Annotated in this window: 46 protein-coding genes (2 of these 46 cut by a window edge); 41 read left to right on the forward strand and 5 right to left on the reverse strand. The window is 61.1% G+C overall.

The window, feature by feature from the left end:
• Together LKX83_RS15700 and LKX83_RS15705 are read left to right on the forward strand one after the other, a co-directional pair.
• A protein-coding gene (locus LKX83_RS15700; protein WP_227883229.1) for a cell wall hydrolase crosses the window boundary here: on the forward strand, positions 1-181 show its 3' portion. Its footprint begins 803 nt before the window's first position; 181 of the gene's 984 nt are visible here — the last part of the coding sequence; the start codon falls outside the window, past its left edge; its stop codon occupies positions 179-181.
• Positions 182-391: 210 nt separating this feature from the next.
• Entirely contained in the window at positions 392-649 is a 258-nt protein-coding gene (locus tag LKX83_RS15705) for a hypothetical protein (RefSeq protein ID WP_227883230.1), read from the forward strand.
• An 11-nt stretch (positions 650-660) separates the two neighbouring features.
• Here LKX83_RS15705 and LKX83_RS15710 read toward each other — a convergent pair whose 3' ends face one another.
• Complete coding sequence (locus LKX83_RS15710; protein ID WP_227883231.1) at positions 661-876, reverse strand: helix-hairpin-helix domain-containing protein; 216 nt, start codon at positions 874-876, stop codon at positions 661-663.
• A 52-nt stretch (positions 877-928) separates the two neighbouring features.
• Between LKX83_RS15710 and LKX83_RS33950 the strand changes: the two genes are divergently transcribed.
• From LKX83_RS33950 to LKX83_RS15735, 6 genes are all read left to right on the forward strand, one after another.
• Positions 929-1,054, forward strand: coding sequence for a hypothetical protein (locus LKX83_RS33950; protein ID WP_255654595.1), 126 nt, complete (start codon positions 929-931; stop codon positions 1,052-1,054).
• A 51-nt stretch (positions 1,055-1,105) separates the two neighbouring features.
• The gene (locus LKX83_RS15715; RefSeq protein WP_227883232.1) at positions 1,106-3,400 is read left to right on the forward strand and encodes an AraC family transcriptional regulator; all 2,295 of its coding nucleotides are present in this window, start codon (positions 1,106-1,108) and stop codon (positions 3,398-3,400) included.
• 274 nt (positions 3,401-3,674) lie between these two features.
• Entirely contained in the window at positions 3,675-4,589 is a 915-nt protein-coding gene (locus tag LKX83_RS15720) for an ABC transporter permease (protein ID WP_227883233.1), read from the forward strand.
• Positions 4,589-5,467 carry a carbohydrate ABC transporter permease gene (locus tag LKX83_RS15725; RefSeq protein WP_227883234.1) on the forward strand — a complete coding sequence of 293 codons (879 nt, stop codon included), beginning with the start codon at positions 4,589-4,591 and terminating at the stop codon, positions 5,465-5,467. The genes LKX83_RS15720 and LKX83_RS15725 overlap by 1 nt, the downstream gene beginning before the upstream one ends.
• A gap of 82 nt (positions 5,468-5,549) precedes the next feature.
• Positions 5,550-7,106 (forward strand): extracellular solute-binding protein, encoded by a 1,557-nt coding sequence (locus LKX83_RS15730; RefSeq protein ID WP_227883235.1) that lies wholly within the window; start codon positions 5,550-5,552, stop codon positions 7,104-7,106.
• Between the two features lie 528 nt (positions 7,107-7,634).
• Positions 7,635-8,402, forward strand: coding sequence for a tropomyosin (locus LKX83_RS15735; RefSeq protein ID WP_227883236.1), 768 nt, complete (start codon positions 7,635-7,637; stop codon positions 8,400-8,402).
• 82 nt (positions 8,403-8,484) lie between these two features.
• Here LKX83_RS15735 and LKX83_RS15740 read toward each other — a convergent pair whose 3' ends face one another.
• A complete protein-coding gene (locus LKX83_RS15740; RefSeq protein WP_227883237.1) occupies positions 8,485-9,288 on the reverse strand; it encodes a YheC/YheD family protein in 804 nt (267 codons plus the stop codon).
• A 234-nt stretch (positions 9,289-9,522) separates the two neighbouring features.
• Here LKX83_RS15740 and LKX83_RS15745 point away from each other — a divergent pair, with 234 nt between their 5' ends.
• From LKX83_RS15745 to LKX83_RS15755, 3 genes are read left to right on the forward strand one after another with little or no spacing between them, the layout of a single operon-like run.
• Complete coding sequence (locus LKX83_RS15745) at positions 9,523-10,761, forward strand: phenylacetate--CoA ligase family protein (RefSeq protein ID WP_227883238.1); 1,239 nt, start codon at positions 9,523-9,525, stop codon at positions 10,759-10,761.
• Positions 10,762-10,773: 12 nt separating this feature from the next.
• Positions 10,774-11,769 (forward strand): 2,3-diaminopropionate biosynthesis protein SbnA, encoded by a 996-nt coding sequence (gene sbnA, locus LKX83_RS15750; RefSeq protein ID WP_227883239.1) that lies wholly within the window; start codon positions 10,774-10,776, stop codon positions 11,767-11,769.
• Positions 11,770-11,809: 40 nt separating this feature from the next.
• Complete coding sequence (locus tag LKX83_RS15755) at positions 11,810-12,790, forward strand: 2,3-diaminopropionate biosynthesis protein SbnB (RefSeq protein ID WP_227883240.1); 981 nt, start codon at positions 11,810-11,812, stop codon at positions 12,788-12,790.
• A gap of 15 nt (positions 12,791-12,805) precedes the next feature.
• On the opposite strand, the gene LKX83_RS15760 is transcribed toward LKX83_RS15755, so the two are convergent.
• Positions 12,806-13,411 carry a hypothetical protein gene (locus LKX83_RS15760; RefSeq protein ID WP_227883241.1) on the reverse strand — a complete coding sequence of 202 codons (606 nt, stop codon included), beginning with the start codon at positions 13,409-13,411 and terminating at the stop codon, positions 12,806-12,808.
• A 234-nt stretch (positions 13,412-13,645) separates the two neighbouring features.
• Here LKX83_RS15760 and LKX83_RS15765 point away from each other — a divergent pair, with 234 nt between their 5' ends.
• Positions 13,646-14,062, forward strand: coding sequence for an SRPBCC domain-containing protein (locus tag LKX83_RS15765; protein ID WP_227883242.1), 417 nt, complete (start codon positions 13,646-13,648; stop codon positions 14,060-14,062).
• Between the two features lie 253 nt (positions 14,063-14,315).
• Here the strand turns inward: LKX83_RS15765 and LKX83_RS15770 are convergent, their stop codons facing one another.
• The gene (locus LKX83_RS15770; protein WP_227883243.1) at positions 14,316-14,828 is read right to left on the reverse strand and encodes a MarR family winged helix-turn-helix transcriptional regulator; all 513 of its coding nucleotides are present in this window, start codon (positions 14,826-14,828) and stop codon (positions 14,316-14,318) included.
• A 110-nt stretch (positions 14,829-14,938) separates the two neighbouring features.
• Here LKX83_RS15770 and LKX83_RS15775 point away from each other — a divergent pair, with 110 nt between their 5' ends.
• Complete coding sequence (locus LKX83_RS15775) at positions 14,939-15,382, forward strand: ester cyclase (RefSeq protein ID WP_227883244.1); 444 nt, start codon at positions 14,939-14,941, stop codon at positions 15,380-15,382.
• A 514-nt stretch (positions 15,383-15,896) separates the two neighbouring features.
• On the opposite strand, the gene LKX83_RS15780 is transcribed toward LKX83_RS15775, so the two are convergent.
• Positions 15,897-16,907 carry a zinc-binding dehydrogenase gene (locus tag LKX83_RS15780; RefSeq protein ID WP_227883245.1) on the reverse strand — a complete coding sequence of 337 codons (1,011 nt, stop codon included), beginning with the start codon at positions 16,905-16,907 and terminating at the stop codon, positions 15,897-15,899.
• A gap of 151 nt (positions 16,908-17,058) precedes the next feature.
• On the opposite strand from LKX83_RS15780, the gene LKX83_RS15785 reads away from it, so the two are divergent.
• The 28 genes from LKX83_RS15785 to LKX83_RS15920 all read left to right on the forward strand — a co-directional run.
• Positions 17,059-17,688, forward strand: coding sequence for a TetR/AcrR family transcriptional regulator (locus LKX83_RS15785; RefSeq protein ID WP_227883246.1), 630 nt, complete (start codon positions 17,059-17,061; stop codon positions 17,686-17,688).
• A 276-nt stretch (positions 17,689-17,964) separates the two neighbouring features.
• The gene (msrA, locus tag LKX83_RS15790) at positions 17,965-18,600 is read left to right on the forward strand and encodes a peptide-methionine (S)-S-oxide reductase MsrA (protein WP_227883247.1); all 636 of its coding nucleotides are present in this window, start codon (positions 17,965-17,967) and stop codon (positions 18,598-18,600) included.
• Positions 18,601-18,950: 350 nt separating this feature from the next.
• Positions 18,951-19,952 (forward strand): L-glyceraldehyde 3-phosphate reductase, encoded by a 1,002-nt coding sequence (gene mgrA, locus LKX83_RS15795; RefSeq protein WP_227883248.1) that lies wholly within the window; start codon positions 18,951-18,953, stop codon positions 19,950-19,952.
• A gap of 19 nt (positions 19,953-19,971) precedes the next feature.
• Positions 19,972-20,346 carry a cupin domain-containing protein gene (locus LKX83_RS15800; RefSeq protein WP_227883249.1) on the forward strand — a complete coding sequence of 125 codons (375 nt, stop codon included), beginning with the start codon at positions 19,972-19,974 and terminating at the stop codon, positions 20,344-20,346.
• 5 nt (positions 20,347-20,351) lie between these two features.
• On the forward strand, positions 20,352-22,121 hold the full coding sequence (locus LKX83_RS15805) for a glycoside hydrolase family 36 protein (RefSeq protein WP_227883276.1): 1,770 nt from the start codon (positions 20,352-20,354) through the stop codon (positions 22,119-22,121).
• A gap of 45 nt (positions 22,122-22,166) precedes the next feature.
• Complete coding sequence (locus LKX83_RS15810) at positions 22,167-23,123, forward strand: ABC transporter permease (RefSeq protein ID WP_227883250.1); 957 nt, start codon at positions 22,167-22,169, stop codon at positions 23,121-23,123.
• Between the two features lie 35 nt (positions 23,124-23,158).
• Positions 23,159-24,022, forward strand: a complete 864-nt coding sequence (locus LKX83_RS15815; RefSeq protein WP_370639087.1) for a carbohydrate ABC transporter permease — start codon at positions 23,159-23,161, stop codon at positions 24,020-24,022.
• 137 nt (positions 24,023-24,159) lie between these two features.
• Complete coding sequence (locus LKX83_RS15820; protein WP_227883252.1) at positions 24,160-25,758, forward strand: extracellular solute-binding protein; 1,599 nt, start codon at positions 24,160-24,162, stop codon at positions 25,756-25,758.
• Positions 25,759-25,949: 191 nt separating this feature from the next.
• The gene (locus LKX83_RS15825) at positions 25,950-26,969 is read left to right on the forward strand and encodes a response regulator transcription factor (protein ID WP_227883253.1); all 1,020 of its coding nucleotides are present in this window, start codon (positions 25,950-25,952) and stop codon (positions 26,967-26,969) included.
• Entirely contained in the window at positions 26,966-28,798 is a 1,833-nt protein-coding gene (locus LKX83_RS15830) for a cache domain-containing sensor histidine kinase (protein ID WP_227883254.1), read from the forward strand. Before LKX83_RS15825 ends, LKX83_RS15830 begins: the two co-directional genes overlap by 4 nt.
• Before the next feature lie 247 nt (positions 28,799-29,045).
• On the forward strand, positions 29,046-31,256 hold the full coding sequence (locus LKX83_RS15835; protein WP_227883255.1) for an alpha-galactosidase: 2,211 nt from the start codon (positions 29,046-29,048) through the stop codon (positions 31,254-31,256).
• Between the two features lie 36 nt (positions 31,257-31,292).
• On the forward strand, positions 31,293-32,531 hold the full coding sequence (locus tag LKX83_RS15840; protein ID WP_227883256.1) for a glucuronate isomerase: 1,239 nt from the start codon (positions 31,293-31,295) through the stop codon (positions 32,529-32,531).
• On the forward strand, positions 32,528-33,490 hold the full coding sequence (locus tag LKX83_RS15845) for a Gfo/Idh/MocA family protein (RefSeq protein WP_227883257.1): 963 nt from the start codon (positions 32,528-32,530) through the stop codon (positions 33,488-33,490). Before LKX83_RS15840 ends, LKX83_RS15845 begins: the two co-directional genes overlap by 4 nt.
• 62 nt (positions 33,491-33,552) lie before the next feature.
• Positions 33,553-35,679 carry a TIM-barrel domain-containing protein gene (locus LKX83_RS15850; RefSeq protein ID WP_227883258.1) on the forward strand — a complete coding sequence of 709 codons (2,127 nt, stop codon included), beginning with the start codon at positions 33,553-33,555 and terminating at the stop codon, positions 35,677-35,679.
• Between the two features lie 41 nt (positions 35,680-35,720).
• Entirely contained in the window at positions 35,721-38,048 is a 2,328-nt protein-coding gene (locus LKX83_RS15855; protein WP_227883277.1) for a glycoside hydrolase family 95 protein, read from the forward strand.
• The gene (locus LKX83_RS15860) at positions 38,048-39,172 is read left to right on the forward strand and encodes a glycoside hydrolase family 88 protein (RefSeq protein ID WP_227883278.1); all 1,125 of its coding nucleotides are present in this window, start codon (positions 38,048-38,050) and stop codon (positions 39,170-39,172) included. The genes LKX83_RS15855 and LKX83_RS15860 overlap by 1 nt, the downstream gene beginning before the upstream one ends.
• 58 nt (positions 39,173-39,230) lie before the next feature.
• Positions 39,231-40,250 (forward strand): glycoside hydrolase family protein, encoded by a 1,020-nt coding sequence (locus LKX83_RS15865; RefSeq protein WP_227883259.1) that lies wholly within the window; start codon positions 39,231-39,233, stop codon positions 40,248-40,250.
• Positions 40,251-40,663: 413 nt separating this feature from the next.
• Positions 40,664-41,689 (forward strand): LacI family DNA-binding transcriptional regulator, encoded by a 1,026-nt coding sequence (locus LKX83_RS15870; protein WP_227883260.1) that lies wholly within the window; start codon positions 40,664-40,666, stop codon positions 41,687-41,689.
• Positions 41,690-41,814: 125 nt separating this feature from the next.
• Positions 41,815-43,227, forward strand: coding sequence for an extracellular solute-binding protein (locus tag LKX83_RS15875; RefSeq protein ID WP_227883261.1), 1,413 nt, complete (start codon positions 41,815-41,817; stop codon positions 43,225-43,227).
• A gap of 63 nt (positions 43,228-43,290) precedes the next feature.
• Entirely contained in the window at positions 43,291-46,392 is a 3,102-nt protein-coding gene (locus LKX83_RS15880; RefSeq protein ID WP_227883262.1) for an extracellular solute-binding protein, read from the forward strand.
• The gene (locus LKX83_RS15885) at positions 46,389-47,375 is read left to right on the forward strand and encodes a carbohydrate ABC transporter permease (RefSeq protein WP_227883263.1); all 987 of its coding nucleotides are present in this window, start codon (positions 46,389-46,391) and stop codon (positions 47,373-47,375) included. Before LKX83_RS15880 ends, LKX83_RS15885 begins: the two co-directional genes overlap by 4 nt.
• A gap of 46 nt (positions 47,376-47,421) precedes the next feature.
• Positions 47,422-48,297, forward strand: coding sequence for a carbohydrate ABC transporter permease (locus tag LKX83_RS34415; RefSeq protein ID WP_227883264.1), 876 nt, complete (start codon positions 47,422-47,424; stop codon positions 48,295-48,297).
• 15 nt (positions 48,298-48,312) lie between these two features.
• Positions 48,313-50,385 carry a YIP1 family protein gene (locus LKX83_RS15895; RefSeq protein WP_227883265.1) on the forward strand — a complete coding sequence of 691 codons (2,073 nt, stop codon included), beginning with the start codon at positions 48,313-48,315 and terminating at the stop codon, positions 50,383-50,385.
• Positions 50,378-52,687 carry a DUF5696 domain-containing protein gene (locus LKX83_RS15900; protein WP_227883266.1) on the forward strand — a complete coding sequence of 770 codons (2,310 nt, stop codon included), beginning with the start codon at positions 50,378-50,380 and terminating at the stop codon, positions 52,685-52,687. The genes LKX83_RS15895 and LKX83_RS15900 overlap by 8 nt, the downstream gene beginning before the upstream one ends.
• Positions 52,684-53,565: a carbohydrate ABC transporter permease gene (locus tag LKX83_RS15905; RefSeq protein ID WP_227883267.1), complete on the forward strand. Its 882-nt coding sequence runs from the start codon at positions 52,684-52,686 to the stop codon at positions 53,563-53,565. Before LKX83_RS15900 ends, LKX83_RS15905 begins: the two co-directional genes overlap by 4 nt.
• 12 nt (positions 53,566-53,577) lie before the next feature.
• Entirely contained in the window at positions 53,578-54,561 is a 984-nt protein-coding gene (locus LKX83_RS15910) for a carbohydrate ABC transporter permease (RefSeq protein ID WP_227883268.1), read from the forward strand.
• Positions 54,562-54,574: 13 nt separating this feature from the next.
• Entirely contained in the window at positions 54,575-56,041 is a 1,467-nt protein-coding gene (locus LKX83_RS15915) for a glucoamylase family protein (RefSeq protein WP_227883269.1), read from the forward strand.
• On the forward strand, positions 56,034-57,671 hold the 5' portion of the coding sequence (locus LKX83_RS15920) for a beta-galactosidase (RefSeq protein WP_227883270.1). It continues 777 nt past the right edge of the window; 1,638 of the gene's 2,415 nt are visible here — the first part of the coding sequence; the start codon lies at positions 56,034-56,036; its stop codon lies beyond the right edge, outside the window. The genes LKX83_RS15915 and LKX83_RS15920 overlap by 8 nt, the downstream gene beginning before the upstream one ends.

The following is a 57,671-nucleotide window of genomic DNA, read 5'->3' on the forward strand; positions in this document are numbered from 1 at the left end:
GAGCGGGCTTCTCGCCAAGCAGAAGCCGTCCAAGGAAAGCATCAAGGCGGCCAAAGCCGCGTTCTCGGGCGTCAACAACGTCCCGGGTGCCGTCTCCTTCTTCAATCCGAAGCTGGAGCCGGGCAAAGCCAAAAAGGCCAACATCGTCAAGACGATCGGGCATCACGCTTTTTCGAAATAAAGGCGCCGCGAGAGCGGCACCTGCGAGACCGTACGCGAAGCCGTCTCCGATATCGCTATCGGGGACGGCTCTTCTGCGTCATACAGAATGTATAAGTTTAGTCCTATCCATTTCTGTATGACCTCCGATAAAAACGTGCCGCCATCTTCCTTGAAGACGGCGGAGTCGGTTTTACTTGGGTTCGTACATGCAAACGGGAGGCACAGGCACATGTGGGTTCGAATTTCCGACGTCTTGTTTATGGCGTCGCTGGGACTGCTCGTCCTTGCGTTGTTGGTGAAGGGAGCGGGGAGCGGGATGTTCGGCCGCCGGCGTCCCGGCCCCGGCGGCGACGCCGGGGAGATGCCGGCGCATCGCGACGGGGCGGACAAGCAGCCGCAGCTCTCCCTGCCGCGGCGTTTGCTGAAATCTTACGTCATCTGGATCGCGCTCGCCGGCATCGCCGTCTCGATCCTGATGACGCTGTAATTCGGAGCGCGCTATTCGCGGGCGAAGGACCATCCTTTCTCCTGCAGCGCCTCCGTCAAAATCCGCACAGCTCTAGGCCCGACGCCGTGCAGCTTCAGCAGTTCGCCGGCCGTGACTTGGGTGAGCTGCTCCAGCCGCACATAGCCGGCTTGCGCGAGCGCTCTCGTCGCGGGTTGACCGATCTTGGGCAGGTCGCTCGCTTGGGTCGATGTTTCGCGACTATGCATGGTTCCATCAATCCTCTCATGTAGGATGGGCCGTTCTCAAGGAGAGCAGGCCATGTACGTCTATCATTCTTTGTTCGGCGCGGCGCTCGCCATTCCTGCCATCCCTCCGGCGTGGCTCCACCAGATGCTGCCGGGGGCGCTAGAGCCGATCGCGTTCCTGCGTCTTCCTTTTATTTAATGTGCAAAAGCGCTCGCTCACAGTATGATAGAGACGGAAGGGAGCGCTTTCATGTCGTTTATCAGAAGAATCAGACAATATCGGGTATATCGCAGAATGGTGCTCGGCTACCTCTCCTTGCTCGTCCTGTCGATTACGCTGCTGTCGGTCATTCTCTATGTCCTTTTCTCCTCCAAGGCCGTGCAAGAGATCGACCGATCCTCTAAGCAGATGCTTGCCCAGGTCAGCTACACCTCCAACGTTGTGTACGGGCAGGTGCAGGACATCACGGGTCAACTGCTCAGCGACAACGAGATCATCTCGTTCGTCTACGCGACGACGGACGACAAGAAGGTCAACTACACGGCCAACCTCTTCCTGGCGCGCATCCAGAGCGTGTATCCGTTCATTCAAAACTTAAGCATCTATAACTTCACGACGGACGCCTATATCGATACGCTCGGACTGCCTCCCGATCCCGGCTTCGCACGGAAGGACGAGAAAAGCTACTTCGGATTCTTCCCCCGCGAAGTCAACGGGCTGCGGCTGCTGACCTTCAAGATCGTTCCGGAACGGTCGTTCACAGAGGCGCCGAAGTCCGCGATTGTCGTGGATCTGGACGAGCGCTATCTCCGCAATACGATGCGGAACATCAGCGCCTCGACCAAGGACTCGCTGACGTTCGTCATGGACGCGTCCGGCACGGTGCTGTCTCATACGAGTCCCGAGCACTTCATGGAAGACTTCGGGCAGAGAGCGGATGTACGGCGGATTTTGGCGGAAACGTCCAATCAGGGCAGCTTTGTCGAGCGAATCGACGGCCAAAAGCACCTGGTCACTTTCGTCAAGTCGGCCAACCTGGACTGGTACTTCGTAAGCGTCCGGCCCTACTCGGAGCTCATCTCGAACATTTACGAGCTGCGCAATTGGACGATCGTCGTCGTGCTCCTGCTGATCGCGGCGGGCGCCGGCATCTCGCTCCTGCTGAGCGGCAACATCTACAATCCGATTCGAAAGCTGATGGACAAAGTGAGCGCGAGCTCGGGGAGCCGCCAGCCGGCTTTGCTCCGGGTCGACGAATATGAGATGCTGACGGATGCGTTCACGCAGACGATCGAGCAGGCCAAGACAATGGAGTCGACGCTCCGCCGGTCGGCGCGTGCGCTGAGGGACGGCTACGTCGCGCATCTGCTCAAAGGCGACGCCTCCAAGACCGCCGTCTCTCCGGACATGATCCGCGAATGGGAAAGCCGGCTTTCCGGACCGTACTTGACGGTCCTGTTGTTCAAACTCGACGAGTACCGGACGTTCAAGACGCGCCACAGCGCGTTCGACCGGGGGCTGCTGCGCTTTGCCATCAGCAACATCGCGCACGAGCTGCTAAGCCGGTCTTACCGCATCGATGCAGCCCATCTCGAAGAAGAGGACGAGATCGCCTTCATTCTTCAGACCGACGCGCCGCGGCCGAAGGACAAGCTGTATCTGATTCTCGGCGAGATTCAGGATACGGTGCGCAGCTATTACCGGATTAGCCTGTCCGTCAGCGTAGGGGATCCCTGCGAGTCGACCGGGGAGCTGTCCGAAGCCTACAAGTCGGCCCAGTCCTACATGAACGCCCGCTTGTTCCTCGGCCACGGATGTCTGGCGAGCCGGTCGACGGGGGAGGGGGGGCAGCGCGAGCCCGATTCGTCGATCCGCTATCCGGCGGCGATCGAGAAACGGCTCAAAGAGTCGGTCAAGCTGTGCAACCGGGCGGCGATCCGCGCGGAGATCGTCCTCTTCCGGGAGCAGTTGGAGAGCGGCAGCTACGCGCAAGCGATGCAGTATGCGAGCTTCCTCGTATTAGGCGTCGTCAAAGAGTTCGAATACGTCACCGAATGGTGGAGCGTGGACAGCGAGCAGTTGTACCGGGCGGTAGAGGACATCCGCGATGTCGAGACGCTAGACGACGTTGAGCGTCTGCTCGCAGGGCTGTGCGGGCGCATCGCGGACATCCTCGAGGAGAACAAAAGGAACACCTCGGTCGCGAAAAACGCCAAGATCGTAGAGGAGATCCAACGGTACGTGCAGGAGCATTACGCCGAGCACGGCCTATCGCTGGAGTCGGCCGCGGACCGGGCAGGCTTCTCCTCCGGCTACGTAGGGAAGCTGTTCAAGAGCATGACCGGCACAACGTTCAACGACTTTGTGACGCAGGTGAGGATGGAGCGGGCGAAGCTGCTGCTCGCGACCACGGACGAAGCCGTCGCGCAGATCGGGGAGCAGGTTGGTGTATACAACGTGCCCTACTTTACGACCTTGTTCAAAAAGAAGTACGGCATCACCCCGACCCAATACAGAGAACAGGCGGCGCGGGGAAAAGGGTAGCAAAAAGAGCGGACAAGCGCGGCATTGCGGCGTTTGACCGCTTTTTTGATAGCGCGAGCGCGAAATTGAAAGCCGGATGCCGGCATTATGAAAGGCCATCCGATACTCGAAATATACAACCCGGCCGGAACAAGATATGCTTCGTCATACAGATTGAATAAGGTTCTTATCTATTCATTTCTGGATGACCGTCGATAAAAACGCATCGCCTCTTCCGAACATGCGGCGAAGCCGTTTTTACTTGACTCATCGACCAAATGCAAGGGGTGAGCGCATGACAAGCTTCTTCCGGGAGATCGTCCGCAACAAGTATTCGTACCTCCTGATCCTTCCGGCGATGGCGTACGTGTTCGTCTTCTTCTATGCTACGTATCCATACCTCCTGATCGCGTTTCAGCGCTTCAACTACCAGCAGGGATTGTTCGGCAGCGAATGGATCGGCTTCGAGAACTTCAAGTTCTTCTTCAGTTCCCGGGACGCGATTCGCGTGACGCTGAACACGATCGAGTTGAACGTGCTGTTCCTGGCGGCGGGTACCGTATTCGCGGTGGCGATCGCGCTGCTGTTTAACGAGATTCGCAGCCGGCTGTTCGTGAAGATCGCGCAGACGACGATGATTTTCCCGAGCTTCCTGTCCTGGATTATCGTCAGCTACATGATGTACAGTCTGTTCACGACGGATTACGGCATCATCAATCAGGCGATCCAGGCTTTCGGCGGGGAGCCGGTGAACTGGTACTCGAAGGCCGAAGCCTGGCCCGCGATCCTCGTAGCCATGAAGGTGTGGAAGGACGCCGGGATGTCCTCGATCATCTATCTCGCCGCCATCGCCGGCATCGACGGCTCGCTGTACGAGTCCGCCGATATCGACGGCGCGACGCGCTGGCGCAAGATGACGCGGATCACGCTCCCGCTCATCGCCCCGACGATCGCGATCCTGACGCTGCTGAATCTCGGCAAGATCTTTTACGGCGATTTCGGCATGATCTACGCGATCATCGGCGACAACGGCGTGCTGTACCCGACGACCGACGTCATCGACACGTACGTCTTCCGCGCGCTGCGACAGATCGGCGATCCGTCGAACGCCGCCGCGGTCGGCTTGTTCCAGTCGACGGTCGGCCTGCTGCTCGTCTTCTTCGCGAACTGGCTGACCCGCCGCTACTTCAAGGAAGGGGCGCTCTACTGATGCGGACGCAGAGACGAATCAGCTTCTCCACTGCGACGATCTACGCGGCGCTGACGCTGTTCGCGGCGGCGTGCCTGCTGCCCGTCCTGCTGACCCTGATGGTGTCGGTGACGCAGGAGGACAGCATCGTGAACAACGGGTACAGCCTGTTCCCGGCCGCCTTCTCGCTGGACGGGTACCGGACCATTTTCGCCAACGGAGCGCTGATCTTCAGAGGATATGCCGTCTCGATCTTCGTCACGGCGGCCGGCTCGCTGCTGGCGCTCGTCGTGACGGCATTGGCCGCCTATACCATGTCCAATCCGAACGTGAAATACCGCCATTTCCTCGCGCTCTACTTTTTCATCACGATGCTGTTCCAGGGCGGTCTCGTTCCGTGGTACCTGATGTGCACGAAGCTGGGGCTTACGAGCAACATCCTCGCGCTGATCGTGCCGAACCTGATGTTTAACGCCTTTAATATGTTCCTGGTCAAAAACTTCATGGAGAGCCTGCCGAGCGCGCTGCGCGAATCGGCGTACATCGACGGGGCGAACGATCTGCGGATCGCGTTCCGGATCTATATGCCGCTCTGCCTGCCGGTGCTGGCGACCGTGACGCTGTTCTATGCCTTGGCCTACTGGAACGACTGGTTCAACGCGATCATGCTGCTGGACGACAAGAAGCTGTACCCGCTGCAGTACATCCTGTTCCAGCTGCGTTCCAACATCCAGATGCTGGAGATGCTGCCGACGGGGGCAAACGCCGCCTACACGCTGCCGGCCGAATCGGCCAAGATGGCGACGGTCGTCATTACGATCGGACCGATCGTGTTCCTATACCCTTATCTGCAGCGGTACTTCGTCAAGGGGCTCGTCATCGGCTCCGTCAAAGGATGAGCCGGCCTTCCGGCTGCGCTACGGTATTTCCCTCGCAAGAGGAGCATCCTATTCTGTTCATTTCCAAAGGAGAGGTCCAGACATGAAAAAAGCTTCAATCGCGATGCTGATCTGCATCATGCTGACCGCAGGGCTTGCGGGCTGCAGCGGCGGCAAGGAATCCGGGGGCAACAACGAGCCGTCGGGCGGAAGCTCGGCCGCGCCGTCCGCCGGCGCCAGCGACGGACAAACGCCGAAGCAGGAAGTCGTCACGATTAAATACGTGCTGCCGGGCACGGAACCGAGCGAGTGGAAAACCGTGCAGCAGGAGGTCAACAAAAAACTCCTGGCAGACGGCGTGGGCGTCCAGATCGAGAAGGAGTATATCGATTGGGGGGCATGGGAGCAAAAGATCAACCTCAAGCTGTCCACCAACGAGAACTTCGATTTGTTTCACGTGATGAACGACTGGGTCGGTCTCGCCAACTATGTCGGCCGCGGCGCCCTGAAGGACGTCACCGCCGAGGTCGAGCAATACGGCCCGAACCTGAAAAAAGTCATCCCGGCATCCGTCTGGAGCGGCGTGACCAAGGACGGCAAAATCTACGGCATCCCGGCGTACTGGTACGAGTCCGCGGTGGACGGCTCGATCACGATCAACAAATATCTGTTGGACAAAGCCGGCGTCTCCGCGGACTTCAAGAACCGCGATGAAATGCTTGACGCCATGGAGCAGGTCAACAAAAAGCTGAATATGAAGCTGACGATCCCGCTGCGCGGCGGCACCGCGGGACCGGCCGATATTTTTCAGCGCACCTATGACAAATACCCGTTCACCGTCAGGGACAATATCGCCTTCATCGCCGAGGACGGCGTGGTCAAAAACTGGGTGGAGACCGACGAGTTCAAGCAGGACGCGGCCTGGTTCCGCAATGCGTACCAGCGCAAGCTGATCAACCCCGACGTGCTGACGGTCAAGCAGGAGCAGATCGCCGACCAGATCAAATACGGCAAGTACCTGTTCACGTTCGGCACGCCGAACAAGCTATCCGACGTGCAAAAGACGTATCCCGACGCCAAGGACGAAGACTTCGCGCTCATCCGCTTGAACCCGGAGAAGCCGCGGTACCGGATGGTGAACGCCAAAAACGTCAACGTCGTCGCGGCGAACAGCAAGCATCCGGCCGAGGCCGTCAAGTTCCTCAACTGGCTGTACGACAACCAGGACAACTACGACTTGTTCATGTACGGTATCGAAGGGAAGACGTACAAGAAAATCGGCGACAAGGGCATCGAGACGGTCATTGATCCGAAGACCAACACGCCGCTCTATCTGCAGGACGACTGGATGATCGGCAACCTGAATTTCATCCGCGTCGACGAGAATTACTTGTCCGCGAACCGGGAGCTGTACAAGGCCGATCCGGACGCGAAAAACTTCTTCGCCGCCGACTTCTTCTTCGATCCGGCGCCGGTGAAGGCGGAGATGGCCAACGTGCAGGCGGCCTTCACCTCCGACGTATCGCCGATTTATCGCGGCGTGCTCGATTACGACAAGCACATCAAGGCCGCGCAGGATAAATTGAAGGCGGCCGGCATCGACAAAGTGCTGGGCGAATATCAAAAGCAGCTGGACGCGTACAGAGCGACGTTGAAGTAGCGGAGCAAGCTGCCACGCGACCCGTTCGTCAGGTAAAAGGCGTCGGAGTGACTTAAAAGGATTGGAAACATGAACAAAGACATGATAAAATGAGGTCGACGAATAGGACCGACACGGAAGCACCGTGCCAGCAAAGGATTCTCTCTTTGCTCGCGCGCGTGCTTTTTTTGTCGTTAGACGAGCCTTGGCCCAAAGGAGGAAACGAACGGATGTACCCGCAAATCAAGCATCCGAAGAAAGTGACGGAGAAATGGTTGAACCGGGCTTTCGCGCCGCTAAGGAGCGATTCCTCCATCCCCATGTGACGCGTTGGATGAATGAGCGGCTAAGCCGTGCGCAGAATCTCGTCTATGGCGAAGAAGTCGGCATCTTCCTACACGAGTACTGGGGGCCGATGGTCAATTACGAGTTTAAGGATCTGAAAGCGGGCTTTCCGCGGGCTGGACGAAGAATGACTTATCAAGACTTCTCTTGAGGCGCTGCAAGGCCTTATGCTAAGCTGAATGTACAAGCTCCGGGGGTGATCGGGTGGAAGAGCTGCTGCAAACCGTCGTAGATAAACTCGACGGCGTGGATCGCAAGCTGGATCGCATGGAACATGCGTTTGGTCAAATGGAACATAGGTTCAATCATTTTGAACATAGGTTTGATCAAATGGAACATAGGTTTGATCAAATGGAACAGAAGTTGGATCAGGTGGAACATAAGGTTAGTCTGATGGAACCTAAGCTGGATCAGGTGGAACGTAAGGTTAGTCTGATGGAACCTAAGCTGGATCAGGTGGAACATAAGGTTAGTCTGATGGAACCTAAGCTGGATCAAGTGGAACGTAAGGTTAGTCTGATGGAACCTAAGCTGGATCAGGTGGAACGTAAGGTTAGTCTGATGGAACCTAAGCTGGATCAGGTGGAACATAAGGTTAGTCTGATGGAACCTAAGCTGGATCAGGTGGAACATAAGGTTAGTCTGATGGAACCTAAGCTGGATCAGGTGGAACATAAGGTTAGTCTGATGGAACCTAAGCTGGATCAGGTGGAACATAAGGTTAGTCTGATGGAACCTAAGCTGGATCAGGTGGAACATAAGGTTAGTCTGATGGAACCTAAGCTGGATCAGGTGGAACATAAGGTTAGTCTGATGGACAAGAAGTTGGATCGAGTGGAACAGAAATTGGATGCTACTTTCGAGCAGGTGGCTAAAAATACCGAACGTGACACGGCGCTCGGTGAGCTTGCCGCAACCGTCGAAGAGCACGGGACGGACATTAAGCTCCTGAAGAAGCTAGTGGCGCAGTGAAGCGAATGAATATCTCTAGGTGTAATCGAAAATGACTGCTGCCTTTTGTAGGCGACGGTCATTTCCTGTTTCTTAAGCGCCCTCAAGGCGCTTTTTTGGCTTTGGCGCACTTCAGACAGTAGCGGCGGCCGTACGCCTTGCCGTACCGCACGATCTTGCGGATGCTCGCCGGATCGTCCAGCTTGGCGAACGGGCAAGGATCGGGTCGCGTATTGACCTCGAGAATCCAGGGAGTCAAATTGCGGTCGACGGCGATATCCAGGCCCAGCTCGTTCATGGCCGGATAGGTGCGGGCGAACGCGGCGGCGGTCCGCAGCGCGAGCCGTTCCATGCGGCGCAGAAGACTTTGCGCCCGAGCGCTCCCCGCGATCGGGCCCATCAGCCGGTCCGGGGAGAAGATCGTTCCGCCTTGGCTCCCGTTAGATACGATTTTGCCCGGGGGGGCGACGCGCGCCGCCGTTCCAGTGCATTCCCACCGCCGGGAGGGATTGCGCTGGACCATGACGCGAAAGTCGAACGGCCGACCCTCGTATCGCAAGGCGCGGACTCCCTGCTGAATCAGGTAGCGCCGGCTGCCGATCTCGACGCGGAGCGAACCATACATCGCTTGGAGGGAACCGAACCGGCATATCCGCTCGCCGCTCTGATAGCGATAGCCCCCGTCCCGTTGCTCCACCCGAATGACGCCGATCCCCTGTGATCCCGTATCCGGTTTCGCGTAGACCATCCCATGCCGATCCAGCATCGCCCGAAGCCGTTCGCGGCTGAACGGCTCCGTCGCAGGCACCCGCCTGGCCAGCTCCGGGTCGCCCAGCAGCACTTTCGTCTTGAGCAGTTTGCTGGAAACCGCCGTTTTGCCGTTTTCGTTTACGCCGTTTTTATTCATTTCGGATGTCCGCCTCCGGTATCCGTTCCTAGGTTGGTGTCTATCATCATACGAAGCTGCAGCTCCGCTTGACATCACCGGGCATCCGCCTCGCCATTCGTTGCGCGTCGGATCGCTTTGCCGGCCCGGCCGCACGAGGACGGGCAAGCGGGCATATGATGCCACATAGAGATAGGCGATCCGGCAAGAGCGGTTCGAGCGGTCGGACGAGATGGCGCGAGAGAGGGTGGAGCGGTGCTGACGGCGTGGAAGGAATGGATCGATCGGACGGGGCGGCGATTCCCCTGGTATCGGCGGCTGCTCGACGAGCAAGTTGGCCGAAGCGGAGGTGGGACGGCAGCCGGGCTGTCCCAGGAGCGACTGCCGCTGCTGACCGCTTCTTTGCTGGAGGCGCACTATTACACGGAGGCCAATCCGCTGGCGCAGCGCGCGGATCACCGCCGCTACCGGACCTCGGGCACCAGCACCGGACGGCGCAAGACGATCTACTATTCCGAGCGCGACGAGGAGGCCTACCTGCGAATTAAGCGGGAAGTGTTTCGCGCCATTCTCGGCCCGATCGACTATCGGACGGCCGTTTCCGATCTGGGGACGGGCCATGCGGAGGCGACGGCGGCGGAGGTATTCCGCGGCCTGGGGATGACCGCCCATACGCTCCCGTTCCGTCTTCCGATCGAAGGGCATATCGAAGCGCTCGCACGGATTCGGCCCGAAGTGCTGTATACGATGCCTTCGATACTGGATCGCATTCTGCAGACCGCGGAGGACCCGGCTGCGTTCGGCATCCGGCAGGTCATCCTGGTCGGGGAGACGGCCTCGCGGGCGTGGTGCAGCCGGGTGGCCGAGCGGCTCGATATCGCGCCGGAGCGGATCGCGGACACTTACGGCTCCATCGAGATCGGAACGATCGCCTATTACGCCCATGAACATGGGCGATACTTGTTCGCGGACGGCATCGTCGCCGAAGGGATCGGAGTGGAAGAGCTAGGGGAGGCGTACGAGCCGCTGGCCGGGGAAAGCGAGCGGGTGCTCGTCCTGTCCTCGACGGCGAGGGAGGCGTTCCCTGCGTTGCGTTATGTCACTTACGACGTCGTGCGCGATTTGCGCCCCATTCTGGCGGGCGGGGAGCTGCGAATGAGCTTTCGGAACGTCGCGAGGCGCATCGGACCGGAGCTGAAGCATGGCGAAAAGATCAGCATCTACGACATCGAAGATGCGGTTTACCGCCATCTGCGCGAGGCGGCCGTCCGCGTGCGCGTCCTCGGCCGCTGCTTGCGCGTTTGCTTGCAAAGCCCGGCGCCCATCGGAGAGGAGAACCTCTCGCGCATTCGCCGGCAGATCGAGGATGCCGTCCCGGAGATCGGACAGATGATTCGAGGCGGCCTGCTGGCCGGCATCGAGGTCGTGCAGGAGGCAACCGACGATACGCTGGACGGCGACATCGTCAAACGCAAAAAAATCTTCTACGCCTAAGGAAGGATTCGAATGAAGCTGGATGGGGGCATCACGTTGGCGATCGGCGGAACGCCGCTGGTTCGGCTGGAGCGGCTGTTCGGTCAGGCGCCGTTTGCGGTATACGGCAAGCTGGAGGGGATGAATCCGGGCGGCAGCGCCAAGGACCGGCCCGCGCTACATATGCTGCGCGAAGCGATCCGGCGCGGCGATGTGACGAAGCGGAGCGTCGTCGTCGAGTCGAGTTCGGGCAACTTGGCCATCAGCTTGGCTCAGCTGTGCCGGTATTTGGGCATCCGGTTCGTTTGCGTCGTCGATCCGCGGACGACCGATCAGCACCTGCGCATCGTCCGGGGCTTCGGCGGCGAGATCGAGATGGTCAAGGAGCCGGATGCTGAGACCGGCGAATTTTTGCCCGCGCGGATTCGCAGGGTTCGGGAGCTACTGGCCGAAATCCCGGGCGCCTATTGGACAAATCAGTACGGCAATCCGGATAACGCGGCGGCGCACCGGGAGACGATGCGCGAGATTGAAGCGCGGCTCGGGCCGATCGACTACCTGATCTGCGGCGTCAGCTCCTGCGGGACGATCCGCGGCTGTGCGGACGAGATCCGGGCGCGAGGCTGGCCGACGAAGGTCGTCGCAGTCGACGCCGAGGGCAGCATTCTGTTCGGCGGGCCGAGCGGCAAGCGCCGCTTCCCGGGGCTCGGCGCCGCGATCGTGCCGGACCTGCACCGGGAGGCGATCGCCGATCTCGTGGTCAAGGTGTCCGACGAGGCGTGCGTGCTTGGCTGCCGGGCGCTCTTGCGGCACGAAGCCATCCTGGCCGGCGCCTCCTCCGGCGGGGTGATCGCCGCGATTTGGCAGCTTCGTGACGTGATCCCGCCGGGAGCGGTCTGCGCGGCGATTCTCCCCGATCGGGGCGAGCGCTACCTCGATACGGCGTTTAACGACGAATGGGTGAGGCGCGAGCTGGCGTGCGAGCCGGAAGCAGAACCGGAGATGACGGGCGCAGCGTTGGAAGGGTAGCGACGCCGAGCGCGGAGCCGGGAGGAACGGAGGGAGCGCGATGATGGATCTGCACGACGGTCATATTCGCGACATCGGAATCGATTGGCCGCGGCTCGTCCGGATCGTGGAAGAGACCGTGCGGACGAGGGAAGCGGGCGAATATGCCAGTCCGCTGAAGTCCTATTTGCGTTTCGGCGATCCGGCGAACCGGATCATCGCGACGCCAGCCTACGTGGGCGGGGAGACCGCGCTGGCGGGCATCAAGTGGGTGGCGAGCTTCCCCGGCAATCTCCGACGCGACCTGCCGCGGGCGAACAATACGATTCTCCTGAACGATCCCGAGACGGGCCGCCTCCTCGCCGTGCTCCGGAGCAACCTGCTGAACGGCCTGCGGGCCGCCGCCGTCAGCGGGCTCGCGCTTCGCAACTACGCGGACGTCAGGCAGCCGGAGGAGATGCGGCTCGGCATCATCGGCTGGGGGCCGATCGGCCGGCTGCACCTGGAGATGGCCGCGGAGCTGCTGGGCAGCCGATTAACGAAAGTGATGCTGTACGATCTGCAAGCGATCGACCCCGCCTCCGTCCCCGAGGAACTTCGCGAAAGGACGGAGGCGGTACCCGACTGGCGCACGCTGTACCGGGATTCGAATGCGATCGCGACCTGCACCGTGCCGGCCGAGCGCTATATCGACGAGCCTCCGCCGGCGGGCGCGCTGCTGCTGAACGTCTCGCTGCGAGACTACCGGCCCGAGAGCGTGGCGGCGGTGAAGAATGTCATCGTAGACGACTGGCGGGAGGTATGCCGGGAGAATACCGACATCGAGCAGCTTCACCTGCGCTACGGCTTGGCCGAATCGGATGTATTTACCCTCGCCGATCTCGTGTGCGGGAACGAAGCGGAAGCCATCGGAAGCGCGGATCAGCCGGTGTTTTTCAACCCGATGGGACTCGGCATTTTCGATATCGCGATTGCCGGACATTACTATCGGGAGGCGCTCCGGTTGGGCGCGGGCGTCGTGCTGGCCGATGGCGACCGCTAGACGGAGGCTGATGAATCATGGGATCAGGTGAAAGATGCGAATCTGTGTCAGGATTCCGTCCGCCACCTCAAATTGAACGTAGTTGTATTGCCGATCATCCGCGATCTGGTAGGCGCCGTTCATCGGGTCCGTCCGGCCGTCGAGTGCCAGTTGGATATCCGGGTAGACGGCCTGAAGGTCGGAGAGACGATCCCCTATTTGAACCCCGGCAGGTGTCCGATATGCGTCGGACGTGACGGTCATCGTCATGAGCCAGTATTGGGGCGTTTCGCCGGGCGGCGCGAACATCTCGATTTCCAGACCGGGATAGCGGACGGTCTTCACCTTCGAACCGGTAAACCCGTCTCCCTGCAGGTCCTTCGTTTCTTCGGAGACGGGCGGGCCGAGCAGCGACGCGAGGTCGATCTTGCTTTCCCGATCTTTCAGCGAGACGACCTGATCCCCGAGCGACAAGGAAAAAGCGGAAGGCGGAGTCGGAGCGGGGGAGATTTCCGGCGACGGGGAGGGACTGGCTGTTTGAATGGGGGTGAAGCTCGGTTCCTCGATGGCGGCGTTGCCGGAGCAAGCGCAGAGCGTCAGCAGGAGAAGAAGAAGGGGCCAAGCCCGGTTTCGTGCAATCAACGGGGTGCACTCCTTTGCGTGTTGTGATTCTTCCATTTTTTAGACGAATCCAAGGAAGCAAGGTTGCACGATGAATGGAATCGGGGCTTTGACATTTGTTGGATGGTTGGATTAGCATGAGGAAAGGAACGGAAGCGAAGGCTTGCATCGCGCTGTTTGTGAAGACGCCGATGCCGCGGCCGCCGTGCGGCGGACAAGCTTGAGCCGGGAACTAACGGGAGGAGCGTGGATGGGATGAAGGGACAGACGGCTGCGGCCGGATTCCAGGTCGGCGTCCGGCGGACGTATCCGATTTCGCAGACGGAGGCGTGGGACCTGCTGTTTTCTCCGGAGGGTCTTCGTCTATGGCTGGGAGAGCTGCCGGCTCTCGAGCTCGAGAAGGGATACCGATACGAGACGCTGGAAGGGACGACGGGCGAGCTCCGCGTGGTCAACCCGCCCGAGCATATTCGGCTTACCTGGCAGCCGAAGGGATGGGGGCAGCCGTCGACGCTGCAGATTCGTTTCCTCCCGAGCACATCCGGACCGGACCGGACAACAATCAGCTTTCATCAGGAAAAGCTGTCCGACGCCCATGCCCGAGAGGCCATGAAGAGCCGCTGGGAAGAGACGTCGGCGATAATCGCTGACAGGGTGGCGAAACGCGCTTAAAGCGAGAGGGAGAGAGTCGAACCGTACGGAGTGCGTACGAGGTTTTACATCATCTGAATAAGAAGAATCGCTTTAAAGTCGGCATTCAAGCCGGCTTTTTCTTATTTCTATGGGGGAACTCGATATCCCTAGATCATGGTGCCGAAAAACCCATGCCTGTCGTTGCAACACCAAGCGCTCGAAGCAATCCCAATTCATATGGACCTGCTTGATGCGATTCACCGCATGAACTGACGCGGAGAAGATCGAGCATTCACAGGCCAGTATGACGTCTCCCCCGCAAACGTTTTGGCCCCTTATCTTGGCTTTGCTCCGCATGTTCCGTCACGGAGAGGGAGTTTGCTATTTGCGCAAGGGTCGCAAGAAATGTCTCCATTTCGTTCTTGCCAACAAGCTGAGCCCATTCTTCCTGAAGACCGAGGACTGAAGTCCGCGCTTCGCGGTAGGCCGACCAGCCACGTTCGCTGAACTGGATGATTGTAGCGCGCCCATCGTTTGCGTCAGGTACGCGTTCAACATACCCCTGCTGCTGCAAATAATCTACCAGATAGTTTACCGAAGCTTTCGTGATTCCTGCGCGGTCGGCGAGCTTGCTGATGTGGAGCCCGTGAGGGACGAGATTTCTGAAGATGGACAGGTGGGCGGGACGGATATCCTCAAAGCCGGCTTGATGGAGTGCTGTGAGGATTCGGTTGAGGGTGGCCTGCAAGATGGTGTTGATATGCTGGCCGAGCAAGGGATTTTGAAGCTCGTGATTCGTCGTCATCCAATTTTCCTCCTGGCGCTTGACAATTTAGTTTGATTTTCTTACTATTGTACCATAATCATTTTAGTTAGAAAATCAAACTATTTTGAGATGAAGGATGGTGTGCAGTGATGTCGGTTACGGAGAACAAAGCGATTGTGAGACGTTGGGTGGATGAAGTGCTCAATAAGTACAATCTGGATGTACTGGAAAGTATGGTTGCTCCGGATGTGATCAATCATGCTGTACCGGTTGCTGAGATGCGTTTTGGCTTTGAAAATTTCAAACGAACGATTGGCGTACTGTTCGCGGCGTTTCCTGATCACCATATGGAAATTGAAGATATGGGGGGAGAGGAGGATAAGGTGTGGTATCGCGGGACAAGGAGCGGGACGCATTTGGGACCGGGTCCGCTCCCGGGGATCGAGCCTTCCGGCAAGTATGTTGCCGTGCAGCATATCCACATTTTGCGCTTGGTGAATGGCAAGATCGCAGAACATTGGGCAATACGAGACGATCTCGGTTTTCTCCGGCAAATCGGTCTGTTACCCACGCCTGGACAGCGTTCGTCCTAACTCGAAAGGAGTGTGTATGTGCAAGATATGGAGAACAATGACCAAAAGGTAAATATGCACTATGGAAGGACGGAGGTTTTGGCCGATGTCCGTGGAAAAGGATGCTGTCCGGCCATACACGATGGACCGTCTTACTCTACCCCCACGTACCTACAGTTAAAGAAGTAAAAGGAAGAGAATTGTCGCTCGGCTCCGAGGAGCTCATACGCCGACGTCTTTCCGGAGAGATATCGGAAGCCAAATTCCTGATGTGTTGATCCCACGCGGCTCTTCCCATATGAAAACCGTCAAACTCCGTAAAATCAGTATTTGACTGACCCTAATAGAGCCAGCAGCAGCCATTGGACGAGAAAATAAAGTCATAGGCTGCCGCTGTTTTATTGAACTTCCTCGTTAGATCAATTCCACCCAGTTCAATACCCAGTAAAACGCATTCTTAACCCTCTCCAAAGTGATTTTTCCCTAGTCATATCTACCCTGAAAGAATCCCGTTATTTTGAAATCCCAAGATGGGTCAGGAACGGTTCATCGTCACAATGATTCTTCCTGTAGCAGATCCCTGTTCTAACGTTTCATGAGCCGCTTGTATATCCTGTAGAGGGAAGCGGTGTGCGATAACCGGTCTTATCGATTGATCGAGGAGCAATTGGAACAACGTACTCATGTCCTCTCTCCACAACAGTGGGTTTCTTCTGTGCGCGAACAGGAGGCTGTAAAAGGCCGCCTTCTTGCCGTTCGGTACAAGGCGAAGAGCCATCAGCCGCATCAGACTCGGCAACATCTGGCTCGGCTTGGGGGATACGAAGCCATAAACAATCAGTCGACCGTTTCTCTTTAGAAGGCCATACGATTTGCCGATGTCGGCGGCCGCGCCGTCAAACACAGCATCCACTCCATCGGGGTGAATGTTTTTGATTTCTCGAAGATAATCCGCATGTCTGTCGACAGGATGGGCACCTAGGCTCGAAATGAATCCATGCTTTGTTCGCGAAGCAGTCCCAATCATGTTCAAACCAGATATTTTCCCCATTTGGAGCAAAGCCGTTCCGATCGCACCTGATGCGCCGAGGACGGCGATGGATTCTCCCTTCCGAACTTTGGCTGCTTGATGGAGCATCCGGTAAGCCAACACGTAATTTAACGCCAGGTAGGCCGCGTCATCCGGCTCAATCCCGTCGGGCACCACGACGATTCTGTTCTGCTCCAAGCACACATGCTCGGAGTATCCCCCGCCAAAGACGGTCAGCGCGGCCACCAGTTGGCCGGGGCGAAAATCCGAAACGCCGGTTCCCGTCTTCTCAATGATGCCGACCACTTCGGAACCAGGCGTAATCGGCGATTTGGGAGTTTTTTTTCGAAATGGAGGCGCCAGTTGCCCGTTCCGTATCCATGCGTCCCCGATCGAGACCGTTGATGCCATATTTCGGATCAACACCTCGCCTGGCTTTGGTTCGGGCACAGGACTTTCAATGATCTCCAACACTTCCGGCCCACCATATCGGGCAATGGCGACTTTTTTGCTCATGCGCACCGCGTATCCACCTCTTTGCTTGATATGCTACATCGATAAAATCATAAACGGAATATATATTCCACTTTATTATACGGAATATATATTCCATTTGTCAAAATCGAATTAGATCGGGTAAGATGAAAGCAAGAGGTGGACATCAATTATGAATGAAGATCATACGAGAACGCCCTTAGATGACAGTCTTTCACAGAATAGTTCTACCGTCGGGCCTAAATCACTTCGTGTGGACGCCCGCCGAAATCGGGTACGTATTCTGGATACGGCCCTTTCGTTCTTCGCCGCGGAAGGGCTGTCTGTTCGAATCGAGGAAATCGCCCAGCAGGCAGGTGTAGGGATTGGCACGGTTTATCGTAATTTCCCCACAAAAGAGCTGCTTTTCGAAGCGGTCATCCACCGATACCAGCAAAAGCTTGTTGAGGAGGCGGAATCTCTGCTTGACCACGATGATCCGGGAGAAGCCTTTTTCCGTTACATTACGCGCGTGATCGAAGGTGGGGCGGCGAATAAAGCTTTGACGGCAGCCTTGTCGGGTACGGAAATTGATATGGAAACCGTGGCCTCAGGCATTTCCGATAACTTACGGGATGTGCTGGGAAAACTTTTGGCCCGTGCTCAACAGAGCGATGCCGTTCGGGCGGATATTGGCGCCGATCATGTAAAAGCACTCATGGTGGGCACTATTCTGGCAATTGAAAAAAGCGCTGACGAGATAGGTTTGCCAGTTGGAATTATATCGGTTATTTGCGACGGACTTCGCACGAAGCCCATTTAAAGAAATAGAGGCTGATTGGGGACACACGTTGAAGGTCGCAAAGGAGTTATATGCAAATCCATAACAGATAAAAGGTCTATTTGTGTCATGGAATGGCTATGTGAGCAATGTGCAGAAAGAAATAAATGGCAGCCAACTGCTTCCGTGTTCGGTTATGGACACAGAAGGAGCTTCTGGAGGCGTTATTTACGCATTACGAGCGCTTGAAGACGATATTAAAGCCGAGTTACCATTAAATCGAGTTTGGACGGTAGTGATTCAGGAGGAGGCTTGGCATTGGAAAACGGGGCATCCGAAGAAACCTTCACCTTCGGCATGGGCTGCTTTTGGAGCCCGGAGGCGCTGTTCGGCGCGATGCCGGGCGTGGTCCGCACGCGCGTCGGATACGCGGGAGGCACGACCGATACGCCGACCTATCGCGAGATGGGGGATCATTCAGAGACCGTCGAGGTCGTCTTTGACCCGGACCTCCTCCCGATCGAGACGCTGCTGGACGCCTTCTGGCGCCATCACAAACCGGGCAACATCAACGATTATAGCGGTCGGCAGTACATGTCATTACTATTCTACCGCGACGAGAAGCAGCGGGCGGCAATGCAGACGGTCAAGCATCGGCTGGAGCGGGAATTGGGGGAACTCGCGACCGAGATCGCGCCCTACGCCGGCTTCACCGTCGCGGAGGAGCATCATCAGATGTACTACCTCAAACGCTATCCGGACGCCGTCGCGAAGCTGCGCACGCTTTTTCCGTCCGAGGACGAATGGCAGGACGGCACTTTGGCCGCCCGGCTGAACGGACTCGCCAAGGGTTACACCAATCGGGAGCGGATCGAGCAGGAAATTGGCGGCTGGCCGGTCGACGATGAGGAACGGGAGCGTATGTTGCGAACGATTCGGCAGATTCGGTGGTAAATAAAGCGAAACGATGAGGCGGCTCCCGGGCACGGGGCCGTTTTTTCTATTTGGCTATGTTTAGATTCTTATAATTGTTACTAAAAATAATAGCCTGTGTGTTTTTTATTATTCGCCAAAACCATTGCTAAAGAAATGGCACCTATCAATATATATATTCCAGAAAAACCGGCATAGGGAGGATCCCTTTACTTTCGACAACTCCCATAATGATAAATGTCTAATCTTCGTAACCTTCGCAACCTCCTCCCCACTGTAAAAAACGACAGCCCGGCTGAAGATTTGCCATACCGGATCGCGAGAGGGCTCCCTATACTGGGTTCATACGACGATCTTTTGAGGGGTTACAAATGACAGCCTACCAAGCAAGCGAAGACAGATATGAACGCATGTCCTACGTTCGATGCGGGCGAAGCGGTCTGAGACTGCCCGCCCTCTCCCTCGGCTTGTGGCACAACTTCGGAGGCGGCGACGCGATCGACAACGGCCGGTCGCTCCTGCGCCGTTCCTTCGACCTCGGCATCACCCACTTCGATCTGGCGAACAACTACGGTCCGCCTCCCGGAGAGGCGGAGGAAACCTTCGGTCGGATCTGGAAGTCCGACTTCGCCGCCTACCGCGACGAGATGATCGTCGCGACCAAGGCCGGCTACCGGATGTGGCCGGGACCCTACGGCGAGCGGGGATCTCGCAAGAGCATGCTGGCAAGTCTCGATCGGAGCTTGATGCGGCTCGGCATGGACTACGTCGATATCTTCTACTCCCACCGCTACGACGCGGAGACGCCGCTCGAGGAGACGATGTCGGCGCTCGCCCAGGCCGTGAGGCAAGGCAAAGCCTTATACGTGGGCATCTCCAACTACGGTCCCGAAGAGACCCGTCGAGCCGCCGAGATCCTGCGGAGTCTGGGCACGCCGTGTCTCATCCATCAGGTGCACTATTCGATGTACGAGCGGCGTCTCGAGCAAGGACTTCAGCAGGTGCTTCAAGAGGAAGGCATCGGCACGATCGCCTACAGCCCGCTCGCCAGAGGCCTTCTCACGAACCGCTACCTGAACGGAATTCCGGCGGATTCCCGCGCGGCCGGCGCTAGCGCATTCCTGCGTCGCGAAGACGTCACGGAGGAAAAGCTGGAGAAGTCGCGCAAGCTTCAAGGGGTGGCGGAGATGCGGGGCCAAAGTTTGGCCCAGATGGCGGTTGCGTGGGTGCTTCGGCAGTCGCGGGTCACGTCCGCGCTGATCGGCGTCAGCCGAGCGGAGCAGATCGACGATTTAGCGGGCGCCTTGGATCAACTGGCCTTCAGCGCGGACGAGCTGGCGCAGATCGACAACATCCTCGGCGGCAAGGCCTAACGGCGGAAGGAGGGAGCGAATGATCAGGACGAGGATCAGCGAATTGCCGGATGGACGGACGGGGCATTTCCTGGGCGGCTTGCTGCCGGGAAGCTATCTCGGCTCGGGCGGTCTCGCGTTCGCCAAGCCGGGCGAACGCAGCCATACGAACGACGGACCGGGAGGGCGCGACTACCATGTGCACGGGGACCGGGAGGCGTTCGTCATCCTCCAGGGAAAAGGTGCGATGGAGGTCAACGGGGAGCTTCACGACGTCGCGACCGGAGATATCGTCATCGTGGAGCCGGGCGAAGATCATCATCTGCATTCAAGCCAGGAAGACCCGATCGTCGCCCTTTGGTGTCACGCCGGCGGCCATCGGCACCTACGTCAACGCGAGGAGGGATCCGCTTGATCGCCGTGTCGACCAAGACGCATGAATTCACACTGGAAGGCGGGGATGGCCTGAACGTCTCGCTGGCTGCCGAGCCGCGGGCGGACGGCATCGATCTCATCCGGCTCCGTTGGAAGTCCGATCGGCCGTCGACGCCTCCCCTCCTCACGCTGCGCTGGGTTCACTCCGCCCGAGACGTGCAGGCGAGCTGGCACCCCGCCCCGGACCGCAACAAGAGCTTCAAGGCGGATTGGATGCGCGAACTGCGGTCCAACGCGACGGCTTCCGCACCCGTGTATGCGCTGTTCGATGCGAACGGGACGAATCGGATGACGTTCGCCTTCTCGGATGCGCTGAACACGGTCCACTACACCGGAGGCATACGCGAAGAGACGGCCGAATTCCAATGCAGCGTGCAACTGTTCAAGGAAGCTGCGGAGCCGATCGACGCGTACGAAGCGGAGCTGCTCGTCGATACGAGAGCAATTCCGTACTTCGACTGCCTGTCGGACGTGCGGCGCTGGTGGAGCGGGATGCCTGGGTATGCGCCGGCCGTCGTCCCGGAGACAGCCAGGCGGCCGATGTATTCGACGTGGTACAGCATGCATCAGAACGTGACGGCCGAGGAGGTGGAGGCCGAATGCCGGATCGCGCGAACGCTCGGGATGGAGGCTGTCATCGTAGACGACGGCTGGCAGACGGAGGACAACCGGCGGGGGTATGCCTACACGGGCGACTGGACGCCCTGCGAGGGCAAGTTCCCCGACATGAGGCGGCATGTCGAAGCCGTCCACGCGCTCGGCATGAAGTTCCTGCTGTGGTTCGCCGTACCTTACGTCGGCATCTACAGTGGGACGTGGGAGCGATTCAAGGACAAGCTCGTCCGATTCAACGAGGGCAGCCGCGCTGGCGTGCTCGACCCCCGATACCCCGAGGTGCGCGAGTTCATTATCGCTACCTATGAAGAGGCGGTGCGGGCATGGGATCTCGACGGACTCAAGCTCGACTTCGTCGACGCCTTCTACGCCCCCGAACGGGAACAGCCGTCCGCGGTGCCTGGACGGGACTGTGTGTCGATCCCGGCGGCCGTCGACCGGCTGTTGACGGCTGCCATCGGGCGGTTGCGTTCGCTGAAGCCGGATATCCTGATCGAATTCAGGCAGCCGTACGTCGGTCCGGCCATGCGGAAGCACGGCAACATGTTCCGGGCCTCGGACTGCCCATACGACAGCATTCAGAACCGCGTCCGTACGCTGGATATTCGGCTCTTGTGCGGGGAGACCGCCGCGCATGCCGACATGGTCATGTGGCATCCGGAAGAACCCGTGGAGAGCGCCGCGCTCCAGTTGATCAACTTGCTGTTCTCCGTGCCTCAGATCTCCATGCGGCTGTCCGCACTGCCGCCCGCGCATCTGCGCATGCTGAGACGCTGGCTAGCCTTCTGGGAGGAGCATCGGGAGGTGCTGCTTAACGGAAGGCTGGAGCCGGGGAATCCGGCTTTGTCGTACCCGACGGTCCAGGCCGTCAAGGGAGATCGGGCGGTCATCGTGACCTACCACGACGCGCTCGTGCCGCTGCGCGCGGATCGCCCCGTCCGCGAGTGGACCGTGGTGAACGGCCGGCAGCGGGAAGAGGTGGTCTTGGAGGTGTCCGCCTCTCTCGGGGAAGCCAATATCGAGATTGCGAACAGCTGCGGAGACATCGTCGATCGGCTGTGCGTGAATCTAGACTTGGGGCTGCACAGGCTGCCGATCCCCGCCGCCGGCACGGCTTCGATCCGGTTCGGACGCTCCTAAGCCGCCGGATCGCGGCATTCGCTCAACTAGAAAGGAGGGATCGTTATGGCAGCCAAGCTCGAGCGCTCGGAGCAAGCGCTCTATACGTTTGCCACGCGGGGCCACAGGTGGCGGTTCGTCCGCAAGTACTGGCCGCTCTACGTCTTATCGATACCGGGCATCCTCTATTTCCTGATTTTCCGCTATATCCCGTTGTTCGGCTCGGCCATTGCGTTCCAAGACTACAATGTCTTCAAAGGCATCAAAGGCAGCGAATGGGTCGGTCTGGACAACTTCAAGCGTATGTTCCAATACGCGGAGTTCCTCCCGATCTTGAGAAACACGATCCTGATCGGGCTCTATGACCTTGTATTCGCGTTTCCGGTACCGATCCTGCTCGCGCTGCTGCTGAACGAGGTCCGCGCAATGCTCTACAAGCGGATCGTTCAGACAGTCGTCTACATGCCGCACTTTCTGTCCTGGGTCATCGTCGGCGGGATCGTGGTAGGCGTCCTTTCCCCTTCCACCGGCATTGTCAATCACCTGCTGTCGCTCTTCGGCATCGAGCCGATCTACTTCCTCGGGGAGAACGGCTTCATTCGCACGATCCTCGTAGGGTCGGGCATCTGGAAGGACAGCGGATGGGGCACGATCATCTACTTGGCTGCCATCGCCAGCATTCATCCCGATCTGTACGAAGCCGCCCAGATGGACGGGGCCAGCCGGTGGCGGCAGATCCGGTCCATCACGATCCCCTGCATCATGCCGACCATCGTCATCCTGTTCCTCCTTCAAATCGGAAACTTCCTGGATTTCGGCTTCGAGCGGGTGTTCGTATTCCTGAATCCGCTTAACAGCGACAACGGGGAGATTATCGATACGTACGTTTACCGGGCGGGTCTCGTGGATCGGCAATACAGCTACACGACCGCGATCGGCTTGTTCAAGTCGGTGGTCGGTCTCCTCTTGATCGTCATCGGAAACAAGCTCAGCCGTCGCGTATCCGGCGAAGGACTGTACTAAGGCAATGGGAGGAAACGGGGTGAAGCGGCATGATCATGACAAAAGGTCAGAAATGGTTTAATGTGTTCAACATGCTCTTGCTAGGCGCGATCGGTCTGAGCATGGTGCTGCCGTTCGTTCATATTATCGCGCAATCGCTCAGCGACGCGGTGGCTATCAATGCGGGGCAGGTAACCTTCTGGCCCATCGGCTTCACGCTCGGCAGCTACAAGCTTATCCTGCAAGATCCTTCGATCTGGATCGGGTTCCGCAACAGCGTGACCGTGACCGTGTTCGGCACGCTGCTGAATCTGCTGCTGACGGCGATGCTCGCCTATCCGCTGTCCAGGCCCGAATATTTGTTCCGCCGTGCCGTCCTGCTGATGGTGCTGTTCACGCTGGTGTTCTCGGCGCCGCTCATTCCGAATTATCTGCTCATCAAAGAGCTTCACCTGCTCAATACGCTGTGGGCGCTCATGATCCCGATGGCGATCAGCGCGTTTAATCTGTTCGTCATGCGCTCGTTCTTCATGAATCTGCCGAACGAATTGCTTGATTCGGCCAAGATCGACGGCTGCGGGGAGTTCCGGATCTTCTGGAAGATCGTCCTGCCGCTCTCCAAGCCGGCGATGGCGACAATGGGGATCATCTATGCGGTCGCGCATTGGAACCGATATGCGGAAGCCGTGTTCTACGTGAGCGACCGGCGATGGATACCGCTCCAGGTGCGTCTGCGCGAGATCGTCTTCACGGATCAATACGGGCAATCGGACGTGACGTCCGAGCTGCTCGTGCACCTGTCGCCCGAAGGCATCAAGATGGCCGTCATCGTCGTGGCGACGCTCCCGATCATGCTGGTGTATCCGTTCCTGCAGAAGCACTTCATCCAAGGGATGCTCGTCGGGTCGATCAAGTCCTAGGCGAGGGGGAATCCGGATGCCGAACCGTAGAAAAAGACAGCCCTGCTGAAGTTAAGACATACGGAAATCGGAAAAAGGTATCTATAATGGGTTCAGATTCGATAGCGCTTACATTGAAAATGGAGAGGGGCAGCGGTATGAATAAATGGTGGGGTTACGGGTTGACGTTGGCGTTGGCGACGAGCCTGCTGGCCGGATGCAGCGGCGGCGGAAAGCGGGCGGACCCGGGGAAGACGGAGTCGCCTTCGGGCGGCAGCCAGACGAAGCCGCAAGACGACAAAGGCAAGCCAGTGAAATTCTCGTTCCTCATTCCGACGACGGTAAGCTCGGGATACCACACCCGCATTCCCGACCTCAACAAGGACAAGTGGGTGTTGAAGCTTGAAGAATTGACCCATACCGACATCGATCTGAAAATCATGGAGGATTCCAAGTACGGCGTCATGTTCGCCAGCAACGAGATTCCGGACGTGGTGGGGAGCATCGGCGGTCCGGGCAGCAAGTCGATGTCCGGCTCCGTAGAGAGCGGCATCTTCATGCCGCTGGACGATTTGCTGAAGACGAACGCCCCGAACCTCATGAAGCTGATCCCGAAGGCCGCATGGGATACGGTGACCTATGACGGCAAGATCTACGGCATCCCCGAGTTCCTGATGAATCCGTCGAGGCGGGCCACCTACATTCGGACGGACCTGCTCGAGAAGACGGGGCTAAAGCCGCCGACTACGATCGAAGAGTTCCTGGACGTGCTTCGGGCGTTCAAGAAGATCGGGGTGGATACGCCCTACCAGATGCGCGAGAATTTCAAATACGCGGATCTCGTGCTCGGCGCGTTCGACGTCCTCCCCTACAAGGATCAGTTCGAGCTGGTCGACGGCAAAGTGCAGCCGAAATTTTTCGACTCGGAGAACATGATGAAGGCGCTGAACGTGTACAAAACGATGTACGACGAAGGGTTGATCGCCAAGGAATTCGCCACGATCACCTCGACGGACTTCACCAAAAGCCTCGACGCGGGCAAGGCGGGCATGTGGTCGCAGAACGCGTCTGGCTTGGTCGGGTACCGCACGAACGTGACCCGCGCCATTCCGGAGGCCAAGATCGATATCATTCCTTCGCCCAAAGGACCGGAGGGCAAGGGCGGTTATTTCCTCTACTCGCCGGTCGTCCGCACATTCTACATCAACAAGAACGTCGATCCGGAGCGGGCCGCGGGCATCGTCCAATTCTTCGATTGGATGGTCAGCCCCGAGGCCGAGAACTTCTTCACGTTCGGCATCGAAGGGGACACCTATACCAAAGGCGCGGACGGCAAGATCGATTACAAGTTTCCGCAGACGAAGGAGGAGCAGGAGGAGGAGAGCTTCCGCAGCGGTACCCTGTGGGCCGTCCATGACTCCACGTACAACAAGCTGCGCTTGGAGCTGAACGAGGACGGCCGGGCGACGCTCAAGGCGTTCGACGAAGTGCTGTCCAAGGAAGGCCTGCCGGGCATCGGCTTCTATCCGGAGCTGAACACCTTCAGCAAGTATCCCGATCTGGCGGCCCCGCAGCCGGACGTCGGACCCAAGATCATCATCGACCACATGGTCAAGATGATCTACGGCAAAGAGCCCATTTCCGACTGGCCCAAAGTCATCGACGAGTACCTGTCCAAAGGCGGTAAAGAGATTCTTAAGGAAGCGAACGAACGCTGGAACAACAAAGACGGCGCGATCCTGATCGAAAACCAATGAACGGCCCTAACGCTCCCCTTCACCGGGGAGCGTTTTTCGCGCGAGCGTAAAAAAACACAACCGACCGCAAACGAAGCCATTCCGGAGAAGGCGGACATTGGCGATGATAGAAGCGTTGAAGAAGCCCCAACCGCATTGTATGATCGAGGTGTATCGCGAAGGACATTCCAGAACGGGCAGGGGGAACGTTCATGCATGTACTCGTCGTAGACGACGAACCCGTCATCCGCAGAGGAATCGCCAAAATGGTCGAACAATACGTCCCCGCATGCGCCAACGTCGATACGGCGGACAACGGCATCGCCGCCTTGGACCGCATTCGCGCGGCGGAGCCCTACATTGTGCTGACGGACATCCGGATGCCCAAGATGGACGGACTTGAACTTTGCCGGATCCTGCATGACGAGTATCCTCACGTCCAAACGGTCGTCATCTCGGGGTACAACGACTTCGGCTACGCCCAGAAGTGCGTGGGCTACGGCGTTAAGCATTATTTGTTGAAACCGGTTACAAAACCGGATATCCAAGAGGTCCTAAACAGGCTCGCCAAAAAGCGGACGGCCGGCTACATCGCCCCGTCCCGGTACGTCGAGTGGATCGATCTGATGGAGCAGCACATCTGGTCCGCCCAAGCCGACGAGCTGTCTGCGCTGAACGGTCGGCTGCGCGCGGATTACCTGGCCGCGAACTTATCCTTGGCTCAGCTCAAGGAGCTTCTCGACGACTGCTGGACGATGCTCCTCAAGCGACTCCGGGCTCGCGAATTCACGCCAGCAAGGGAGCGGACCTTCCAGAGCGCTGGCAATGCGGGGGCCGCGTTCGACGCGTTTGAGGACGATCTTCGCCGCGTTCTGGAAGAGCTCCTGTCGATGCGCGGAGGCAACTTCCGGGATCCGATGCAGGAGGTGAAAGCGTATATCGACAGCAAGCTGTCGCAGGAGATTACGCTCGAACAGGTCGCCGCGATGGTCGGGCTGACGCCTACGTATTTCAGCTCGCTGTTCAAGAAGATGACCAACGAGACCTTCGTCAAATACCGGATCAACAAGCGGATCGATCGTTCGAAGGCGCTGCTGGCCGTGCCGCATATCCGGATCGTAGATATCGCCGCGGAGGTCGGATACGACGACTACCCCCACTTTACGAAAACGTTCAAGAAGCTTGTCGGGGTTACGCCTTCCGAATACCGGGCCTCGTTGGGCATCAAATGAGATTCCGCAGCCTGTACGCCAAGCTGATCTTCTATTTTCTGGTCGTCATCGGGTTCACTCTGAGCGGCGTCGCCATCGCGTATACGACTTCCTCCCGGGAGCTGGACGAGCTGGCGGAGAAGCAGATGGCGCAGATCGTCAGCAACGCCGCCAACCATACGGACTTGTACTTGAAGGATTACGAACGGTCCATCGTGTCGCTGCTCACGAACCGCTTCGTATTGGAGTTCATCGGTTTGCCCCGCGATCGGGAGGCGTACGACTATTACTATTACCGCAAGTGGATCCGAGAGGTTGGGGCGGACCCGCTGTTCATCCGCAACCCCAATATCGAGGCCGTCTACGTGATCAGCGAACAGGGCAATGCCGTCTACTACTTCAACAATTCGAACGAGCAGTCCTTCGGCCCGGACGAGATTCGCGAGCAGCGGGATTACTTCATGCGCAACACGAGCGCGGCCGGCCGGCTGAGCATCCTGAAGCACAGTGTCATGACCGGGCGGGAGAATCAGATGCTGACGCTCGTCCGCCGGATTCGCGGGTTCGGGTCGCCCGAGCTGAGCGGGCTGGTCGCCATCGAGATGCGCTCCGCGGATCTGTCCGCGCTCTGGAAAGGGGTAGACCTGGGGAAGTTCGGCTACCTCTTCATCGCGGACGAGAACGGCCAGTTGATCTATCACCCGGAGACCGACAAAATCGGCAGCACGCTGCCCGAAGCCTTCCAACAGAAGCTGATTCGGGCGGGAGACGCCTCCTTCGTCGACGATCGCGAAGGCGAGCGGCGGATCTACATGGCGGGGATGTCGGATTACTCGCGCTGGCGTCTGGTCGTCTCGATGCCGGTCGACGAATGGCGGAAGCCGGTCACGAACATCCGCAACTCCACGCTCCTGTTCGGCTCCTTTACGCTGCTGCTCGCGATTCTGCTCGCTTACCGTTTCGGCAAATCGATCACGAGGCCGATTCAGACGCTGAAGTCGGGCATGCGAGAGACGGAGAAGGGCAATTGGGCGCCGATCCCGCTGCCGAAGCACCGCGACGAGATCGCGGAGCTGATGCTGCGGTACAACACGATGGTGAAGCGGCTGTCGGATGCCGTGGACAAGGTCGTCCAGGTCGAGCTCAGCAACCAGGAGATCCGCATGGAGCGGCAGCGGGCGGAATTCCAATCGCTGCAGCTGCAGATCAACCCTCATTTCATGTACAACACGCTGGAGACGATCGTCTGCTACGCGGCCGTTCAGGATTCGGAGGAGATCACCGAGATCGTCAAATCGCTGGCCTACATGCTGCGATATTCGGTACAGACCAATCTGGAGGAGATCACGATCGCGAACGAGTTGAAGCACGTCATGTACTACATGAACGTGATGCAGCACCGCATGGGAAGGGCCTTCGAGATTGATGTCGCCATCCGGCCCGCTTATTTGCTGCATGCGATGGTTCGGCTCACTTTGCAGCCGCTGGTGGAGAACGCGTTCCAGCACGCGTTCCCGGAGGGGGCGGAGGATTACCACTTCATCCGCATCGATTGCGGCGAAGATCAGGATCGGCTGTGGATCCGCGTAGAGGACAACGGCAGCGGGATACCCGCGGAGAGATTGGCGGAGCTCAGGCGCAAGCTGGAAGCGAATCGTCTGGCCGAGGACTTGCCGGACGCAGCCGGACACAAGGGAGGCATCGGCCTGTTAAACGTGCACCGGCGCATTCAGATGGTGTTCGGGGAGCGGTTCGGCTTGCGGATCGAGAGCGAGGAACAGGTCGGTACCCGGGTGACAATGGTGCTGCCGAAGGGAAGGCGGGCATCGGGGTATCGGCAGCTGCTTTAAATCGAGAGCGTCTTTGTCTGCGTCTATGCGCGCGGCGAAGGCGCTTTTTGACGTCCGTCGATTAGGGCCCCTTTGCCTGAAGGTTATCGGCGCGAACGGTCTTAGGAACAAACGGTCAGCGTAGGAAAACACAGCCCGATCAATAGAAACGACATGGTCGCGCCGGGTGCGGAGAGGTATCATGGAGTCGTTCTCGTCGCGGAGGTTCGCAGAGCGTTCCCAATCTATCGGAATAGGAATGAGAGAGATGTCCATCGCCTACGACGGCGCCTCGCAAACGTTCCATCTGCAAGGCCCGTCTTCGAGTTATGTCATGCAATTGGTTCACGGCAAATACCTGGCGCACGTCCATTGGGGAGGCCGGGTCCGGGGCACGAACCTCGGCGGTCTTCACGCGCGCAGACGAAGATGCTCCTTCTCGCCGATCGTGGATCAGTCGGACCTGACGCTGTCGCTCGATACGCTGTCGCAGGAGCTGCCGGGCTTCGGCAGCGGAGACTTCCGCGTGCCGGCCTATCAGCTGCAAACGGACGACGACGGCGCGACCGCGTGCGAGCTGGTCTACGAGTCGTATCGGATCTTTGCCGGCAAGCCGAATCTTGAGGGGCTGCCCGCCACTTATGCGGAGCGTGAGGGAGAAGCCGATACGCTCGAGATCGTGCTTTCCGACGTGCTGATCGGGCTGCGGGCGGTGCTAAGCTACACGGTATTCCGCGATTTCGACGCGGTGGCGCGCTCGGTTCGCTACGAGAATGCCGGCGCGCGTCCGATCCGGCTGCTCCGCGCGCTGAGCGCGGGTATCGACTTGCCGGACGACGGCTTTGACGCGCTTCAGCTCCAGGGTTCCTGGGCGAGAGAGCGGCACATCGAGCGGCGCCCGGTTGCGTCCGGGGGGTCGGTCATCGAGAGCAGGCGTGGAGCGAGCAGCCACTCGCTGAATCCGTTTCTCGCGCTGCTCCGGAAGGGCGCGGACGAGACGCGCGGCGAAGTGTACGGCTTCAGCCTCGTCTACAGCGGCAGCTTCGTCATCCATGCCGAGGTCGATCCCTACCGGACGACCAGGTTGGTCATGGGCGTCAATCCGTTCGATTTCGCATGGCTGCTGAAGCCGGGCTCGTCGTTCCAGACGCCGGAAGCGGTGCTCGTCTATTCCGCGGAAGGCCTAGGCGGGATGTCGCGGACATACCACCGGCTGTACCGCACGCGTCTGTGCCGGGGCGCGCATCGGGATCGCGCGCGTCCCGTCCTGCTGAACAACTGGGAGGCCACGTACTTCGACTTCGACGCGGACCGGATCGAAGCCATCGCGGGAGCAGGGAGGGAGCTGGGCGTCGAGCTGTTCGTGCTCGACGACGGCTGGTTCGGGCGGAGGGACGACGATAAGAGCTCTCTTGGGGACTGGATCGCCGACCGGCGCAAGCTGCCGGGCGGGATCTCCGACCTGGCGGCTCGCGTGACGAATCTGGGCCTGCAGTTCGGCCTGTGGTTCGAACCCGAGATGGTGTCGCCGGACAGCGAACTGTACCGGATGCATCCGGACTGGTGTCTGCACGTGCCCGGCCGCAGGCGTTCGGAGGCGCGCAACCAGCTCGTGCTCGACTTTACCCGGCAGGATGTCCGGGACCATATCGTCGAAGCGGTCGGTGCCATTCTGCGGAGCGGACCGATCGTTTACGTCAAGTGGGACATGAATCGCAACATGACGGAGATCGGCTCTGCGGGGCTACCGCCGGAACGCCAGCGGGAGACGGCGCACCGGTACATACTCGGCCTCTACGAAGTGCTGGAGCGGCTGACGGGGGCGTTTCCGGACGTTCTGTTCGAGAGTTGCTCCGGCGGCGGAGGGCGCTTCGATCCGGGGATGCTCTACTATATGCCGCAGATATGGACGAGCGACGACACCGACGCGGTAGAGCGTCTCAAGATCCAGTACGGCACAAGCATCGTCTACCCGGTCAGCGCGACGGGCGCGCACGTATCGGCCGTGCCGAATCATCAGGTACGCAGGACGACGCCCCTGGAAATGCGGGGTCATGTCGCCATGTCGGGCAACTTCGGCTTCGAGCTCGATCTGGCGACGTTGACGGCGGAGGAGAAGGAGTCGGCGAAGCGGCAGATCCGTCTCTACAAGGAGCTGCGAGGTTTGGTTCAGACCGGCGATTTCTATCGGCTCCTAAGCCCCTTCGAGGGCAACGACACCGCCTGGATGTTCGTATCCGACGACAGGACGGAGGCGCTGGTCGCGTACTTTCGGGTTCTCTCCGAACCGAACCCGCCGCTGCGTAAGCTCCGGCTGCAGGGCCTCGACCCGGCACGCGACTATGCGGTGTCCGACCCGGATTTTCCGGAGGAGGCCGCCGACCGCTTCGGCGGCGACGAGCTGATGCGGATCGGCCTGCAGCTGCCGGTCCGGAAGGGCGACTTTCAAAGCCGGCTGTACCGGCTAGCCGCCGAATGACGAGAGGAGAGCCGCAAAAAAAAGGAGGCATTGACGATGAACGTTCGAGCGGAAGAAGGCAGAGATGAATTCATGGCGCAAATCATGGGACTGCCTGTATTCGACACGCACACGCACCTGGTCGGGGACCGGCTCGGAGCGCGGGATTTTTGGGAGCTGGCCCACTACTTCTGGCTGCTCAGGGAGATGCAGGCGGGCGGCTATCCGGCGAATGCGGCGGAGCTGCCGGAAGAGGAGCGCATTCGCGCCTTTCTGGCCGCCTATCGGGCGACCCGAAGCACGCTGATGAATTGGGCGTTCACCGCGACGCTGCGGGATCTGTACGGCATCGAGCTCCGCGATGCCGAGTCGGTCCGGCAGGCGGATGAGGCAATCCGGCGTTCGGGCGCGAGTCCGACGTGGGCCCAAGAAGTCGCGGACCGGCTCGGTATCCGGCGGTTCGTCGTCAATCACCCGGAGCATGCCGCGTTCCTGGGGATGCGCGAGCCCGCCGTGATTCTACCGCGAATCGACGGACGCATCGGCCAGTGGACCGACGAGGTGGCGGCTTCTCTGAATCCCGCACAGACGCTTGAGGAGGTCGGCGCGACTATCGCCGCCCTGTTCGCCTCCTATCGCGCGTCTGGATGCCCGGGCATCATGACGACCTTGCCCCGGTACGAGACGAGCGCGCGCGAGACTCGGCCGATTGGGCCGAACGCCTCGCGCGACGAGATCTTGATGGAGTTGCTGCACCGGATATGCGCCGAAGCGGAGCGGAGCGGCTTGCTCGTCCAACTGTTCTTGGGCGTGGAGCGGTCCTGGTGCGGTACCGCCGTTCCGGCGAACGACACGTCGCGCATTCTGAAGCTGTCCGCCTTGTTCGAGCATTATAGCTGCCAGTTCGAACTGGTGCTCGCCTCCGAGTTGAACAATCTGGATGCCGTGCAGGCGGCCTGGAACTTCCCGAACGTGCACGTCGGCGGCATGTGGTGGTTCAACTTCCGCGCCAGCACCTACCGGGACAGCATGCAGTACCGGCTCGAGGCGCTGCCGGCCGCGAAGAGCTCGTTGGTCGTCTCCGACGCGCGGGGCATGGAGTGGTGCTACGGCAAGATCCTGCTCGTGAAGCGACTCGCGGGCGAATTCCTCTGGGAGCGGCTGACGTCGGGGTGGATCGACCGGGAGACCGCGCTCCGCACGGCGAGAGAATGGCTTTGCGACAGCGCCGCGCGGAGATACGGATTGGCTGAAGCCGAGACACGAGTGCGAGATGACGAGGGGGCATCCGCATGAAGGCGATCCTAGTCGGACTTGGGAACGCGGGCTATAGCTGGTACAAGCGTCTGAGGGACCGCGGCCATCTGGCGGCCGTCGTGGAGGTCGATTCCGCCATGCGCGCGAAGCTTAACGGCGAGCCGGTTCCGTTCTATACGTCGCTCGAGGAGGCGCTCGACAGGGAGTCCGCCGACTTCCTCGTCAACGTGACGTCCCCGGCCGTGCATACCCGGGTGAACCATGCCGCTTTCGACCGCCGGCTCCCCGTCCTGTGCGAGAAGCCGATCGCGTTCGACTATGGGGAGTCGGTAGAGGTGGTGGCTCGGGCGGACAGGGAGGGCATTCCGTTCATGGTGGCCGAGAATTACCGACGCTTTCCCTACGTCCGCCTAATGAAGGCTCTGCTGGAGCAAGGCGTCGTCGGCCGAATCTCAACGATTGACGTCTCGTTCTTCCGCTATCACCGCGTGGAGCGGAAGTACGCGGTCCGAATTCTGGACGATATCGGCGTGCACCACTTCGACATGCTCCGGTATCTGACGGGCCGGGAGGGCGTGATCGTGCAGGCGCGGCTATGGAATCCGGTCGGCGGCTGGCAGGAGGACGGAGCCTCGCTGAACGCGAGCGTGCTGCTCGAGCTGGAGGACGGCATCGCGGCGACCTATGCGGCCTCGATCGCGTCGCGGGGACCGGAGACGCCCTGGAGCGGCGACTGGCGGGTCGAGGGGACGATGGGCATGCTGGAGCTGGCCGGCCAGCGCCTCCGGCTTCATCGGGATGGCGAGGTGCAAGCATTCGACGACTGGGGCGGTGTTGATCGTTCCGATACGCTGGACGAATTCCTGGCCTCGCTGCGGGAGCGCCGGGAAGCGGAGACGTGCGGGCGGGATTACCTCAAGACGCAGGCCTTGATTCATTTCGCGAATCTGGCGGACGAGTCGGGTCGCAGGGAACGGGTGCTGCTCCCGCCGCTATAGCGTCAGAGGTTCAAGCTTCGATCCGGCACGATACGTTGAAGGAGGCGCAGGAGATGACGAGGATGACCTGGAGATTAGCGGCCCCGGGCGTATGGTGCTTGACCGTCGGGAGCCCGCACCCTTTCACGCCATTAACTTGGGTAGGGGCGGCGCCCAAGCTCGAGGCGCTGGGGCGGATGCCGTCGGCCGATCCGCCTTTCTCATGGGCGGACATCGCGCTGGCGGAAGGCGGGGGAGGCCGCCGGATCCTGATCTTGCCGCTGGACGGGCGAGAGAAGCTGTACGGCACCGGTCTGCAATTCATGCGTTTGAACCAGCGAGGGTGCACCCGCTATCTGCGCGTTAACAGTGATCCGAAACAGGATACGGGCGAGACGCATGCACCCGTCCCGTTCTACGTGAGCGACCGGGGGTACGGCGTATTGATCGACACGTCTCGCGCAATCACGATGTACCTGGGCTCCAGCTTTCCCCTGGCGGATACGCGGGTGGAGGACGCGAGGGACCGCAACCGCGATCCCGGCTGGCGGGCAACGCTCTCCGCTTCGCGCGTCGAGATCCCCTTGCCCGACGAAGGCACCGAAATCTACGTGTTCGGCGGTCCTGAGTTGGGCGACGCGGTGCGCAGATACAATCTATTCTGCGGCGGCGGTACCCTGCCGCCGAAGTGGGGGCTCGGCTTCTGGCACCGGGTGCCGACGCAGTTCGGCGCGGAGGAGGCGCTCGCGGAAGCGCTGGAGTTCCGCCGCAGGGACTACCCTTGCGACGTGATCGGGCTGGAGCCGGGCTGGCACAGTCGAAGCTACCCGGCGACGGGCGAATGGGATCCGGAGCGCTTCGCCGAGCCCGAGCGGTTCGTGCGCGAGTTGCGGGACCACGGGTTCCGCGTCAATCTGTGGGAGCATCCCTACGTCTCCCCGGAGAGCAAGCTCTATCCGGAGCTGCTGCCATATGCCGGCAGCCATACGGTCTGGGGCGGGCTGGCTCCGGACTATGCGATGCCGGAGGCTAGGGAGGCGTACGCGAAGCAGCATAGGGAGCGGCACGTCGCGATCGGCGTGTCCGGCTACAAGCTGGACGAATGCGACGGCAGCGAACTGACGAACAACGCCTGGATGTTTCCCGGGCATGCCGCGTTCCCTTCCGGTCTCGACGGCGAGCAAATGCGGCAGATGTACGGCTTGCTGTTCCAGAAGATGACGAACGACCTGTACCGCGCGGACAACCGGAGAACCTACGGTCTCGTACGGGCGTCGAACGCGGGGGCCTCCTCGCTCCCTTACGTGCTCTATTCCGATCTTTACGATCACAGGCAATTCATCAGGGCGCTCTGCAACGCTTCGTTCTGCGGGCTGCTCTGGACGCCTGAGGTGCGTAAAGCGCGCAGCGCGGAGGACTGGGTGAGGCGGATGCAGACCGTCGTCTTCTCCCCGCTCGCGATGCTGAACGCCTGGGGCGACGGGACCAAGCCCTGGTCGTTTCCGGAGGCGGAGCCGATCGTCCGCCGGTATCTGAAGCTGCGGATGCGGCTGCTGCCCTATCTGTATTCGGCATTCGCCCGTTATAGGGACGAAGGCGTCCCGCCTTTCCGGGCGATGCCGTTCGTCGTCTCGCCGGAGGAGGCGGCGGTCGCGGAGGCGCGGCTGGGACGGGAGACGGAGACGCTGAACACGACGGACGCCGCCTATGGCAAGCGCCTCGCTCCGGCGTGGGACGATCAATATATGGTCGGCGAGTCGTTGCTCGTCGCGCCGATGACGGAAGGCGAAGCCGAAAGGAACGTGCTTCTGCCGGCGGGCGTCTGGTGGGGGCTCGACACGGGCGAGCGCTACGAGGGAGGAAGGGTCATCCGGGTTCGGCCGGGCCTCGAAACGATTCCCGTCTTCGTCCGGGACGGCGCGATCCTGCCGCTGGCGGAGGTCTTGCCGCATGCGCCGGGGCCAGGCGAGCGTACGCCGCTTACGCTCGTTCATTTCGGATCGAGTCCGGGAGAAGGATGGCTGTATGACGACGACGGCGAGACGCTGGCGCATGAAAGCGGGCAAGGCGGCTGGTGGAAGGCGGTCGTGACGCGCGAAGCGGACGGAAGCCTGAAGGCGGCATTGAACGGAACGGACAAGGCGTCGTTGCCCGCTTCCTATAGCGTCATTCAGTGGCGTCTCGCTCAGACGAAACTCGACGATGAATAATCGTTCATGGGCGCGGATCGGCGCGAAGGGAGGGAATCGGCATCGAGCATCGACTCTGGTATGACGCTCCCTCCCGCGAGTGGGAGGAAGCGCTGCCGATCGGCAACGGCAGACTCGGCGGCATGGTATATGGTTCGGTGGCGGCCGAGAAGATCCAATTGAACGAAGACTCCCTCTGGCACGGCGGCCCGAATCCGGGAGACAACCCGGCCGCGCCGGCGCATCTCCCGCACATTCGCAGCCTGCTCGCGCAAGGCAAGCAGGGCGAAGCGGAGCACCTGGCGCGAATGTCGCTGACGTCGAGCCCGAAGTATCTGCAGCCCTATCAACCGCTGGGAGAGCTGCTGATCTGGATGCAAGGACATCAAGGCACGCCGGTACGCTATGTGCGGGAACTGAATTTGCGTGACGCCGTGGCCAGCGTGAACTATACGTTGGGTCAAGTCGCGTATGGAAGGCAATATTTCTCCAGCGCGGCCGATCAGGTGATGGTCGTCCGCTTGACGGCCGGCACCAAGGGGGGGCTCACGCTGGGCGTGAACCTGATGAGGCGTCCGTTCGATCCGGGAACGGCCGCCTGTGCGCCGGATGCGATCTTGATGCGGGGACAATGCGGACCGGATGGCGTCCGATACGCAGTCGCCGTCCAGGCCGTCGCGGAGGGCGGGACCGTCCGGACTTCGGGGGATTTCCTCTCGATCGAAGGCGCCGATGCCGCGATGCTGCTGCTGGCCGGGAACACGACGTTCCGCACGCCGGACCCGGAATCGCTGTGCAAGGAGCAATTGCGCCGCGCGAGCAAGCGAGGGTACGCATCGCTGCTGGCGCGTCACGTGCGGGAATACTCGGCGTACTACGGGAGAGTCGAGCTTGAGCTGGGGAACGGCGGGGAATACGGCCCGGATCCGGTCTCGCTGCCGACGGACGTCCGTTTGCGGAAGCTGCGCGAAGGTGCAGAGGATCCCGGGCTGTTCGCCCTCTATTTTCAATACGGCCGCTACCTTCTGCTGTCCAGCTCGCGTCCGGGCACGCTCGCGGCCAATCTGCAAGGCATCTGGAACGCGAGCTTTACGCCCCCGTGGGAGTCCAAGTACACGATTAACGTCAATACGCAAATGAATTATTGGCCAGCCGAGCCCGCAGGACTGCCGGAGTGCCATGAGCCGCTGTTCGACCTCCTCGAGCGGATGCTGCCCGCCGGTCGGGAGACGGCCAGTCGCCTATATGGCTGCCGGGGGTTCGTCGCCCATCACAACACGGACTTGTGGGGGCAGACGCACGTGGAGGGGATACTCCTATCCTCCTCGATCTGGCCGATGGGCGCTGCCTGGCTCTGTCTGCATCTATGGGAGCATTACCGGTTCGGCTTGGACCGTTCCTTCCTCGCGAGACGCGCTTATCCGCTGATGAAGGAAGCCGCTCTTTTCCTCCTCGACTATGTGACCGAGGACGAGCGGGGGCGGCTGGTGACCGGTCCCTCGCTGTCGCCGGAAAATCGCTTCGTCCGGCCGAACGGCGAGACGGGGACGTTGTGCATGGGGCCGTCCATGGACAGTCAGATCGTTCATGCGTTGTGGACCGCCTGCATCGAGGCGGCGCGCACGCTCGGACTGGACGATGCGTTCCGCGGGGAGTTGGAGACGGCCTTGGCGAAGCTGCCGCGGCCTGCCGTGGGCAAGCGCGGGCAAATCATGGAGTGGCTCGAGGACTGGGACGAGGCGGAGCCGGGGCACCGTCACATCTCCCAGCTGTTCGCGCTGCACCCGGGCGGGCAGATCCACGCCCGGCGCACGCCGGAGTTGGCGGAGGCGGCCCGGCGGACGATCGTTGCGAGGTTGGCGCACGGCGGCGGTCATACGGGGTGGAGCCGCGCCTGGATCGTGAACTTCTGGGCGAGGTTGGAGGAGGGGGAGGAAGCCTTCAAGCATTTGCGGCGGCTGCTCGAGACGTCCAGTTACCCGAACCTGTTCGACGCGCATCCGCCGTTTCAGATCGACGGCAATTTCGGAGGGGCGGCAGGGATCGCCGAGATGCTCCTCCAGTCGCATGCGGAGGAGTTGGTCCTGCTGCCCGCCGTGCCCGCCGTTTGGAGCGAAGGCCGCGCGAGAGGGCTTCGCGCGAGGGGCGGGTGGACCGTCGATCTGGCGTGGAAGAACGGGCGGTTGACGGAAGCCGCCGTCGCGGCGGCGTACGATCGTCGCTGCACGGTGCGCAGCGCCGTTCCGGTGGCGATCTATCAAGAAGAGACGTATGTCTCCGAGTCGAAGCCCGGCGGGGAGGCCGAGTGGCAGGCGGAGCGAGGCAGAACGTACCGGATCGTCGGAAGCATGCAGGGCGATGAGACGGAACGCGAGGAGAGATGTCGATGATGAATCTGATGAATCTGAAGCCGGGAGATCTGGACGACTGGTGGTCCGGGATCTTGCGGAAGACGGACCGGATGTTGGAGGCGATCGGGGACGCTTCCCCGCACGTCTCGGCGGCCGGCGTCTATGACGATGTGCGGCTGGACTGGTGGACTTCGGGCTTCTGGCCGGGGCAGCTGTGGCTGCTTCACGAGCTGACGGGCAGCGCAACCTACCACGAAGCGGCCTGGCCATGGGATGCGCGGATCGAACAAGCCTTCGTCCGGGACAACAACTTTCACCACGACGTCGGCTTCCAGTTCTTGCCGACCGCCGTCGTGAAGCACAGGCTGACCGGCGACGAGGACGCCTGCCGGCGGGCGTTGGCCGCCGCGGGCTTCCTGGCGGGGCGGTTCAACCTGAACGGGCGGTTCCTCCGGGCGTGGAATCAGGACAAGATCGGCTGGGCTATCATCGATTCGATGATGAACTTGTCTTTGCTGTTCTGGGCTTCGGAACGTTCGGGCGATCCGCGGTACCGGCAGATCGCCTGCGCGCACGCCGATACGGTGCTGAGCCGCTTCCTCCGACCGGACGGGTCGGTCCATCATATCGTCGCGTTCGATCCCGAGACGGGCGCGGTGAAGGCGTATTTGGGCGGTCAAGGACACGCGCCCTTCTCGTCATGGAGCCGGGGTCAGGCGTGGGCGCTGTACGGCATGGCGAACGCTTATCGGTATACGGGCATTCATCCTTATCTGCATGCCGCCCAGCGGATCGCGCACTACTTCGTCAGCTGCCTTCCGGAGGACGGCGTTCCGCATTGGGATTTCCGGGCGCCGGATCTCGCGGCGCAGCCGAGAGACACTTCCGCAGCAGCCATCGCCGCGTCGGGCCTGCTCGAGATCGCGCGGCTGGCCGATCCCGAATGGGGCGGAATCTATCAACTCGCCGCGGAACGGCTGCTTCTCGCCCTGTCGTCGGAGCGCTACAGCGCTTTGAACGACCTGGTCTATCAGGGCTTGCTGAAGGAAGGGACGGGCCACAAGCCGGCGGGCTCGAACGTGAACGTCTCCTTGATTTACGGAGACTACTTCTACATGGAGGCGATCGCCAAGCTTCGCGGCTGGACGAACCGCATCTTTTAAGGATGGGATGCAGGAGGGGCGGACTCACGCAATCTCCGGAAAGGAAGGGGAGAGAGAATTGACGACGAGAAGCTTGCGCGAACGGTTCTTGCCCGCCCCGAGAAACGGCGGCTTCCGGATGGACGGCTACTGGGTTTGGTGCGGCTCGGTCGTTCGAGGAGAGGACGGGCGGTATCATCTGTTCGCCTCCCGCTGGTCCATGCATCTGCCGATGCATCCGGGGTGGCTCGTTCATTCGGAGGTGGTGCGGGCCGTATCCGACATCCCGGAAGGTCCCTATCGATATGAGGAGACCGTCCTGCAGGCCAGAGGCGCGGAATACTGGGACGGCCGCAGCACGCACAACCCCCATATCGTGAGACATGAGAATACGTATCTGCTGTACTACATGGGGACGACCTATCCGTTCCCGGACGTCCGGCCCGGAGAGAGCTACGGTTTGGACGACCCGCGCTGCATCGTAGCCCGGGCGAACAAGCGCGTCGGACTGGCGGTTTCGGACAGCGTATTCGGCCCTTGGCGGAGGAGTGATCGACCGATCGTGGACGTTCGTCCCCGCCTGTTCGACAGCTATCTGACATCGAACCCGGCGCCTTGTCTGCATGAGGACGGGTCCGTTCTATTAATCTACAAGGCCAGGCAGTATAGGGGGTATCGATACAGCGAGATGTCCCTCGGGGCTGCTCGGGCGGATCATTATCGAGGACCCTATCTGAAAATAAGCGAAGAGCCTCTGTTTCCTCCTTCCGAAATTCATCTCGAAGACCCTTTCGTTTGGAAGACTTCCGCCGGTTACGAAATGATCGCCAAGGACATGGAGGGGAGATTCGGCGAAAAACACGGAGGCGTCCATGCGCTGTCGCCGGACGGTTTGAACTGGCAGGTAGCCGAACGCCCCCAAGCCTACTCGCGGACCGTCGTCTGGGAGGACGGGGCGGTAGAGCGGATGGGGCATTTCGAACGCCCTTTTCTATTGTTCGAGGATGGCAGACCGACGCACCTATTCGCGGCTACGGCAGACGGGGAGGACTTCGGGTGCAAGAACACGTGGAATATGGTCATTCCGTTGTCCGAGTGACCCAAGAACGTCATCTGGACCTCCTGAACCTCCCGACAGGGAGCAACCTTCGAGTGTAACCTTACGGCCAAGCAGGCCTGCTCCTTCTTCAAGACGGCCAGGGCGCTTCCCTGACGGTGCTCAAAGTCGGGTAATCCCCAAGCTGCTCCGGCCCTTTCCCGAATGTGGGAGAGGGCTTTTCGGCGTTCGATCCGATACGGTCGCAACCGTAGAGCCCCAGCACGTCTAAATAGAATCGTTTCAATTAAAAGAGATTCGCACCACGCGAAATTGCCAAATTATGATAGTATTTTCATTAATATCACCCAAAATTCCTCTTGCAAACGGTGTCATTTTTGCTTATATTGGTAATAACTTATTGAAACGATTCAACGAATGAGCGACAACGATCGATCGTTCCCCGGGAGGGCGCCATGGCCACTATCAAAGACGTCGCCAGACACGCGGGCGTAGCCGTCTCCACGGCTTCGTACGTGATCAATAACGACCCCAGAATCAGCGAAGAAACCAAACGCAAAGTTTGGGCGGCCATCGAAGAGCTGGACTACCGGCCGAACGCCGTCGCGCGGAACCTGAAGCGGCGGAAGACGGAGACGATCGGGCTTTTCCTCACCGGGTTCGGCGGCCCCTTCTTCAGCTCCATCATCCAGGGGCTGGAGGAAGTCGTCATCGCGAACGGGTACGACCTCGTGGCTTGCAGCACGCCGGGCAACCATCAGGGATCGGCCAACCGCTTTTTGCGGGAGAAGCAATTCGACGCCGCCATCGTCTTCGGACCGACAATCCCGGACGAGCTCATTCTCCAGGTCGCGCGCAAGGACTTTCCGATCGTCGTGATGGATCGGGAGCTCAAGGCCGACCACGTGCACCAGGTGCTGGTGAACAACGTGCAGGGAGCGGGCACGGCAGCCAAGCATCTGATCGGGCTGGGCTATCGCAAGATCGGCTACCTGAGCGGCGGCGTAGGCTCGTACAACAACCAAAAGCGGTTCGAGGGCTTCAAGAGTGCTTTGGCCGAGGCCGGGATTCCCTACCAAGCCGCCTTTACGGCGCAAGGCCATTTCACGGAAAGCGGCGGCTACCAGGCGATGAAGTCGCTGATCATGAGCGGCAACGTGCCGGAGGCGATCTTCTCGGCGAACGACGAGATGGCGATCGGGGCGATCCAGGCGCTGACGGAAGCGGGCTACCGCATCCCCGAGGACGTGGCGATCGTCGGCTTCGACGACATCCGGCTGGCCGCTTTCGTCCGGCCGGCGCTCACGACGATCAGCCATCCGAAGCATGAATGGGGCACGCTCGTCACGCATGTCGTGTTCCAGGCGCTGCAGGAGGCGCAGAGCGAGCCGCGTTCGATCCTGCTCGACACCGAGCTTGTCCTCCGGGATTCGTGCGGGGCGCAGTTGGTTCGCGGCGATTCGGGCATCACGGGCATCTAGGCACCCGGCAAGTAAACTTCGCGGGAGGTGATGGCGCGACAGGCAAAGACGGAAACGGCACCGCGCGAAAGCTTGCACTTCCAAGCATGACGATCAACACATTCTCAAGCTGGGGGAACGTCACTATGAAAAAATCGATCGGTATGATTCTGTCTTCCGTAATGCTGGTCGGGCTGCTCGCCGGCTGCGGCGGCAAGTCCGGCAACGGCAACGCGAGCCCGAGCGCCAGCCCGTCCGGCGAAGCCACGCCTTCGTCGTCGCCGTCGGCTTCCGCCTCCGCCTCGCCCAGCGCCTCTTCGTCGGGCGACGTTGTAACGCTGAAGTACGCGACCTGGAACGATCCGGTCCTCGAGCAGAAAAAGCTGGACGCCTTTATGAAAGCGCATCCGAACATTAAGATCGAGATCGACAAGTCCGTCACTTGGCCGTGGGACGAGAAGCTGGGCGCCGCCGCGGCAGCCGGCAAAATGCCGGACGTCTTCTTCGTGTTCAACGGTCCGTCGAACGTCGCGAACGGCTGGCTGGCGGACATGAAGCCTTATCTGGACGCCGACGCGGACTACAAGCCGGAGAACATCTTCGGCAATCTGAGCGACACTGGCGCCTACAACGGCAAGCAGTATATGCTGCCGCACCAGCTGTTCATGCAAGGCGTCCTGATCAACGTGGACCTGTTCAACAAGGAGAACATTCCGCTGCCGACCAAGGACTGGACGATCAAGGACTTCGAGAAAATCGCCAAGAAGCTCACCAAAGTCAGCGACCATCAGTTCGGCGTGCAAAACCTGCTGGGCGCGCGCGAGCTGTTCGTCCCGCAGTTCGATCCTTCGCTGGGCTGGCTGACGTATGACGGCAAGCAGTTCAACTTCGACAAGCCGGCCTTCTCCGATACGATCCACTGGATCAACAACGTCGTCTACAACGACAAGACGTCCGTCGATTTGTACGAGCGGGCGGAGCAGGACAAGTGGTACGGCAAGGATAAGGACGCGTTCGTCGCCGGCAAAATCGGCATGAAGGTCGACGCCAATTGGGCGTTTGCGGACGTCGCGAAGAACGCCAAGTTCAAGTGGGACTTCCTGCCGCTGCCGGGCAACAAGGGCCAACGCCTGCCGCTCATTACCGACTACATCGGCATGGCGGCCAACACCGAGCATCCGAAGGAAGCGTTCGAGTTCATCAAGTGGCTGACCTACTCCAAGGACGGTTGGACGCAGCGCATCAACGAGATCGAGAAGCCGATCACGTCGCTGCCGCTCGTGAACGATCGGGACGTCTGGGACGCCTACATGAGCACGACGTACACGGCGCCGGGGCTGAAGGACGCAATCGCGATGATTCCCGACGGCTTCGTCGACGGCTACAAATGGCTGCCGGGAGACGCCGAGATCATCGACAAGGTGCTCAATCCGTACGACACCAAAAAGGAACTCGTCTCCCTCAAGGTGAAGCCGGAGGACGTGGCTAAGGATATTCAGAAAAAAGCGATGGACATCTTCAACAAGAATCAAACGCAAATCGGCGCGGTTACCAAGTAAACCCACAGATCCCTCCCCTCCCAAACGGGGAGGGATCGTTTCCGCCGCAGGGGGAGTGAGGACATGATGAGAAGGATGAGGGCCGCCTTGCTGGTCCAGATGCTGCTGCTCGGGGCCGTCGGCCTGTCCGGCGTGACCGGGCCGGCGCCTCTCGCGCACGCGATCGGCGACAAGCCGGCCGCGGGGGACGAACGGGCGGCCGACAAAGAGGACGTGCTCGACGCACTGTTCGGCGGCAAAAAGGGCGACGCGAAGGGCGAAGCCCCCGCCGGGCAGGCGGCGAATCCCGAGAAGACGCCGGATGGAGCGGCCGCGCAGGTGACGGAGGCGGATTACTTCGACGTACTGCGCGAGTGGGAGAAGGAGAGCGTCCGGCCGGCCGATACGTTCGAGCAGGAGGTGCCGCCGTCGGCGCTCCTCGTCGAGGGCCGTCCGGCGACCCTGGCTGCCGCCTCGGACAGCGAAGGATACGGCAGCCCGGCGTTTCGGTGGGACGAGACGACCCCTTCGGTTTCTTTTCATGTCCATGTTCCTCGTGACGGGCTGTATACGATAAAGGTCGACTACTATCCGCTCACCGACAAGGTCATCGCCATCGAGCGCGGCCTGCAGATCGGCGGCGCATACCCTTATTTCCAGGCGAGACAGTTCAAGCTGCCCAAGATTTGGCGCAACGAGGCGTATCCGTTCGCCCGGGATCTGCTGGGCAACGACGTGCTGCCCGACCAAGAGATGCTCGCCGGCTGGCGTACGCAGGAAGTGTCGGATGCGGCGTCCGCGGACGACCGCGCGCTGCTGTTCCGCCTCCGGGCCGGCGACAACGAGATCTCCCTCCCGTACGTGAGCGAGCCGATCCTGCTCGGCCGGATCGTCGTCGCGAGCCCGGAGACGGTACCGGCGTACGCCGAATATGCGGCGGCCATCGGTTCGGAGGAGGCGCAGAGCGCGATCGAAACGGTGGAAGCCGAGGACATCGCGTGGAAAAACGAGCCGTTCATTCGCGCCCAAGCCGACGGCGACCCGTCCGCGGTTCCGTACACCCCGGACAGCATGCGGCTGAACGCGATGGGGGGAGATTCCTGGCAGGTGAGCGGCCAGGAGGTCGCTTGGAAGTTTAAGGTGCCGCAGGACGGCAACTACCGGATCGCGGTCAAGTACAAGCAGATCGAGATCAAGAGCGACTCGGGCACGGACATGCCGGTGTATCGCTCGGTGCGGATCGACGGCGAGCTGCCGTTCGAGGAAATGCGGCAAGTGTCGTTTCCCTACGAGAAAAACTGGACGAATCGCGTCCTTTCGGATGAAAAAGGCGATCCGTACCTGTTCCGCCTGAGCGCGGGCGAGCATACGCTCGCGATGATGGCGAACGACGTTCCCTACCGGGACACGATCTTGACGGTCAAGGATGTCATGAAGGGCGTCAACGACTTCCTGATCGAGCTGAAGATGGCGACTGGCAATACGCAGGACGCCAACCGCGACTGGGATCTCGCGGACCAGATCCCCGATGCGGCGGAGCGGCTCTCGGGCTACGCGGACCGGCTCGAGACGCAGACGGAGGCGCTGCAGCGGCGGATCGGCGGCGCGACCGACGCATCCAAGTCGATGAAAATCTCGGCGCAGATCCTTCGGGAGCTGGCCAAGGATCCGAACGCCATTCCGTACCGGACGTCGCGGCTGAACGGCGGTTCCGGCTCCGTCATGCAGCAGCTCGGCAAGACGCTCGCCAAGCTGCCGAACCAGCCGCTCACGATCGACCGGCTCTACATTTACGCGGACCGCAAGCTCCCGTCCGCCCACGCCGGCTTTTTCAGCCGGATGAAGTCGAACGTGTCGGTGTTTTTCGGTTCCTTTACCAAGGACTACGCCAAGATCAACGACAACGGGGACGACGCGCTGCAGATCTGGGTGAACCGACCCCGCCAATATGTCATGGCGATGCAGCAGCTGGCGAACGAGGAGTTTACGAAGCAGACGGGCATCAAGGTATCGTTCTCGCTCATGCCCGACGAGACCAAGCTCATCCTCGCCAACGCGGCGGGCAATTCGCCGGATGCCGCCTTTTCGATCAATACGGCCACGCCGTTTAACCTGGCTTCCCGGAACACGCTGACCGATCTCAGCCGATTCCCGGATTACGCGGAAATCGCGGAGCGGTTCGCGCCCGGCACGATGCTGCCGTACCAGTTCAATGGAGGGACCTACGCGCTGCCGGAAACGCAGGATTTTTGGGTGCTTTTCTACCGCAAGGACATTATGGACGCCCTGAAGCTGCCGGTCCCCGACACGATGGAGGACGTGAAGCGGATCCTGCCGGATCTGCAGCGCTACGGCCTGAACTTCTTCGACCCGCTCGCCCTGACCGGCGGGAACAAGCAGATCTGGCTCACCTCGCCGTTTATCTACCAGCACGGCGGCGAGCTGTTTGCGCCGGACGGCGGCAAGACCGCGATCGACAGCGAGAACGCCATCGCCGGGATCAAGGAAATGACGGACCTGTTCACCGTGTACAATCTGCCGCTGAACGTGCCCGTCTTCTACAACCATTTCCGCGACGGGAGCCTGCCGATCGGCATCTCGAACATCACGACCTACATCCAGCTGATGTCGGCCGCGCCGGAAATCAGCGGGCTGTGGAAGATCGCGCCGATGCCCGGCGTGAAAAACGCGGACGGCGTCGTCGAGCGCTGGGCGGCCGGCACCGCGCAGACGTCGATCATCTTCAAGAACAGCAAGCGCCAGGAGGATGCCTGGAAGCTGCTGAAATGGTGGACGTCCGAAGAAACGCAGATCCGGTTCGGCAACCGGATGCAGACGATCTACGGGCCGACCTTCATGTGGAATACGGCCAATCTGAAGGCGTTCGAGCAGATGGCGTGGCCGTCCGAGCATATCAAGGTCATCCAGGAGCAATGGCGGTGGCTGAAGGACACGCCGCACGTGCCGGGCGACTATATGCTGGAGCGGCAGCTCAGCGACGCGTGGAACAAGATCGTCTTCGACGGGGTGAATCCGAGGCGGGCGATCGAGGATGCGACCATCCTGACGAACCGCGAGCTGGCCAAGAAGCTGCAGGAGTTCGGGTTTATGAAGGACGGCGAGTGGATCAAGCCGCTTCAGATGCCGACCATGCCCGAGCCGGAAAGGCGGGAGAGCAAGCCATGAACGAAACGACGCTGGGAAAAAAGGGCCTGCGGGCCGCGCGATCGCCGGTTCCTCCGGATGCGGACGCCGCCCCCGTGCCGCAAAAGCGGATAAAGCGCGCGCTGAAGGAAGAGCTGTCGGCATACGCCTTTCTCGCGCCGTACCTGATCCTGTTCTCGCTGTTCATCGTCGTCCCGGTCTGCGCGGCCATCGGCCTGTCGTTCACCTACTTCAATACGGTGGAGCGGCCCAGGTTCATCGGCTTGGAGAACTACGTGAACCTGCTGACCCAGGACAGCGAATTCATGATGTACGTGCTGCCGAACACGATCAAGTTCGCGCTGCTGGTCGGTCCGGGCGGCTACATCCTGTCGTTCTGGCTGGCTTGGCTGCTGGCGCAAATCCCGCGACGATCGCGGACGGTGCTGGCGCTTGCGCTTTACTCGCCGTCGATGACGGCGGCCGTCGCGATGGCGGTCATCTGGCTGACGCTGTTCAGCGGCGACAGCGCGGGCTACCTGAACGCCCTGCTGCTGAAAATCGGGCTGATCGACGCCCCGATCCAGTGGACGCAGTCGCCTCATTACCTAATGCCGATCATGATCGTCGTCACGCTGTGGAACAGCATGGGCGTCGGCTTCCTCGCCATGATGGCCGGCATTCTGAATATCAACAAGGAAATGTACGAGGCCGGCTATATGGACGGCATCAAAAACCGGCTCCAGGAGGTGTGGTACATTACCATCCCCTCCATGAAGCCGCAAATGCTGTTCGGCGCGGTCATGGCGGTAGTCGGCACCTTCCAGGCGGGCGAAATCGGCGTGCAGCTGTCCGGCACGAACCCGACGCCCCAATATTCCGGCCAGCTCCTGATCAACCATATCGCGGACTATGGCTTCATCCGCTACGACATGGGCTACGCGTCGGCCATCTCGGTCGTGCTGCTGCTCGTCATTTACGGCTTCTCCAAGGTCGCTTGGCGGCTGTTCGGCGACAAGGACTGACTCGCGCGCCGGCGTTCGATCAATCTCGCGTTAAGAAGGTGATCCGGTGGCTTCCTTTCACGGCAACAAGATCAATCCGAGCCGCTTCGGCATCGGCCAGGTCAAATTCTTCGTCTTCCTGATCCCGCTCGGCATCGTCATGATTTTGCCGATCGTGTTCATGTTCTCGCAGGCGCTGAAGCCGCTCGACGAGCTGTTCCTGTTCCCGCCGACCTTCCTCGTCCGCCAGCCGACGATCGAGAATCTCGTCTCGCTGCTCAGCCTGAAGGACATGTCGGTCATCCCGGTGACCAAGTATCTGTTCAACAGCGTTGTCGTCTCCGTCTCGGTCGTGGCGCTGGCGCTGCTGACGAGCGCGATGACCGGCTACGCGCTGTCCAAGAAGAAGTTCAAGCTGCGCAAGACGCTGTTCGAGATCAACACGATCGCCCTCATGTTCGTGCCGGCGGCGGTGACGATCCCTCGGTACCTGATCGTGGAGAAGCTCGGGCTGATCAATACGTACTGGGGGCACGTCCTGCCGCTCCTCGCGCTGCCGGTCGGCGTGTTTCTGGTCAAGCAGTTCGTGGACCAGATTCCGAACGAGCTGATCGAAGCGGCCGCGATCGACGGCGCTCGAGATACCGCTGTGTTCCTGCGAATTGTCATGCCGCTCATCAAGCCGGCAATGGCCACCGTGGCGATCCTCGCGTTCCAGACCGTGTGGAACAATGCCGAGACGTCCAGCTTGTACATGAGCAAGGAGACGCTCAAGACGTTCGCCTTTTACATGACGACGCTGAGCACGACGATCGGCAACAACGTGGCGGGCCAAGGCGTGGCGGCCGCGGCGGCGCTGGTCATGTTCGTCCCGAATCTCATCATCTTCATCTTCATGCAGAGCAAGGTGATGGATACGATGGCGCATTCGGGGCTGAAGTAGGGAGGGGAGACGGACATGTTCAACTGGAAACCGATGCTGGTCGCGGCCGTGATCGTCTCGCTGCTGACGATCGCCCTCCCGGCGCCCGCCAGCGCGCAGTACGTCTCCTTCACGTTTAAGCAGGACGGCCAGCCGCGCCTGACGCAGACCGCCTATGTGCCGATGGGCGCGCTCGACGGCTACGGCATGTTCGGCGACGGCGCGGCCGTCCGCGAGGAGAGCGGCGAGATCACGGCGGCGCTGGACCAGCCGCAGGATCTGTTCATCGACGGGCGCGACCATCTGTTCGTCGCGGATACCGGCAACAGCCGCGTCCTGGAGCTCGACGAGCGCGGCCGGCTCGTCCGCATCTTCGGCGAGGGCGAGCTTGAAGATCCTACGGGCGTATACGTCGACGATTCCGGCCGTCTTTACGTGGCCGATGCCGGCGCCGAACAAATCGCGATTTACGACGCCGAGGGCAAGCGGGTCAAGTCGATCGGCAAGCCGAAGTCGCTGCTGTACGGCCAGAGCAACGCGTTCAAGCCGAAGAAGGTCACGGTCGACAAACGCGGCAACCTGTACATCGTCGGCGAGGGGCTCATCCAGGGACTCGTGGAGCTGAGCCCGGAAGGCGACTTCCTCGGCTACTTCGGCGGCAACCGCGTCGGCTTCAGCCTGGAACGGGCGCTGCAGCGGCTCTTCTTTACCCAAAGGCAGCTGAGCCAGCTTTCGCAGAAGCTGCCGCCGTCCCCGTCCAACGTCGCGGTCGGCGACGACGGGCTGATCTTCACGGCGACGGTCGGCCTCGAAGGGGCCAGCGTCAAAAAGCTCAACGTGGCGGGGGACAACCTGCTGCGCTCGTCCTCGTACATGAGCCCGAACGTCGCGGACCTGACCGTCGACCGGGCGGGCAACGTCTATGCGACGGACGCGACGGAAGGGATGATCTTCGTCTACGACAAGGACGGCAGCCTGCTGTTCGCCTTCGGCGGGATCGACTCCGGCTACCAGAGCCTAGGCTACTTCACCTCGCCGTCGGGCATCGCGGTGAACGCCGGCGGCTTGTTGTACGTGCTCGACAAGGAGCGGGGCAACATCCAAATATTCAAGCCGACGCCGTTCGCGCAGCTGGTGTTTCGGGCGACCTCGCTGTACCTGGACGGCAAGTACGTGGAGAGCCTCGAGCCTTGGCGGCAGGTGCTGCGGCTGGACAGCATGTTCGACCTCGCCCACGTCGGCATCGGCCTCGCTTACTACAAGCAGGGCAAGTTCGACCTCGCGTTCGAGGAGCTGAAGCTCGCAAAAAACGCGGGCGAGTATTCGAACGCCTACTGGGAGCTCCGCCGCGCCTGGTTGATGAAGCACGTGTCGACGGCGATCCTCGTCCTCGCGGGCGCCCTCGTCCTATGGACGGTCGCCAGGCGGCTGTATCGCAAGTTCCGGTTCGGCGCGCCCGCCGTCGAGGCGTGGAGGAGGTTCCGGCAAATCCGGCTCGTTCGCCAGCTGCTGCACGTCTTCCGGATGCTGCGCCATCCGATCGACGGGTACGAGGAACTGACCGGCGGCCGCGCTTCGGTGCTGTCGGCGACGATTCTGCTGTTTGCGATCGCCGGCGTCCGCTTGTACGAGGTGTATCAGACGAGCTTCCTCTTCAGCGGCACCGACCCGCTGCGCGTAAGCCTCGTCTCCGAGCTGCTGAAGCTGTTCGTCCCGCTTTTCGCCTGGATCGTGTGCAACCATCTCGTCAGCATCATCAACGACGGCGAAGGCAAGTTCCGTGACGTGTACAAAGGATCGATCTACGCGCTCAGTCCCTATCTGGTCATGGGCGTGCCGCTGGCTTTCCTGTCCAAGGGGCTCACGCTGATGGAGGCGGTCGTCTACGACTACGGCCGACTGTTCATGATGCTATGGTGCGTCGTGCTGTTCCTCCTCATGGTCAAGGAGATTCACGGCTACGAGCTCAAGGAGACGTTCAAAAACGTCGCGATCACCTTGTCCGGCATGGCCGTGATGGCGCTTATCGCTTTTATCTTCTTCGGCTTGTCCAGTCAGGTGTGGGATTTCGTGCGCAGCATCGCGGAAGAGGTGAAGTATCGTGCCTAAACGGAAAGCAATCGTACGCATCGGCCTCGCGCTGCTCGCCGCGCTTCTTGCCGGGTCGATCGCCCAGGCGTTCGGCGAGACGGCCAAGCAGCCGGCGCAGTCCGGCGTTCCGGACGCGCAGGAGGAACTGGCGTTCTTTCAGTCCAACCGCTTCACGGGGCCTGAACCGACGGATCGGCAGGCGCCCGGCCGGCCCGTCGGCCAGGGATATCGGCAGATCGGCGACAACGGCAGCCTGGAGCTGTACATGAACATGCAGACGTACGCGATCCAGATCAAAAACAAAGCGACCGGCTACGTCTGGTCCTCGGTCCCGAACGAAGAGGCGATGGCGCAGGAGCAGCTGAACGACGACTGGAAAAACGCGATGCTGTCGCCTTTCCTGCTAACGTACTTCGACGCGGAGGACGAGGCGCTGGCCACGAGCAACTTCCGCTCGCTTCAGGGCAAAGCGTCGTCCTCGAAGCCGGTCCCGAACGGGATGGAAGTGACATACGCGTTCGCGGATCTCGGCATCCGGATGACCGTGCGAACGTCTCTGGACGAACGCGGACTGGTCGTCTCGCTGCCGGCCGACGGGATCGAGGAGTCCGGGAACGGCCGATTGGCCTCCGTCCAACTCTATCCGTTTCTCGGCTCCGTCCGGCGGGCGGACGTGCCGGGTTATCTGTTCATCCCCGACGGGAGCGGCGCGCTCATCCGCTTTACCGATCACCAGACCCGGTTCGACGAGCCGTACGTCGGACAGATCTACGGGAACGACGCGGCGACCGTCGGCTTTCAGTGGGCGAACCGGGTGTCGTATCCGGTATTCGGCATCGTCCACGGCGTCCGGCAAAACGCGCTCATGGGCACGGTGGAGCAGGGACAGGCGAACGCGGCGATCGTCGCCTATCCGAGCGGCGTGAACACGAGCTTCTACTGGGTGTCGGCCCGCTTCGACATCCGCTACGCCTACTTCCAGCCGACGAGCCAGTCGATGGGCGGCATCAACGCCTTTACGAAGCAGCTGACGGAAGGCGACAAGGAAGTCCGCTACGCCTTCCTGAGCGGCGAAGACGCCGATTACGCCGGCATGGCGGCGGCCTATCGCGCCTCGCTGCAGGCGAAGGGCATGCTGCCGAGCGGCGGCGCGGTGCAGCCGGAGGCCGGGGACGTGCCCGTGCAGATCGACTTCCTGGGCGGCGACATCGAGCCCGGCATCGTGGGCAAGCATGTAATCAAGCTGACGTCGTTCGCGGACGCGCAGGCGATCCTGGCGGATCTCGAGCGACAGGGCGTCCGCCGCGTCACGGCGGTGCTTAGAGGTTGGAACGCCGGGGGCCTGAACGGCGCCCGGCCCGCCAAGCCGTCGTACGCCGCCGAGCTCGGCGGCAGATCCGGCTTCGAGGCGTTGCGGGATTATGCGTCCGAGCGGGGGATCGACCTGCATCTGGACACCAACTACACGGACCTGCTCGAAGGCAGCCCGCGGACGAGCATTCGGTCGGACGCGGTGCGCATGGTGACCGACCGGCTGGCCGAGTACAACTACGTGAGCCGGTTCGTCAGCGATCTGTACCGCGACATGAAAGGCTACCTGCTTCGCCCGGCGACCGCGCTGCGCCTTGCGACGCGCGACTTCGAGACGTTCCAAGAGGACGGGCTGACGCATCTGGCCCTGAGCGGAACGGGCTACCTGCTGTATGCCGACTACGGCGCCAAGAAGACCGTCACCCGGACCGAAGCGGCCGGCATGTACGGCAAGCTGGCGGACGAGGCGGCCAAGCGGTCGCTGAAGCTCGCGATCGCCCAGCCGAACGATTACATGCTGAAGCATGCCGCCGCCGTCCTCGACGTCCCGATGGAGTCGTCGCAGTTCATGTACACGACCGACACGGTGCCGTTTGTCCAGATGACGCTCCACGGCCTCGTAGACTACTACGAAGACTACGCCAACCACCAGGCCGATCCGACGGAGAGCTTGCTGCGCATGATCGAGTACGGCGCCTATCCGTCGTTCATCGTCACCAAGGAGCCGTCCTGGAAGCTGCAGAACACGCCATCGAGCGAGCTGTTCTCGACGGCGTACGAGGACTGGGCGCCGGAGATCAAACGGCTGTACGACAAGGCGAACGAGGCGCTGAAGCCGGTACGCGGCGCATACATGACGGGCCGCTCGGTGCCGGCGTACGGCATCGTCCGGGTCGGCTACGCCAACGGCGTCGACATCTGGGTGAACTACACCGGACAGGACTACGCCGACGGAGCGGTCCGCGTGCCCGCCCGCGACTTCGCCGTGACGGGAGGGGATCGCGCATGAAGCTGAAGCTGAACAAGCCGCGCCGCGAGGCGCTCATCGGCTACTTGCTCGTGCTGCCGTGGATCGTCGGGTTCCTGCTTTTTATGGCGTACCCGCTGTATTTCTCCCTGTTCATGAGCTTCCATAAAGTCGCGATCACGCCTTACGGCATCGACACGACGTTTCGGGGCTGGGACAACTACAAGGACGCCTTCCTGACCGACCCGGATTTCATCCAGAAGCTGCTCCTGTTCGTCAAGTCGACGGTCGTCATGATTCCGATCGTCATCGTGTTCTCCCTGTTCGTCGCGCTGCTCATCAATCAGCCGATCCGCGGCCGGCAGTTTTTCCGGGCGATCTTCTTTTTGCCCGTCGTCATCACGAGCGGGGAGGTCGTGCAGGAGCTGTTCGCCCAGGGGGCCGCGACGATCCCGTTGATGGACCAGTCCGGCGTGATCGCCTACCTGGAGAACAACTTGTCCGCGACGTGGTCCGCGCCCCTGATCGACGTCATCAACCGGTTCATTCTGATCCTGTGGTACTCCGGGGTGCAGATCCTCATCTTCCTGGCGGCGCTGCAGAAGGTGAACACCCAGGTGTACGAGGCGGCGGCGATCGACGGCGCTTCGCCGTGGGTGATTTTCTGGAAAATCACGCTGCCCGAGGTCAAGCCGTTCATTCTCGTCAACCTCATTTACACGACGGTCGATCTGTTTACGAACACGTTCAGCGACGTCATCAAGCTCATCCAGGACAACATGTTCCAGGTGGGCACGGGCTTCGGCTATTCGAGCGCGCTGGCGTGGATCTTTTTCGCCGTCATTCTGCTCGTGCTGCTGCTCGCCGTCTGGCTGTTCCGCAATCGGGAGAAAACGGCCTACGCCGGATCTGGAAGATAGGGGGGGACCGACATGCACCATCCGAAAACGGACGAACGCCCCTTGGGCACGGGCCGGACGGGCTGGCGAAAGGAAGCGCGCCGCTGGACGGACAAGACGAAGCATCTGCTGTGGGGACGCCAGGGCAACGACGGGCTTCTGTTGAAGACCGTCGTGTACGCGCTGCTCGTCATCGTCGGCTTCGTCTACGTGTACCCGCTGCTGTTCATGACGTCGCAAAGCTTCAAGAGCCTGAAGGACCTGCTCGATCCGACGATCGGCTGGATTCCCCGGCAGCTCGAGTGGAGCAACTACACCCAGGCGTGGCATGTGCTGCACTACATGCAGGCGCTCGGCACCTCGCTCCTGAATTCCGTCCTGCCCGCGATCGCCCAGACCGTCTCCTGCGCGATCGTCGGCTACGGCTTCGCCAAATACAAGTTTCCGGGCAAAACGGTGCTGTTCGCGCTCATGCTGATCACGTTCGTCGTGCCCAAGCAGGTCGTCATGATTCCGACGTTCCTGATGTTCAAGGAGTACCACATGCTGGAGACGCCGCTGCCGTTCATCGTGCCGGCGCTGTTCGCCCAAGGGTTGCGCGGCGCGCTGTTCGTCCTCATCTTCGTCCAGTTTTTCCGCACGATTCCGGACGCGCTGGAGGAGGCGGCTCAGATCGACGGAGCGGGGGCGCTGAAGACGTTCTACCGCATCATCCTGCCGATTTCGGTGCCGGCCGTCGTTGTCGTGTTTCTGTTCTCGATGGTGTGGCACTGGAACGAAACCTATCTCTCCTCGCTGTATCTGGGCAACGCTATGACGACGCTGCCGCAGGAGCTGAAGACGTTCAACGACTCGTTCAAGGCGATGTACACGGGCGGAGCGAAGATCACGGACGTCAACGAGGCGATCCGGATGGCGGGCACGCTGCTGATCGTGCTGCCGCTGCTGGCGCTGTATCTGTTCGCGCAGCGGTACTTCACGCAGGTCGTCGACAAGACGGGGCTGACGGGCGAATGAAAGGAGGCGGACCATGCCGCGAAAGGGGCAAGAGCGGAGGGCGACGGCGGCACTTCGGGCGGGGCTGATTCCGGCCGAGGCGCCGAGGCAGCCGGCGAAGCGCGCGGGCCGCGGGCCGCGCCTCCGGGAGCCGCGCCTCCGGAGGCTGCTGCCGGCGCTGCCCGCGCTGGCGCTGCTGATCGGCTTGGCGGCGCTCCTGGGCGGATGCGCCAAGAGCGAAGCGCCGAACCGCGCGGTCGCGACGGCTCGGCCGGACGCCCGGACGGAGGAGCTGCTGGAGCGCGAAAGCCGCGCGAGCTTCGACTTCTTCTGGCGCGAGGCCAATACGGACGCCGGGAGCGCCGGATACGGCCTGATCGCGGACCGGGCGCCCGGCAACCCGGGACTCGCGAGCGTCGCCTCGACCGGCTTCGGGCTGACCGCCCTGCCGATCGGGGCCGAGCGGCGGTGGATCGGCCGCGACGAAGCCCGGGAGCGGGCGCTCGGCACGATCGACACGCTGCTCAGCCGGGCGGCCAAGGAGCACGGCTTTCTGTACCACTTTCTGAATCAGGCGGACGGCTCGCGCGCGCCCGGCAGCGAGGTATCGGTCATCGACACCGCCATCGCCGTGAACGGAGCCCTGGTGGCAGGCGTCTACTTCGGCGGCGAAGTGGAGGCCAAGGCGCGAGCGCTCGCGGAGCAGGTGGAGTGGCCGTGGTTCCGCGATCCGGAGAGCAACCGTTTTTACATGGGCTATTCGCCTGAAGAAGGCTTCTCCGGCCATTGGGATTTCTACGCCGAGCAGCTCATGATGTACATCCTGGGCGCGGGATCGAAGACGCATCCCGTAAGCGGCGACATGTTCTACGCCTTCCAGCGGGACAAGCGGGCGTACGGAGAGGGCGAGCCTTTCATCCACTCGTGGTTCGGCTCGCTGTTCACGCACCAGTTCTCGCATGCGTGGTTCGACTTCCGCGGCTATACGGACCGCGAAGGCGTCGACTGGTGGGCGAACTCCGTCGCGGCCTCCGAGGCGAGCCGCCGGTACGCGATCGATCAGTCGGGCGTATACCGGACGTTCGGTCCGAACGCCTGGGGGCTGACGGCAAGCGACAGCCCGGACGGCTACAACGGCTTGTTCGGCTCGCCTCCCTCCGGCTTCGACGACGCGCAGCATCGGACGGACGGGACGGTGGCGCCCGCGGGCGCGCTCGGGTCGCTGCCGTTTACGCCCGAGGCGTCGCTGGCGGCGCTCGCCCACTACATGGGCAAGCCCGCGCTCTGGGGTCAGTATGGCCTGGCCGACGCCTATAACGAAGACGCCGAGCCCGTCTGGGTCGATCCGGACGTCATCGGCATCGACAAAGGCATTACGCTGCTCATGATCGAGAACTATCGGACCGGCCGGGTATGGGATTGGTATATGCAAAGCGATATCGTCCAAGCCGGCGCGGAGGCGGTCGGCCTGACCGCCAAGAAGGGAGACGCCTATGATTGAGATTGCGCGCAAGCAGATCGTGATCGACGGCCGTCCGACGCTGCTCCTTTGCGGAGAGATCCATTACTACCGGCTGCGCCGGGAGGAATGGCAGGATCGGCTCGACAAGCTCATCCTGGCCGGCTGCAACGCCGTCGCCAGCTACGTGCCGTGGCTGTGCCACGAGGAGACGGAGGGAGAGATCGACCTCGAGGGCCGGACGCGCCCCGAGCTCGACCTTGGCGGCTTTATCGACCTGTGCCGGGACAACGGGCTATACTTTTTCCTCCGACCGGGACCGTTCATCATGGCGGAGATGAAAAACGAAGGGCTGCCCTACTGGATCTACCGCAAACACCCCGAAATCATCCCGTTTGGGTGGGACGGCCGACCGGCAACGACGAAGACGGCGGACTACCTGTCCTACGGCTTTCTCATCGAGACCCGCCGCTGGTACGAAGCCGTCATGGCGGTCGCAGCGCCCCGGCTGCAGCCGAAGGGCGGCAACATCGTCGCGATTCAGCTGGACAACGAAATCGGCATGCTGTCGTGGGTCAGCAACGGACCCGATCTGACAGAGCGCGTCCTGGAAGACTTCGCCGATTGGCTCGAGGACCGCTATCCAGCCGAGCAGCTCGAACGCCGCTATCCGTTCGATTTCCGGAGCCGGGAAGCCCGCCGTACCGGCGTCCGTTCACCCGAGGAGGATTACGCGCCCGCGCTGCATACGGACTTGGGGTATTACATGCGCCACCGGTTCTCGCGGTACGTGGACATCCTGCGGGATTACGCCGAAGCCTACGGGGCGGAAGGCGTGCCGTTCGTGGTCAATATCCACGGGACGGGCGGCGGCAGGGGCTTTACGTTCCCGATCGGCATCAGCCAGCTGTACGAGTCTTACGAGGGCAAGAAAGGCGTCCTCTCCGGCTCGGACATTTACTTCGGCGATCTGAACATGGATTCGTTCCAGGACCTGTACCTGATCAACGCCTTCATGGACGCGGTCCACGACGCCGATCAGCCGCTGACGTCCGTCGAGTTCAACTGCGGGGACGGCAACTTCGGCGAGACGTATGGCTCGCGCTACGATCCGTCGGCGGCGGATCTGAAAATGCGGATGTGCGTCGCGCAGGGTCATCGTCTCGTGAACTATTACCTGTTCGCGGGCGGACGCAACGGCGTGCTGGATCAGCGTCCGGGAGACGGCAACGATCGCGCCGCGTTCACGGGCGAACGGCACGGCTTCGCTGCCCCCGTCGGGCCGGACGGCGAACTGAACTATACGTTCCCCCGGATGGCCCGGGGCATTGGAGCGGTCATGGCCGTCTCGGACAAGCTCGCGGTCATGGACGAGGAGCGGGATGCCGTTTCCTTCGCGTTCATCCCGGACTACTACATGACGGAGTCCCGATATCCGGGCAGCCCCGTCATGCAGGAAATCCACGACAACCTGTCGGCCAACCGTGCCCATTGGGGCTGGGAAACGCTCGGACGGGCGATGCTGCTCGCCGGCTACCGGTTCGGCGCCGTCGACATTCAGAACAAGCCGCTGCGCCCGGCGGACGTGCCGGTGCTGGCGCTGCTGTCGGCCAAGTATATGGACGGCACCGTTCAGCGCAAGCTGGCCGACTACGTGAGAGAGGGCGGCGGG

It is taken from the genome of Cohnella baijiui, from assembly GCF_020731285.1.
Taxonomy (GTDB): Bacteria; Bacillota; Bacilli; order Paenibacillales; family Paenibacillaceae; genus Cohnella.

Coding starts and splice junctions, on each gene's coding strand:
- LKX83_RS15705 (WP_227883230.1), top strand. CDS start 392: ATGTGGGTTCGAATTTCCGACGTCTTGTTTATGGCGTCGCTGGGACTG.
- LKX83_RS15710 (WP_227883231.1), bottom strand. CDS start 876: ATGCATAGTCGCGAAACATCGACCCAAGCGAGCGACCTGCCCAAGATC.
- LKX83_RS33950 (WP_255654595.1), top strand. CDS start 929: ATGTACGTCTATCATTCTTTGTTCGGCGCGGCGCTCGCCATTCCTGCC.
- LKX83_RS15715 (WP_227883232.1), top strand. CDS start 1,106: ATGTCGTTTATCAGAAGAATCAGACAATATCGGGTATATCGCAGAATG.
- LKX83_RS15720 (WP_227883233.1), top strand. CDS start 3,675: ATGACAAGCTTCTTCCGGGAGATCGTCCGCAACAAGTATTCGTACCTC.
- LKX83_RS15725 (WP_227883234.1), top strand. CDS start 4,589: ATGCGGACGCAGAGACGAATCAGCTTCTCCACTGCGACGATCTACGCG.
- LKX83_RS15730 (WP_227883235.1), top strand. CDS start 5,550: ATGAAAAAAGCTTCAATCGCGATGCTGATCTGCATCATGCTGACCGCA.
- LKX83_RS15740 (WP_227883237.1), bottom strand. CDS start 9,288: ATGAATAAAAACGGCGTAAACGAAAACGGCAAAACGGCGGTTTCCAGC.
- sbnA (WP_227883239.1), top strand. CDS start 10,774: ATGAAGCTGGATGGGGGCATCACGTTGGCGATCGGCGGAACGCCGCTG.
- LKX83_RS15755 (WP_227883240.1), top strand. CDS start 11,810: ATGATGGATCTGCACGACGGTCATATTCGCGACATCGGAATCGATTGG.
- LKX83_RS15765 (WP_227883242.1), top strand. CDS start 13,646: ATGAAGGGACAGACGGCTGCGGCCGGATTCCAGGTCGGCGTCCGGCGG.
- LKX83_RS15770 (WP_227883243.1), bottom strand. CDS start 14,828: ATGACGACGAATCACGAGCTTCAAAATCCCTTGCTCGGCCAGCATATC.
- LKX83_RS15775 (WP_227883244.1), top strand. CDS start 14,939: ATGTCGGTTACGGAGAACAAAGCGATTGTGAGACGTTGGGTGGATGAA.
- LKX83_RS15780 (WP_227883245.1), bottom strand. CDS start 16,907: ATGAGCAAAAAAGTCGCCATTGCCCGATATGGTGGGCCGGAAGTGTTG.
- LKX83_RS15785 (WP_227883246.1), top strand. CDS start 17,059: ATGAATGAAGATCATACGAGAACGCCCTTAGATGACAGTCTTTCACAG.
- mgrA (WP_227883248.1), top strand. CDS start 18,951: ATGACAGCCTACCAAGCAAGCGAAGACAGATATGAACGCATGTCCTAC.
- LKX83_RS15800 (WP_227883249.1), top strand. CDS start 19,972: ATGATCAGGACGAGGATCAGCGAATTGCCGGATGGACGGACGGGGCAT.
- LKX83_RS15810 (WP_227883250.1), top strand. CDS start 22,167: ATGGCAGCCAAGCTCGAGCGCTCGGAGCAAGCGCTCTATACGTTTGCC.
- LKX83_RS15815 (WP_370639087.1), top strand. CDS start 23,159: ATGACAAAAGGTCAGAAATGGTTTAATGTGTTCAACATGCTCTTGCTA.
- LKX83_RS15820 (WP_227883252.1), top strand. CDS start 24,160: ATGAATAAATGGTGGGGTTACGGGTTGACGTTGGCGTTGGCGACGAGC.
- LKX83_RS15825 (WP_227883253.1), top strand. CDS start 25,950: ATGCATGTACTCGTCGTAGACGACGAACCCGTCATCCGCAGAGGAATC.
- LKX83_RS15830 (WP_227883254.1), top strand. CDS start 26,966: ATGAGATTCCGCAGCCTGTACGCCAAGCTGATCTTCTATTTTCTGGTC.
- LKX83_RS15835 (WP_227883255.1), top strand. CDS start 29,046: ATGTCCATCGCCTACGACGGCGCCTCGCAAACGTTCCATCTGCAAGGC.
- LKX83_RS15840 (WP_227883256.1), top strand. CDS start 31,293: ATGAACGTTCGAGCGGAAGAAGGCAGAGATGAATTCATGGCGCAAATC.
- LKX83_RS15845 (WP_227883257.1), top strand. CDS start 32,528: ATGAAGGCGATCCTAGTCGGACTTGGGAACGCGGGCTATAGCTGGTAC.
- LKX83_RS15850 (WP_227883258.1), top strand. CDS start 33,553: ATGACCTGGAGATTAGCGGCCCCGGGCGTATGGTGCTTGACCGTCGGG.
- LKX83_RS15860 (WP_227883278.1), top strand. CDS start 38,048: ATGAATCTGATGAATCTGAAGCCGGGAGATCTGGACGACTGGTGGTCC.
- LKX83_RS15870 (WP_227883260.1), top strand. CDS start 40,664: ATGGCCACTATCAAAGACGTCGCCAGACACGCGGGCGTAGCCGTCTCC.
- LKX83_RS15875 (WP_227883261.1), top strand. CDS start 41,815: ATGAAAAAATCGATCGGTATGATTCTGTCTTCCGTAATGCTGGTCGGG.
- LKX83_RS15880 (WP_227883262.1), top strand. CDS start 43,291: ATGATGAGAAGGATGAGGGCCGCCTTGCTGGTCCAGATGCTGCTGCTC.
- LKX83_RS15885 (WP_227883263.1), top strand. CDS start 46,389: ATGAACGAAACGACGCTGGGAAAAAAGGGCCTGCGGGCCGCGCGATCG.
- LKX83_RS15895 (WP_227883265.1), top strand. CDS start 48,313: ATGTTCAACTGGAAACCGATGCTGGTCGCGGCCGTGATCGTCTCGCTG.
- LKX83_RS15905 (WP_227883267.1), top strand. CDS start 52,684: ATGAAGCTGAAGCTGAACAAGCCGCGCCGCGAGGCGCTCATCGGCTAC.
- LKX83_RS15910 (WP_227883268.1), top strand. CDS start 53,578: ATGCACCATCCGAAAACGGACGAACGCCCCTTGGGCACGGGCCGGACG.
- LKX83_RS15915 (WP_227883269.1), top strand. CDS start 54,575: ATGCCGCGAAAGGGGCAAGAGCGGAGGGCGACGGCGGCACTTCGGGCG.